The organism is Kitasatospora sp. DSM 101779 (genome assembly GCF_025655475.1).
Classification (GTDB): Bacteria; Actinomycetota; Actinomycetes; order Streptomycetales; family Streptomycetaceae; genus Kitasatospora.
Genome location: NZ_JAHTIK010000001.1, coordinates 7,413,380 through 7,470,373, shown reverse-complemented (window position 1 = coordinate 7,470,373; position 56,994 = coordinate 7,413,380). Strand labels below are relative to the sequence as shown.

General features: G+C 73.5%; 47 protein-coding genes and 3 pseudogenes (2 of these 50 only partly in view). 22 read left to right on the top strand and 28 right to left on the bottom strand.

Annotated features, from left to right (window positions below):
* From KSNIM_RS33890 to KSNIM_RS33865, 6 genes are all read right to left on the bottom strand, one after another.
* A protein-coding gene (locus tag KSNIM_RS33890; protein WP_263106989.1) for an Acg family FMN-binding oxidoreductase crosses the window boundary here: on the bottom strand, positions 1–676 show its 5' portion. The gene continues 308 nt to the left of window position 1, outside the view; the window shows 676 of its 984 coding nt (coding positions 1–676); its start codon is at positions 674–676; its stop codon lies beyond the left edge, outside the window.
* 238 nt (positions 677–914) lie between these two features.
* A complete protein-coding gene (locus tag KSNIM_RS33885) occupies positions 915–1,607 on the bottom strand; it encodes a response regulator (RefSeq protein ID WP_263106988.1) in 693 nt (230 codons plus the stop codon).
* A 74-nt stretch (positions 1,608–1,681) separates the two neighbouring features.
* Positions 1,682–2,473 carry a universal stress protein gene (locus tag KSNIM_RS33880; protein ID WP_263106987.1) on the bottom strand — a complete coding sequence of 264 codons (792 nt, stop codon included), beginning with the start codon at positions 2,471–2,473 and terminating at the stop codon, positions 1,682–1,684.
* A 21-nt stretch (positions 2,474–2,494) separates the two neighbouring features.
* Entirely contained in the window at positions 2,495–3,097 is a 603-nt protein-coding gene (locus KSNIM_RS33875) for a CBS domain-containing protein (protein ID WP_263106986.1), read from the bottom strand.
* Positions 3,094–3,546 carry a cyclic nucleotide-binding/CBS domain-containing protein gene (locus tag KSNIM_RS33870; protein WP_263106985.1) on the bottom strand — a complete coding sequence of 151 codons (453 nt, stop codon included), beginning with the start codon at positions 3,544–3,546 and terminating at the stop codon, positions 3,094–3,096. The genes KSNIM_RS33875 and KSNIM_RS33870 overlap by 4 nt, the downstream gene beginning before the upstream one ends.
* On the bottom strand, positions 3,525–4,142 hold the full coding sequence (locus KSNIM_RS33865; protein WP_263106984.1) for an OsmC family protein: 618 nt from the start codon (positions 4,140–4,142) through the stop codon (positions 3,525–3,527). The genes KSNIM_RS33870 and KSNIM_RS33865 overlap by 22 nt, the downstream gene beginning before the upstream one ends.
* A 294-nt stretch (positions 4,143–4,436) precedes the next feature.
* On the opposite strand from KSNIM_RS33865, the gene KSNIM_RS33860 reads away from it, so the two are divergent.
* From KSNIM_RS33860 to KSNIM_RS33845, 4 genes are all read left to right on the top strand, one after another.
* Positions 4,437–5,318, top strand: coding sequence for a universal stress protein (locus tag KSNIM_RS33860; protein WP_263106983.1), 882 nt, complete (start codon positions 4,437–4,439; stop codon positions 5,316–5,318).
* Between the two features lies 1 nt (position 5,319).
* Positions 5,320–8,271 (top strand): cation-translocating P-type ATPase, encoded by a 2,952-nt coding sequence (locus tag KSNIM_RS33855; protein ID WP_263106981.1) that lies wholly within the window; start codon positions 5,320–5,322, stop codon positions 8,269–8,271.
* A gap of 227 nt (positions 8,272–8,498) precedes the next feature.
* Positions 8,499–10,874, top strand: coding sequence for a phosphoenolpyruvate synthase (gene ppsA, locus KSNIM_RS33850; protein ID WP_263106980.1), 2,376 nt, complete (start codon positions 8,499–8,501; stop codon positions 10,872–10,874).
* Positions 10,875–10,882: 8 nt separating this feature from the next.
* Positions 10,883–12,304 carry an MBL fold metallo-hydrolase RNA specificity domain-containing protein gene (locus tag KSNIM_RS33845; RefSeq protein ID WP_263106979.1) on the top strand — a complete coding sequence of 474 codons (1,422 nt, stop codon included), beginning with the start codon at positions 10,883–10,885 and terminating at the stop codon, positions 12,302–12,304.
* Positions 12,305–12,352: 48 nt separating this feature from the next.
* Here KSNIM_RS33845 and KSNIM_RS33840 read toward each other — a convergent pair whose 3' ends face one another.
* Entirely contained in the window at positions 12,353–15,097 is a 2,745-nt protein-coding gene (locus KSNIM_RS33840; protein WP_263106978.1) for a GNAT family N-acetyltransferase, read from the bottom strand.
* Positions 15,098–16,015: 918 nt separating this feature from the next.
* Between KSNIM_RS33840 and KSNIM_RS33835 the strand changes: the two genes are divergently transcribed.
* Positions 16,016–17,002 carry a glycoside hydrolase family 11 protein gene (locus tag KSNIM_RS33835; protein WP_411543817.1) on the top strand — a complete coding sequence of 329 codons (987 nt, stop codon included), beginning with the start codon at positions 16,016–16,018 and terminating at the stop codon, positions 17,000–17,002.
* A 608-nt stretch (positions 17,003–17,610) separates the two neighbouring features.
* A complete protein-coding gene (locus KSNIM_RS33830) occupies positions 17,611–19,026 on the top strand; it encodes a non-reducing end alpha-L-arabinofuranosidase family hydrolase (protein WP_263106977.1) in 1,416 nt (471 codons plus the stop codon).
* 59 nt (positions 19,027–19,085) lie between these two features.
* Here the strand turns inward: KSNIM_RS33830 and KSNIM_RS33825 are convergent, their stop codons facing one another.
* Positions 19,086–19,457, bottom strand: a complete 372-nt coding sequence (locus KSNIM_RS33825; RefSeq protein WP_263106976.1) for a hypothetical protein — start codon at positions 19,455–19,457, stop codon at positions 19,086–19,088.
* Positions 19,458–19,980: 523 nt separating this feature from the next.
* Here KSNIM_RS33825 and KSNIM_RS33820 point away from each other — a divergent pair.
* The 4 genes from KSNIM_RS33820 to yjfF all read left to right on the top strand — a co-directional run bounded on the left by KSNIM_RS33820 (position 19,981) and on the right by yjfF (position 24,578).
* Positions 19,981–20,961, top strand: coding sequence for an ABC transporter substrate-binding protein (locus KSNIM_RS33820; protein ID WP_263106975.1), 981 nt, complete (start codon positions 19,981–19,983; stop codon positions 20,959–20,961).
* A gap of 85 nt (positions 20,962–21,046) precedes the next feature.
* The gene (locus KSNIM_RS33815; protein ID WP_263106974.1) at positions 21,047–22,567 is read left to right on the top strand and encodes a sugar ABC transporter ATP-binding protein; all 1,521 of its coding nucleotides are present in this window, start codon (positions 21,047–21,049) and stop codon (positions 22,565–22,567) included.
* Positions 22,564–23,607 carry an ABC transporter permease gene (locus tag KSNIM_RS33810; RefSeq protein ID WP_263106973.1) on the top strand — a complete coding sequence of 348 codons (1,044 nt, stop codon included), beginning with the start codon at positions 22,564–22,566 and terminating at the stop codon, positions 23,605–23,607. The genes KSNIM_RS33815 and KSNIM_RS33810 overlap by 4 nt, the downstream gene beginning before the upstream one ends.
* The gene (gene yjfF / locus KSNIM_RS33805; RefSeq protein WP_263106972.1) at positions 23,604–24,578 is read left to right on the top strand and encodes a galactofuranose ABC transporter, permease protein YjfF; all 975 of its coding nucleotides are present in this window, start codon (positions 23,604–23,606) and stop codon (positions 24,576–24,578) included. The genes KSNIM_RS33810 and yjfF overlap by 4 nt, the downstream gene beginning before the upstream one ends.
* Positions 24,579–24,723: 145 nt before the next feature.
* Here yjfF and KSNIM_RS33800 read toward each other — a convergent pair.
* Both KSNIM_RS33800 and KSNIM_RS33795 read right to left on the bottom strand, forming a co-directional pair.
* A pseudogene (locus tag KSNIM_RS33800) lies at positions 24,724–25,061 on the bottom strand (GntR family transcriptional regulator); the annotation flags it as partial.
* 48 nt (positions 25,062–25,109) lie between these two features.
* Entirely contained in the window at positions 25,110–25,892 is a 783-nt protein-coding gene (locus tag KSNIM_RS33795) for a gamma-glutamyl-gamma-aminobutyrate hydrolase family protein (RefSeq protein ID WP_263106971.1), read from the bottom strand.
* 267 nt (positions 25,893–26,159) lie between these two features.
* Here KSNIM_RS33795 and KSNIM_RS33790 point away from each other — a divergent pair, with 267 nt between their 5' ends.
* The 4 genes and pseudogenes from KSNIM_RS33790 to KSNIM_RS33775 all read left to right on the top strand — a co-directional run bounded on the left by KSNIM_RS33790 (position 26,160) and on the right by KSNIM_RS33775 (position 29,589).
* Positions 26,160–27,068, top strand: a complete 909-nt coding sequence (locus KSNIM_RS33790) for a LysR family transcriptional regulator (RefSeq protein WP_263106970.1) — start codon at positions 26,160–26,162, stop codon at positions 27,066–27,068.
* A 486-nt stretch (positions 27,069–27,554) separates the two neighbouring features.
* Positions 27,555–28,136: an expansin EXLX1 family cellulose-binding protein gene (locus KSNIM_RS39215; protein ID WP_317634088.1), complete on the top strand. Its 582-nt coding sequence runs from the start codon at positions 27,555–27,557 to the stop codon at positions 28,134–28,136.
* 270 nt (positions 28,137–28,406) lie between these two features.
* Positions 28,407–29,099, top strand: a pseudogene (locus KSNIM_RS33780) (ArsB/NhaD family transporter); the annotation flags it as partial.
* A gap of 4 nt (positions 29,100–29,103) precedes the next feature.
* A complete protein-coding gene (locus tag KSNIM_RS33775; protein WP_263106968.1) occupies positions 29,104–29,589 on the top strand; it encodes a universal stress protein in 486 nt (161 codons plus the stop codon).
* 9 nt (positions 29,590–29,598) lie between these two features.
* Here KSNIM_RS33775 and KSNIM_RS33770 read toward each other — a convergent pair.
* A pseudogene (locus KSNIM_RS33770) lies at positions 29,599–30,437 on the bottom strand (ABC transporter permease).
* Positions 30,438–30,485: 48 nt separating this feature from the next.
* On the bottom strand, positions 30,486–30,884 hold the full coding sequence (locus KSNIM_RS33765) for a VOC family protein (protein ID WP_263106967.1): 399 nt from the start codon (positions 30,882–30,884) through the stop codon (positions 30,486–30,488).
* A gap of 93 nt (positions 30,885–30,977) precedes the next feature.
* Here KSNIM_RS33765 and KSNIM_RS33760 point away from each other — a divergent pair, with 93 nt between their 5' ends.
* Positions 30,978–31,967, top strand: coding sequence for a helix-turn-helix transcriptional regulator (locus tag KSNIM_RS33760; RefSeq protein WP_263106966.1), 990 nt, complete (start codon positions 30,978–30,980; stop codon positions 31,965–31,967).
* A 32-nt stretch (positions 31,968–31,999) separates the two neighbouring features.
* Here KSNIM_RS33760 and KSNIM_RS33755 read toward each other — a convergent pair whose 3' ends face one another.
* Positions 32,000–32,632, bottom strand: coding sequence for a hypothetical protein (locus KSNIM_RS33755; RefSeq protein ID WP_263106964.1), 633 nt, complete (start codon positions 32,630–32,632; stop codon positions 32,000–32,002).
* 47 nt (positions 32,633–32,679) lie between these two features.
* Positions 32,680–33,201: a flavodoxin domain-containing protein gene (locus KSNIM_RS33750; protein ID WP_263106963.1), complete on the bottom strand. Its 522-nt coding sequence runs from the start codon at positions 33,199–33,201 to the stop codon at positions 32,680–32,682.
* A 184-nt stretch (positions 33,202–33,385) separates the two neighbouring features.
* Here KSNIM_RS33750 and KSNIM_RS33745 point away from each other — a divergent pair, with 184 nt between their 5' ends.
* Positions 33,386–33,928 (top strand): flavodoxin domain-containing protein, encoded by a 543-nt coding sequence (locus KSNIM_RS33745; protein ID WP_263106962.1) that lies wholly within the window; start codon positions 33,386–33,388, stop codon positions 33,926–33,928.
* Between the two features lie 6 nt (positions 33,929–33,934).
* Here KSNIM_RS33745 and KSNIM_RS33740 read toward each other — a convergent pair whose 3' ends face one another.
* A complete protein-coding gene (locus KSNIM_RS33740) occupies positions 33,935–36,862 on the bottom strand; it encodes an ABC transporter permease (RefSeq protein ID WP_263106961.1) in 2,928 nt (975 codons plus the stop codon).
* Between the two features lie 2 nt (positions 36,863–36,864).
* Complete coding sequence (locus KSNIM_RS33735; protein WP_263106960.1) at positions 36,865–37,596, bottom strand: ABC transporter ATP-binding protein; 732 nt, start codon at positions 37,594–37,596, stop codon at positions 36,865–36,867.
* Between the two features lie 277 nt (positions 37,597–37,873).
* Between KSNIM_RS33735 and KSNIM_RS33730 the strand changes: the two genes are divergently transcribed.
* Positions 37,874–38,128 carry a DUF1918 domain-containing protein gene (locus KSNIM_RS33730; protein WP_263106959.1) on the top strand — a complete coding sequence of 85 codons (255 nt, stop codon included), beginning with the start codon at positions 37,874–37,876 and terminating at the stop codon, positions 38,126–38,128.
* 577 nt (positions 38,129–38,705) lie between these two features.
* On the opposite strand, the gene KSNIM_RS39210 is transcribed toward KSNIM_RS33730, so the two are convergent.
* The 7 genes from KSNIM_RS39210 to KSNIM_RS33690 all read right to left on the bottom strand — a co-directional run bounded on the left by KSNIM_RS39210 (position 38,706) and on the right by KSNIM_RS33690 (position 48,176).
* On the bottom strand, positions 38,706–39,563 hold the full coding sequence (locus KSNIM_RS39210) for a universal stress protein (protein ID WP_317634087.1): 858 nt from the start codon (positions 39,561–39,563) through the stop codon (positions 38,706–38,708).
* Between the two features lie 211 nt (positions 39,564–39,774).
* Complete coding sequence (locus KSNIM_RS33715) at positions 39,775–42,159, bottom strand: phosphoketolase (RefSeq protein ID WP_263106958.1); 2,385 nt, start codon at positions 42,157–42,159, stop codon at positions 39,775–39,777.
* Positions 42,160–42,577: 418 nt separating this feature from the next.
* Positions 42,578–43,363, bottom strand: a complete 786-nt coding sequence (locus KSNIM_RS33710) for an HPF/RaiA family ribosome-associated protein (RefSeq protein ID WP_263106957.1) — start codon at positions 43,361–43,363, stop codon at positions 42,578–42,580.
* A 22-nt stretch (positions 43,364–43,385) separates the two neighbouring features.
* Entirely contained in the window at positions 43,386–44,360 is a 975-nt protein-coding gene (locus KSNIM_RS33705; RefSeq protein WP_263106956.1) for a carbamate kinase, read from the bottom strand.
* Between the two features lie 2 nt (positions 44,361–44,362).
* Entirely contained in the window at positions 44,363–45,367 is a 1,005-nt protein-coding gene (gene argF / locus KSNIM_RS33700; RefSeq protein ID WP_263106955.1) for an ornithine carbamoyltransferase, read from the bottom strand.
* A 23-nt stretch (positions 45,368–45,390) separates the two neighbouring features.
* Positions 45,391–46,614 (bottom strand): arginine deiminase, encoded by a 1,224-nt coding sequence (locus KSNIM_RS33695; RefSeq protein ID WP_263106954.1) that lies wholly within the window; start codon positions 46,612–46,614, stop codon positions 45,391–45,393.
* A gap of 20 nt (positions 46,615–46,634) precedes the next feature.
* Complete coding sequence (locus KSNIM_RS33690; RefSeq protein WP_263106953.1) at positions 46,635–48,176, bottom strand: APC family permease; 1,542 nt, start codon at positions 48,174–48,176, stop codon at positions 46,635–46,637.
* A 402-nt stretch (positions 48,177–48,578) separates the two neighbouring features.
* On the opposite strand from KSNIM_RS33690, the gene KSNIM_RS33685 reads away from it, so the two are divergent.
* From KSNIM_RS33685 to KSNIM_RS33665, 5 genes are all read left to right on the top strand, one after another.
* Complete coding sequence (locus tag KSNIM_RS33685; protein ID WP_263106952.1) at positions 48,579–49,247, top strand: hypothetical protein; 669 nt, start codon at positions 48,579–48,581, stop codon at positions 49,245–49,247.
* A 359-nt stretch (positions 49,248–49,606) separates the two neighbouring features.
* Positions 49,607–50,467 (top strand): universal stress protein, encoded by an 861-nt coding sequence (locus KSNIM_RS33680; RefSeq protein WP_263106951.1) that lies wholly within the window; start codon positions 49,607–49,609, stop codon positions 50,465–50,467.
* A 303-nt stretch (positions 50,468–50,770) separates the two neighbouring features.
* The gene (locus KSNIM_RS33675; RefSeq protein WP_263106950.1) at positions 50,771–51,304 is read left to right on the top strand and encodes a flavodoxin family protein; all 534 of its coding nucleotides are present in this window, start codon (positions 50,771–50,773) and stop codon (positions 51,302–51,304) included.
* Between the two features lie 52 nt (positions 51,305–51,356).
* A complete protein-coding gene (locus tag KSNIM_RS33670; RefSeq protein WP_263106949.1) occupies positions 51,357–51,719 on the top strand; it encodes a hypothetical protein in 363 nt (120 codons plus the stop codon).
* 320 nt (positions 51,720–52,039) lie between these two features.
* Positions 52,040–52,576, top strand: coding sequence for a flavodoxin family protein (locus KSNIM_RS33665; RefSeq protein ID WP_263106948.1), 537 nt, complete (start codon positions 52,040–52,042; stop codon positions 52,574–52,576).
* A 149-nt stretch (positions 52,577–52,725) separates the two neighbouring features.
* Here KSNIM_RS33665 and KSNIM_RS33660 read toward each other — a convergent pair whose 3' ends face one another.
* The 5 genes in view from KSNIM_RS33660 to acsA are tightly spaced (at most 1 nt apart) and all read right to left on the bottom strand, a layout consistent with a single transcriptional unit that may run on beyond the window.
* The gene (locus KSNIM_RS33660) at positions 52,726–52,968 is read right to left on the bottom strand and encodes an acyl carrier protein (RefSeq protein WP_263106947.1); all 243 of its coding nucleotides are present in this window, start codon (positions 52,966–52,968) and stop codon (positions 52,726–52,728) included.
* Positions 52,965–54,380: a dihydrolipoamide acetyltransferase family protein gene (locus KSNIM_RS33655; RefSeq protein WP_263106945.1), complete on the bottom strand. Its 1,416-nt coding sequence runs from the start codon at positions 54,378–54,380 to the stop codon at positions 52,965–52,967. Before KSNIM_RS33655 ends, KSNIM_RS33660 begins: the two co-directional genes overlap by 4 nt.
* A gap of 1 nt (position 54,381) precedes the next feature.
* Positions 54,382–55,317 carry an alpha-ketoacid dehydrogenase subunit beta gene (locus KSNIM_RS33650; protein ID WP_263106944.1) on the bottom strand — a complete coding sequence of 312 codons (936 nt, stop codon included), beginning with the start codon at positions 55,315–55,317 and terminating at the stop codon, positions 54,382–54,384.
* Entirely contained in the window at positions 55,236–56,192 is a 957-nt protein-coding gene (gene pdhA / locus KSNIM_RS33645; RefSeq protein ID WP_263106943.1) for a pyruvate dehydrogenase (acetyl-transferring) E1 component subunit alpha, read from the bottom strand. Before pdhA ends, KSNIM_RS33650 begins: the two co-directional genes overlap by 82 nt.
* Positions 56,189–56,994, bottom strand: the end of a protein-coding gene (gene acsA / locus KSNIM_RS33640; protein ID WP_263106942.1) for an acetate--CoA ligase. Its footprint extends 973 nt past the window's final position; only the last 806 of its 1,779 coding nucleotides appear in the window; its start codon lies beyond the right edge, outside the window; its stop codon occupies positions 56,189–56,191. Before acsA ends, pdhA begins: the two co-directional genes overlap by 4 nt.

Here is a 56,994-nt window from a genome sequence, read left to right as displayed (position 1 = left end):
CGGCCGGGTCGATGGCGGAGAAGTCCCGCACCGGCAGGTGGCCTGCGGCGTCCTGCGGTCCGAGGGCGCGGCGCGGTATGCCCAGCGGCGGTCCGCCGGGTTCCTGGATCCAGGCGCGGCTCTCGATGCGGCGCCTGATGTCGGTGGTGTTGGTCCGTTCCGCCTCGGCGGTCAGGCGCAGGAGCCGTTCGGTCTCCTCGGGACCGGGAATGTCGAGCATCGTCTCCTCCGCCCGTGCTGCTGCGACGAGGTCGGCGAGGACGGCGGCCGGGACGGGCGGGCCGGTGAACGGTGTGCGGATGGTGTGCCGGTGCCAGATCGCGCCGTACAGTTCGGCGGTGCTGGGGAGGGTGACGAGGGCCGGCCGGTCGAGTTCGACGGCTGCCAGCAGGTCGGGCTCGGCCGGGTCGGGCAGCAGCCGGATGTCGGGGGACCAGCCCAGGTGGCGGGCCGCGACGCGCACGTTGAACACGGCGGCTCCGACCGAGATGTACAGGGCCTGGCCCCGCGGGTCGGTCTGGGGCAGTTGCCGCTCTCCGACGGCGCGCACCTCGAGGGTGGAGGTCTCGGGGCGCAGTTTGAAGTGCCACGGCTGGCTGTTGTGGATGGACGGTGCGGCGACCGCGGCGGAGACCAGGGTCTCCAGTGCGGCGGCGTCGAGGGCGATGGTCGACATGACGGCTCCTCCGGGTGTTCGGTCAGCCGGAGGCCGGCCGGTTCGCGGCGCGCAGGGCGCCCGGGCACTGTCGGTACGCGTCGGCGGCGGTCCCTGCGCGGGACGGACGCCCGGCGATGCGGTGGGTCGCCGCGGGCGCCTGGACCGCCGGGGCGGGGCGGATGCCCTCACCTCCACGGTCCGCCCGCGGCGCCGGGTCCACATGGGCCGAGCGGCCCGATCCGCCGGGCCGTGCGGCTCAGTGCGGGTGCGACGACCGGTGCTCCGTGTCGACCTGGGCGGCCAGGACGGCGGCCTGCAGGCGCCGCTCGACCCCGAGTTTGGCGAGCAGCCGCGACACGTGGTTCTTGACGGTCTTCTCGGCGAGGTAGAGCTCCTTGCCGATCTGCCGGTTGGTCTTGCCCTCGCCCACCAGGGCGAGGATCTCGCGCTCGCGCGGTGTCAGCTGGTCGAGCAGGGCCTCGGTGTCGGTCTCGTCGTGGTGGCGCAGGCTCTCCATCAGCTTGCGGGTGGTGGCCGGGTCGAGCATCGACTCGCCCGCCGCCACCGTGCGCACGGCGTTGACCAGGTCCGCGCTCTTGACCTGCTTGAGGACGTAGCCCGCCGCCCCGGCCATGATCGCGTCCAGCAGTGCGTCGTCGTCGTCGAAGGAGGTGAGCATCAGGCAGACCAGGTCGGGCATCCGGTCACGCAGCTCCCGGCAGACGGTGACGCCGTCGCCGTCGGGGAGTCGCACGTCGAGAACGGCCACCCGGGGTTTGAGGGCGGGCACCCGTGCGAGTGCCTGGGCGCAGGTGCCCGCCTCGCCGACGACCTCGATGTCGGGTTCGGCGTCCAGCAGGTCCTTCACTCCCCGCCGCACGATCTCGTGGTCGTCCAGCAGGAACACCCGGACGGCCTGTTCGGTGTCGCCCTCCCGGGTCGGGTCCATGGCGGCCTCCTGCACCTGTGTGGTGTGTCTTCCCCGATTCTGCGCGTCCGCCTCCCGTGCCGCACCGGTCGGGCTCATCCGTGCGGGACGACGGCGACCGGAACGCGGACCCGCCCGACGACCGCGCGCGCCACCGGGCCGAGCCGCCGGCCCGAGCAGCCGACGACGAGGAGGTCGCAGCCCTCGCCCGCCACGCGGACGAGCTCCTCCACGGCGCTGCCCGGGTGGTCCTCCACGGAGGCGTGCGAAGCCACCGGGCCGCGCTCCGCCAGGGACTCGGCCAGCCGCCGCAGCACCCGCCGGGTGTGCTCGGTCTGCTCCCGCTCGACGGCGACGATCCGGAGTTCGGCCCCGCGGAGCACGGCGGCGTCCAGGGCGAAGTCGACGACCTGCGGGGCGGGGAGGTCGGGGTCGACTCCGGCCACCACCCGCCCGGTCGGGGCGGCGGGCGCCGTGTCGTGCAGCAGGACGGTCGGGCAGTCTGCGCGGCCGGCCACCGCGGGGCCGAGGGCGTCGAGGAAGCGGGGGCTGACGTGCCGGGGCCCGTGGGTGGCGAGCACGACGAGCCCGGCGCCGTGGGCGGCGGCCAGCAGCCCGCCGGAGCCGGGGTCCTCCACGAGGGCGGTCCGCACCTCCAGTCCCCGGTGGTCGAGGCGCAGGCGGGCCGCCGTCTCGGCGAGCAGGCCGAGCGCCCGGCCGCGGACCTCGCTGACGCCGGGAAGCCCGGGCGCGGCGCCGAGCGGCCGGGGCAGCGGGTGGACGAGGCACAGCGGCGCGCCGCGGCGCCCGGCCTCGGCGGCAGCCCAGTCGGCGACGGCCGGGGTGACGGGCGAGCCGTCGACGACGGCCAGCACAGGCAGCGCCACGGTGTTCACGCCGCCGGCCGCTCAGGCCGGTACGCCGAGCCGGACCTCGGCGTCGACCACGCCCGGCACACCTTTGACCAGGTGTTCCAGCAGTGCGGCCGTCGCCTTGTCGGGGAGCGTGCCGGACAGTGTGATGCGCCCTTCCTCGGCCGTCACGTGGAGGCCGGAGGCGTCCGCCGGGTGGAGGGCCGCGATCAGCTCGAACCGGACCTGGCCGGCCAGTTCCCCGTCCTCGCGCAGGTGGACCTTGAGCAGGTCGCCCCGGCTGACGATGCCCACCAGGCAGTCCTCCGCGTCGACGACGGGCAGCCGCTTGAGGTGCATGCGTGCCATGGAGCGGCCCGCCTCGGCGATGGGGCTGTCCGGGTGGACGGTCACGGCCGGCGCGGTCATCATGGCGCCCGCGGTCATGCCGCGGTACGTCTCGGGTTCGCGGTCCTGGGCTGTCAGCAGGTCGGCCTCGGAGACGACGCCGATCACCCGGCCGTCGCCGGCCAGCACCGGCACCGCACTGACCTGCCACTGCTGCAGGGTCTCCGCGATCTCCCGGAAGTCCGCGTCCCGTCCTACCGCGACGACCGCGTGGGTCATCACGTCACCGACGGTGTACCAGGTGCTGTTCATGGCGTGGTCCTTTCGGGAGGCGGCACGGCGGCCTCGTCGTGCAGGGTGCTGCGGGAGACCGGGCCGAGCAGGTCGGCGAAGTGCTGAAGGACGTCGAGGAAGAGGTCGTCGACGGTGATGACGCCGACCGGCGCGCCTCCTCTCAGGACGGGGAGGCGCCGCACCCCGGTGCGGCGGAACATCCGGTAGGCGGCGCCGAGTTCCTCGTCGGCGTGGACGGTCAGTGGCGGGGCCGACATCAGCCTGGCCACCGAGGTGTCGGCGTCCACGTCTCCGGCGAGCACCCGGACGACGAGGTCGCGGTCGGTGAGGACGCCGAGCAGGGTCCGGCTGTCCCCCACCAGGACGCATCCGATCGCCCGGTCCGCCATCAGCCGCGCCGCCTCGGCGGCGGTGCTGTCGGGCGGGACGGTCACCGGGGGCGAGATCATGAGGTCCGCGACGCGCACGGCACGGCCTCCTTCACGGCGATGGTGACCTCGGGCGAGTGGGTCAGCGTGTTGTGGACGGTGCGGTGGGACGCCACGGCGAGAAGCCCGGCCGTCCGTTCCTGGGGCAGCCGGGGGGCGATGACGCGGACGTCCGCCGAGGCGATCCGCGCGGGTCGGTCGGCCGCCATCCGGTGGTCCACGGTCACCCGCAGCCCGTCGCGGTCGATGCCGTGCCGGGACAGGTAGCGGCCGGCGTAGTGGGCGACGCAGGCGGCGAGGGAGGCGGTGAACAGTTCGAGCGGGGTCGGTGCCGTGTCGGCGCCGCCGTCCGCCACCGGCTGGTCGACGGTGAGCACGTGGCCGCGGACGGAGATGGCGTACCGGTCGTCGCACAGGTGGACGGCCTTGGTGCGCCCGGCTCCGTCCGGGTCCCCGGCGGCGGCCGACTCGCGGATCAGGGCCGCGGCGACCTGCCGGGCCTCGGCACATGTGAGCGCGGCCCGCCCGGTTCCCCCGAGGTCGAGCACCACCGGACCGTGCTCGGCGGCCTCCGCGCGGGTGACGAGGAGCGATCCTCCGGCCGCCGTGGTGATCGGGCGGGTCGGGTTTGCCATGACGGTTCTCCCTGCTCCGGGCCGCCCGCGGAGACACGGGCTCCTCCTCCCAGGACACCGCATCGGCCGGGTACCGGCCAGGGCCGGCCGGTTGGGTCACGGCGGGACCGTGGGTACCCGGTGGACGGGGCCGTTCGGCCCTCCGCGCCGTCCGGTCCTCGGGCGGAACGCGGCTGAGGGACCGTCGGGAGTGCGTACCGGCCCCGCGGGCGGGGCCGGTCGGCCCTCCCGCACCGGCGGCGGCCGACCGTAGCGTGGCAGCGAGGCACCGACCGTTCACGGGTGGAGGAAGTCATGCGATCCGCTGCTGCGCACCGACCGATCGTGCTGGGCGTCGACGCCCCGGCTCCCGCCCCGACGGCCGTGGCCTGGGCCGCGGACGAGGCCGACCGGCGGGGCCGGCCGCTGCGACTGGTCCACGCCGTGTCTCCCCCGCCGTACGGATTCACCGGCGCCGAGTGGGTCGGCAGCCTGAAGGAGCAGCACCGGGAGGGCGACGTGGTCCTCGACAAGGCGGCCCTGTTGGCCCGTGAACGCCACCCGGGCCTGGAGATCACGTCCGGCACCGTCGAGGGCGTCACGGACCAGGTCCTGTGCGAGGAGTCCCGGCATGCCGAGCTGGTGGTCGTCGGGTCGCGGCGCCTCAGCCACGTCGAGGAGTGGCTGAGCGCGTCCTCGGTCACCGTTCCGCTGAGCGCCCAGGCACACTGCCCGGTCGTCGTGGTCGGCGCACCGGAGCACTCGACCGAGCAGCCGCCGTACGTGGTCGTGGGGGTGGACGGCAGCCGCTCGTCGGCCGCCGCCGTGGACTTCGCCGTCGACCTGGCCGCGCGGCGCGGGGCCGAGCTGCGGGCCGTGTGGGTGTGGCAGCGGCCCGTGATCTGGCCGCCCGGCGACCACGACGCCGTGCAGACCCTCCGGCGGCAGCTGTCCGAAGCCACGGCAGGACAGGGCGGCGCGCATCCTGACGTCCGGGTGACCCACGACGTGCTCGTCGGGCACCCGGTCGAGCAGTTGGCCGACGCCTCGGCCCACGCGCTGGCCGTGGTGGTCGGCCGGCGCGGCCACGGCGGGTTCACCGGCATGCGCCTCGGCTCCGTCCCGCACGGGCTGCTGCACCACGCGCACTGCCCGGTCGTCACCGTCCCGCCGCCCGCCGACCACCACCACCGCTGACGTGTCCGGCGACCGGACCGGCACCCTCCGGCCGCCTCCGGTGGAGCCCGGACCGGAGGGGCCGGACCCGCGCGAGCCGGTCAACCTCCTCTTCCGCGACCTGCGGACCTCGCCGGACGGCCTGGCCGAGCGGGAGGCCGGTCGACGGCTGGCCGTCCACGGGCCGAACGCCCTGGCCCGGCGGGGCGGACGGCGCTGGCCCGCCGAGCTGGTGCAGCAGTTCACCCACCCGCTGGCCGTGCTGCTCGCGCTGGCGGCCGTGCTCGCCCTGGTGAGCGGCGCCCCGGCACTGGCGGTGGCGATCGCGGCGGTCATCGTGCTGAACGCCCTGCTCGCCTTCGTGCAGGAGCGGCAGGCCGAACAGGCGGTGGAGGCCCTGGCGGACTTCCTGCCGGACCGCGCCACCGTGGTCCGCGGCGGCGTCCGCAGGGAGGTCCCGGCCACGGATCTCGTGCCGGGCGACGTCCTGGTGGTCGAGGAGGGCGACCGGGTGTCCGCCGACGCGAGGCTGCTCTCCGGCGGCGTGGAGGTCGACCTGTCGGCGCTCACCGGCGAGTCCGTCCCGGTCTTCCGCTCCGCGGAGACGGCCGACGTCACCGGTCCGCTGCTGGACGCCCGCGACCTGGTGTTCTCCGGCTCGGCCTGCACCGGCGGGCAGGCCGTGGCGGTGGTGACGGCCACCGGCATGCACACCGAACTCGGGCGGATCGCCGCCCTGAGCCAGCGGACCCGCCGTGAGGAGAGCCCGCTGGAGCACCAGGTCAAGCGGGTCGCCCGGCTGATCGCGGTGATCGCGGTGGGTGTCGGGCTCGTCTTCCTGCCGATGGGCCTGGCGGCCGGCCTGTCGTTGACCGCCGCGGTGACCTTCGCCGTCGGCCTGCTGGTCGCCAACGTGCCCGAGGGCCTGCTGCCGACCATCACGCTGGCCCTCGCCTCCGGCGTCCGCGACCTGGCCCGGCGCGGTGCGGTCGTCAAACGGCTGTCCGCGGTGGAGACCCTCGGCTCGACCACCGTCGTCTGCACCGACAAGACCGGCACCCTGACCGAGAACCGGATGCGGGTCACCACCGTGTGGACACCGGCCGGCGAGGCGCCGGCGGACGGTACCGCGGCCGGCACCGAGATCCGCGACCTCGCCGGAGCGGCCGCGGTCTGCACCACCGCCGACCCGGACACCGCACACGGCGACCCGACCGAGCTGGCCCTGCTCGACCTCGCCGACCGCCTCGGCGTGCCCTGCGGGGTCGGGCCCCGGGACGACGGCCGACTGGCGGTGTTCCGGTTCGACCCCCGGCTGAAGCTGATGACCACGGCCGACCGGGGCCGCGGCGCCACCGTGATCCACACCAAGGGAGCACCGGAGGAGGTGCTCGCGCACGCCGCCTCGCTGCGCGACGGGGGAACGGAACGGGCACTGACCGCCGAGGACCGGACAGCCGTGGTGCACGAGGTCGGCCGACTGGCGGCCCGCGGCCTGCGGGTGCTCGCGGTCGCGGTGCGGCAGCTCCGTCCCGGACAGCCGCCGCCGCGGCGCCGCGAGGACGCGGAGCGCGATCTGTGCCTGCTCGGCCTGGTCGCGATGGCCGACCCGCCCCGGCCGGAGGTCGCCGACGCCATCGCCCGGGCCCACCGCGCCGGCATCACCGTGCACGTCGTCACCGGCGACAACGGACTCACCGCCGCGGCCGTCGCCGAACAGGTCGGCATCGGCCACCGCGGCATGCGGATCGTCACCGGCGCCGAACTGGACTCCCTGGGCGACGACCGGCTGGACGCCCTGCTCGCCCGGGGCGAGGAGGTGGTGTTCGCCCGGACCTCGCCCGAGGCCAAGCTGCGGATCGCCGACGCCCTGCGGGCGGAGGGCAACACCGTGGCCATGACCGGGGACGGAGTCAACGACGCGCCCGCGCTGCGCCGGGCCGACATCGGCGTCGCCATGGGCCGCTCCGGTACCGAGGTCGCCCGGGAGTCGGCCACCATGGTGCTCACGGACGACGACTTCGCCACCATCGTGGCGGCGGTCGAGGAGGGTCGGCGCACCTACGACAACATCCGCAAGTTCATCGTCTACATCTTCGCGCACGCCGTGCCCGAGGTGGTTCCCTTCCTGGTCTTCGCCCTGGCCGGAGGCGCCGTGCCGCTGCCGCTGACGGTGATGCAGATCCTCGCGGTCGACCTCGGCACCGACACCCTGCCCGCACTCGCCCTCGGCCGGGAGCGCGCCGAACCGGGCCTGATGGACCGTCCGCCACGGCCTCGGGACGAGAAGGTGATCCGGCCCGCCATGCTGGCCAGGGCCTGGGGATTCCTCGGTCTGATCTCCGCCGCACTCGTCATGGGCGGCTACTTCCTCACCCTGACCACGGGCGGCTGGCACCCCGGCGATCCCACCGGCCCCGGCAGCCCCCTCCACCACCTGTACCAGCAGGCCACCACCGTCGCCTGGTTGGGCATCGTGGCCTGCCAGATCGGCACCGCCTTCGCCGCCCGGACCGAGCGGGCCCCGCTGCGCTCGGTCGGGGTGTTCGGCAACCGCCAGCTGCTCGGCGGCATCGCCTTCTCCCTGGCGTTCGCGGCCGTGATCGTTTACGTCCCCGCCCTGCACGGCCTGTTCGGCACGGCTGCCCTCGGCCCGGCGCAGCTGGCCGTGCTGCTCCCCTTCCCCCTGGTGGTCTGGGGTGCGGACGAGCTCCGCAGGGCCGCCGTCCGCCGCCGGGCGGGCGCAGCCACCGTTCCGGCCGCGGTACGGCCCTCGCCGCCCGTACCGGTGCGCGAGGAGAACGGGCACCACCCGCTGCCGGTGCTGCTCGCCCGGCACGGCTGGAGTGCCCACCGGCTGATCCACGCCCTCGGTGTCGGGGAGCACGCGGCGGCCGACATCGTGGCGCACGCGCAGCGCATCGCCGCAGGGCACGGGCGCCCTCCCGGCGGCGACCCGCACCGTCCCGGCTGATCGGCAACCGTGGGCCGTCCGGCCCACCGGTCCGGGCCCCGGGGCCCTGGGAGCCGGACGGCGGCCGGACGGATGGTGGAGGCACCGGCACCCGCCGAGGAGGTGGCAGCAATGCCTCGGACCAGGATCGTCAAACGCCCCGGCCCCCAGCCCCGTCCGCTCCCGCCACTCGACCTGCGCACGCCGTCGGGCCGTCGGCTGCCCTACTGAACCGTCCGGGAGGAGCCATGCGCCGAGTGATCCGGTTCGCCGACCTCGAACGAGGCGATGTCGGCCTGGTGGGAGGCAAGAACGCCTCCCTGGGGGAGCTGGTCGGGCACCTCGGGCCGGCCGGTGTCCGCGTTCCCGACGGGTTCGCCACGACGGCCGACGCCTTTCGCGAGTTCCTGGCACAGGGCGGTCTGCGGGACGAGGTCGTCGCACAGCTCGACCGGTTGCGGGCGGGCGGCCCGCTCGCCGAGGTGGGCGCCGCCGTCCGGGCCGCCGTGCTGGCGACGCCCCTGCCCGGGGCGCTGGTCGAGGAGCTCGCGGACGGCTACGCGCGGCTGGGCCGGGAGGCTGGCCGGACGGATCCGGACGTGGCCGTGCGCAGCAGCGCCACCGCCGAGGACCTGCCGGAGGCGAGCTTCGCCGGGCAGCAGGAGACCTTCCTCAACGTCCGCGGGCGCGAGGCCCTGCTGGACGCCTGTCGGCGCTGCTTCGCGTCGCTGTTCACCGACCGGGCGATCGACTACCGCGAGCGGCTCGGCTTCGACCACCTCGCGGTGGCGCTGTCGGTGGGCGTGCAGCTGATGGTCCGCTCGGACCTCGGCGGATCGGGCGTGATGTTCACCCTGGACCCGGAGACCGGCTTCCCCGAGGCCGTCGTGGTGAGCGCCGCGTGGGGGCTCGGGGAGACGGTGGTCAGCGGCCGGGTGGACCCCGACGAGTACCTGGTGTTCAAGCCGCTGCTGAAGGATCTTGGGCTCGACCCGGTGCTGCAGACCGTGTGCGGCCCGAAGCGGCACAAGTCGGTGTACGGCGAAGCGGGTCTCACCCGGATCGTCGAGACCTCGGAGGAGGAACGGTCCGCCCTGGTGCTGGACCACGGCGAGGTCCGGCGGCTGGCGGAGTGGGCGGTGGCCGTCGAGGAGCACTACGGCTGTCCGATGGACCTGGAGTGGGCGAAGGACGGCCGTACCGGGCAGCTGTTCGTCGTGCAGGCCCGGCCGGAGACCGTGCAGTCACGGCGCCGCGGGGCCGTCCTGCGGCGGTACCGGCTGACCGGCACCGGGCAGCGGCTGGTGGACGGCATCGCCGTGGGTGAGGCGATCGGTGCCGGCCCGGTCAGCCGGCTGCGCAGCCCGGTCGAGATCGGCCGCTTCCCCGCCGGGGCGGTCCTGGTCACCGCGATCACCGATCCCGACTGGGAGCCGCTGATGAAGAAGGCGTCGGCGATCGTCACCGACCACGGGGGACGCACCTCGCACGCGGCGATCGTCAGCCGCGAGCTGGGCGTGCCGGCCGTGGTCGGCACCGGTCGGGCGACCGAGGTCCTCGACGACGGGCAGCAGGTCACCGTCTCCTGCGCGGAGGGCGCCGAGGGCCACGTCTACCACGGCCGCGTCGATTACGAGGAGTCGGAGACCGACCTCGACTCGCTGCCGGCCACCCGCACCAAGGTGATGCTGAACCTGGCCGACCCGGCCGCGGCGTTCCGCTGGTGGCGGCTGCCCGCGGACGGCGTGGGGCTCGCCCGCACCGAGTTCGTCGTGGCCCACCAGGTCCGGGTGCATCCCCTGGCGCTGCTCCACCCCGATCGGCTCTCCTCCGAGGACCGGCGGCTGGTGGACGCGCTGAGCGACGGCTGCCCCGACCGCACCGAGTACTTCGTCGACCGGCTGGCCCAGGGTGTCGCGCGGATCGCCGCCTCCCGCTGGCCGGACCCGGTGGTGGTGCGCACCAGCGACTTCAAGACCAACGAGTACGCCCGACTGGTCGGCGGTGCCCCGTTCGAGCCGGTGGAGGCGAACCCGATGATCGGGTGGCGCGGGGCGAGCCGGTACTACGACGACCGCTACCGCGAGGGCTTCGCCCTCGAGTGCCGTGCGCTGCGCCGGGTCCGCGACGACATGGGGCTGACCAACCTGGTGGTCATGATCCCCTTCTGCCGCACCCCCGAGGAGGCCGACCGCGTGCTCGCCGTCATGGCGGACAACGGCCTGGAGCGGGGCCGCAACGGGCTCCAGGTCTTCGTGATGGCCGAGATCCCGGCGAACATCCTGCTCGCCGGGGAGTTCGCGGCGCGGTTCGACGGCTTCTCCATCGGCAGCAACGACCTGACCCAGCTCACGCTCGGCGTCGACCGCGACTCCGACCTGCTCGTCCACCTCTTCGACGAGAGCAACCCGGCGGTCACCCGCAGCATCGAGACACTGATCGCCACCGCCCACGCGGCCGGCCGCCATGTCGGCCTCTGCGGCCAGCGCCCGAGCAACGACCCCGCGTTCACCCGCTTCCTGGTCGACGCCGGCATCGATTCGATCTCGGTCACCCCGGACAGCTTCGCCGCCGTCAAGCACCAGGTCGCGGCGGCGGAGCACGGCCGGCACCGCACGGAGTGAGGACCGCCGTGAACACCGCACCGAACACCCCGAGCCCTGCGCCCCGGCCGGGCCTGCTCACCTTCCTCGGCGGCGTCGGCACCGTCACCGGCAGCAAGTTCCTGGTCGAGACCGACCATGCGCGGCTCATGGTCGACTGCGGGCTCTTCCAGGGCCTCGCCGAGCTGCGCCGCCGCAACCGCCGTCCCCTGCCTCTCGACCCGGCCGACGTCGACGCCGTCGTGCTGACCCACGCCCACCTGGACCACTGCGGCTATCTTCCCCGTCTGGTCCGCGACGGCTTCCGCGGCCCCGTCCTGACCGCCCCGGACACCGCCCGGCTCGCCGAACTGATCCTCCGCGACAGCGCGCACCTGCTCCGCGAGGACGCCGACCACGCCAACGAGCACGGCTGGTCCAAGCACCGCCCCGCCGAGCCGCTGTACGACGACAAGGACGTCGAGAACACCCTGCGCATGTTCGACCCCGTCCCGGTGGAAACGGACGTCGAGATCAAGGCGGGGACGGTTCTGCGCCTGCACCGGGCCGGGCACATCCTCGGCTCCGCCTGGGCGCACCTCACCCTGGAGGACGGCCACACCCTCGCCGTCAGCGGCGACCTGGGCCGCCCGGTGCACCCTCTGCTGCGCCCGCCCGAGCCGTTCACCGGGGCGGACGTGCTGCTGGTGGAGTCGACCTACGGCAACCGGCACCACGAGGAGACCGCGGCCCGCGAGTGGTTCGCGCGTGCGATCGAGCGGACCCTCGCCCGCGGCGGGACGGTCGTCGTCCCCTCGTTCGCGGTCGACCGCACCGAGGTCGTCCTGCACCAGCTCGCCGACCTGCGCCGCAGCGGCCGGCTGCCGTCCGGCGCCCCGGTGTACGTGGACAGCCCGATGGCGCTGGCCGCGCTGCAGGTGTACCGCGACGCCTTCGCCGTCCGCTCCTCCGACCTGCGGCCCGAGGTGCTGGACGACACGACGGCCCTCGACCCGGAACCGTTCGAGCCGATCCACTCGCTCCAGGAGTCGCTGGCCCTCGAACGCTCCGCCGTGCCGTGCGTGCTGGTCTCCGCCTCGGGCATGGCCACCGGCGGGCGCGTCGTGCACCACCTGCGGCGGCTGCTGCCGGATCCGCGGAACACCGTGGTGGTGGTCGGCTACGCGGCGGAGGGCACCCGTGCCCGCCAACTGGTCGACGGTGCGAGGGTGCTGAAGATGTACGGCGGCTACGTACCGGTCCGTGCCGAGGTGGTGAACGTTCCGGCGTTCTCCGCCCACGCCGACGCGGCGGAGGTCGTCGAGTGGCTGCGGGCCGCGCCGCCGCCGAGCGCCACCTACCTGGTGCACGGCGAGCCCGCGGGGGCGCAGGCCCTCCGCGACCGGATCGACCGCGAGCTCGGCTGGACGGCCGTGGTGCCGCACTCCGGCGAGCGCGTCCTCATCGCATGAGATCCGGTCGTCCGAGGGGCGGACCGGCGCGGCCGGACTCGGCCGGACTCAGGGGCCGCCCGCCTCCCCGGCCACGGCCGGACGGCGCAGCCGCCGCAGGTACGGGTCGAAGGAGGGCCTGGGCGCGACCCGGACCCGGGCGTCCACGCAGACGACCCCGTCGGGCCGGGCGATCAGCGGGTTGAGGTCCACCTCGACGACCTGCGGCAGGTCGCAGGCCAGGGCGGAGACGGCGGCGAGCACCGCGTGGAGCCCGGCCGGGTCCGCACCCGGCGCGCCCGGCCGGCCGAGCACCAGCGGCGCCGCCCTGAGGTCGGCGGGCATGGTCTCCAGATCGCGTTCGGTGAGCGGGGCGAGGCGGGCGGTGCGGTCGGCGAGGACATCGGTCGCGGTACCGCCGAGGCCGAGCAGGACCAGCGGGCCGAACACCTCGTCCTGCACCGCGCCGACCAGCAGTTCCAGGCCGGGTGCGGCCATGGGCTGGACCACCACGCCGGCCGTCCGGTCGCCGAAGCGGTCGTGGAACTCCCGGTAGCACTCCCGGGCCTGGGTCTCGCCGCCGAGGCCGAGGCGGACGGCGCCTTCGGCGCTCTTGTGCACCTGGTCCGGCCAGTAGGCCTTGGCCGCGACGCGGCCCTCGTGGCCGAGCGGGCCCAGCGTCCGGGCGGCGAGCGCGGCCTCGTCCTCGGTCCGCGCCAGGACGGCCGTGGTGAGCGGCAGCCGGTAGTGGCCGAGCAGACCGGTGGTGGTCTCCGGGTCGAGCCAGCCTCCGTCGGGGTGGGCGGCGAGGAAGGCGTCGACCAGGCGGCGGGCGGCGGCTGTGTCGGTGTCCGGCGGGGCGGCCGGGGCGGAGGGCGGTTCGGCCAGCCACCTCGCGCGGTCCCGGGCGTGGGCGAGGGCCCGTGCGGCGGCGGCCGGGTCCGAGTAGGACGGCAGCTGTCCGCCGTCCGCGCAGGTCCGGTACTGGACGGGCACCTCCTGGTCCAGCAGGACCGCCGCGACCGGCAGCCGCCGGCGGCCCGGGCCGTCCAGCAGCGCGTGGAGCGGCTGGTCGGCGTCGTCCTGGACGAGCGCGGTCGGCACGAGGCAGACCAGCAGGGCGTCGACGGTGTCGGCCCGCGCGAGCGCGTCGAGGCAGCCCCTGAGCTCGGCCGGGCCGACGGCCGCGGTGGTGTCGACCGGGTTGGCCGTCCCCGCGGCGGCGGGCAGCAGTGCGCGCAGTTCGGCGACGGTGTCCGCGGGCAGCGGCGGCAGTTCGAGCCCGGCCTCGGCGCACGCGTCCGCGGCGAGGATGCCGATCCCGCCGGCGTTGGAGACCACCGCCACGCGTCCGTGCACGCCGGGCAGCGGCTGGGTGTGGAACAGGGCGGCGGCTTCGACGAGTTCGGCGATGCTGCGCGCTGCGGTGATCCCGGCCCGGCGGAAGAGCGTCTCCCGGGTGACGGTCGGCGTCGCGGCGGCGGCGGTGTGCGAGGCGGCGCCGCGGCGGCCGGCAGCGGAGCGCCCGGCGTCCACGGTGAGCACCGGCAGGGTCCGGGTCACGCGCCGCGCCGTCCGGGCGAAGGCCCGCGGACTGCCGAAGGACTCCAGGTGCAGCAGGGCCAGGTCCGTCCGGCCGTCGCTCTCCCACCACTGCAGCAGGTCGTTGCCGCTGACGTCGTACTTGTCCCCGAGCGAGACGAAGGTGGAGACGCCGATGCCCAGCCAGGCGAGGCGTTCCAGCAGGGCGATGCCCACGCCCCCGGACTGCACGGCGACCCCGGCGCTGCCGGGCAGCGGGAAGGCCCCGCCGAACTCCGCGTCCAGCCGGACCTCCGGATCGGTCTGGGCGATGCCGAGGCTGTTGGGCCCCACCAGGCGCATGCTGTGGCGCCGGCAGCTGTGCACCAGTTGCCGTGCCTGTGCCGCGTCCAGGCCGGAGGTGAGCACCACGAGCGCCTTCGTGCCCGCGCGGCCGCACTCCTCGGCGGCGTCGGGCACGGCCGACGGCGGCACGGCGAGCACGGCGAGGTCCGGCACCCCGGGCAGCTCGGCGATCCCCGGGTACGCGGGCTCGCCGGCGATCACCCCGGTGTGCGGGTTCACGGCCCACACCGGCCCGGTGAAGCCGCCCCGGCGGAGCTTCAGCAGGACGGTGCGGCCCACCGATCCGGCCCGGCGGGACGCGCCCACGACCGCGACCGACCGCGGGCGCAGCAGCGCGGCCAGGCTGGCCAGGTCGGCCGTCCGGCCGCGTTCGTCGACGGCGCGGAGGTAGCCCTCGTCGTCCTCGTCGAGCGGGACGCGCACCCGGATCTCGCCGTGGTCGAGGTGCCGGTGGACGGGCAGGCCGAGGTCGGAGAAGACCTTGTGGACGGCCCGGTTGCCGGCCAGCGTGTCGGCGACGAACTCGTGGATGCCGCGCTTGCGGGCGGCATGGACGAGGTGCTCGACGAGCAGGGTGCCGACTCCGCGGTGGTGCCAGGCGTCGGCGACCGCCATCGCCAGCTCGGCAGTCCCGCCGCTCTCCTCGACGGCCTGGCAGTCCGCCTCCCCCACCAGCTCGCCGTCCGCCCAGGCGCCGAGGGCCAGGACACCGGCCCGGCCGGGGCCGCAGAGCCGGTCGGCGACCATCTCGGCGGCCCGGCGGCTCGTGCCGAGGAACCTCATCCGGCGGCTCTCGTCGGACATCCCGTGCTCGTGCAGGTCCAGGACGGCGGCACGGTCCCCGGCCTCGACGGGCCTGAGGAGGACGGTCGTCCCGTCGGCGAGCAGTGCCTCGACCGCGGACACCGGCGGCTCGGTGACTGACATGGCGACTCCCTCGGTCCGGCCCGGCGGCATCGCTCGTACGGCCCGGGCACTGCTCCCTCCACCGTCCTCCGGCGCGGGTGGCGCGGCCAGGGCCGATGGGCCCCGGCGGCCCGTCCGACCGGGCAGGGCCCGGGCACGGTGACCGTCCGGCGCATCCGCCGCCGGCCGCCGGCCGGTCGAGTGGTCCGTTCTCGCCGCGCGCCGGCGGCGGGTGTACCACTCGGCCGGACAGCGGCGGGAGATGCCGGCTTCCGCAGCCACGCGTGCGATCGGACGTCCGGCGTCGATCCGCAGGCACAGGCAGAGACGTCCTTCGGGGTCGGCGGTGCGTTCCGGCAGGCGCTTCGGCATGGTGCACGTGGACTACGACACGCTGGTCCGCACGCCCAAGTCCGGCGCCTGCTGGTACTCGCAGGGTGATCCGCCGGGGCGGGCCGGCCTGACCGCCTGTCTCCGCGGGATCCCACTCCACCCACCGGCGGCTGGCAGCACCGGGAGCGGTCACCGGCACCGCGCGCGAAACTTTCGAACACATATGGCTACAAGTTTCGGCGAGCGCGAGAAGATCACGGGGGAATTGAACGAGGGCAGGTCGAGTTTTTCAGGCACGCGTCGGCCATCACGCGCCTGTCCAGCCCCTTTGCGAGGAGGGTGGACCCGAGGCACGAGCGAATCTATCGCCCTCTTGGTCGAAAGTGTTGACACCTTGTCGGGTGCAGGCCAACACTATCGCCGTCGACAAGTCCGAACGGCCCTGGATCCGGGCTGCCTTCGCCAACTGGCCTCGGACACAGCGATGCTGCTGCCCGGTCGGCTCTGCAGGCCGCCGCGCGACACCGCGCCCACCCCCTCGCGGTCGTCGCCGGCTCAGGGCTGCACCCACCCCCCACCCACTCACCAGCAGGACGGATACCTCTCGTGAACCTCCCCCACCCCAAGAGCCACAAGGCCGGTCGCCCCTGGCGACTCGTCAACAAGGCGCGCGTCCTCGCGCTGGCCCTCGCTCCCGTCCTGATCCTGCCCGGCACCGCCGACGCCGCGACCGTCACCACGAACCGGACCGGCACCGACGGCGGATACTTCTACTCGTTCTGGACCGAGGGCACCGGCGCGGCCTCGATGTCCCTGAACGGCGGCGGGAACTACAGCACCTCCTGGACCAACGCCGGCAACTTCGTCGCCGGCAAGGGCTGGAGCACCGGGTCCCGCAACCCGGTGAGCTACTCGGGTACTTGGAGCACCAGCGGCAACGCCTACCTGTCGCTCTACGGCTGGAGCACCAACCCGCTCGTCGAGTACTACATCGTCGAGAACTACGGTTCCTACAAGCCCACCGGCACGTACAAGGGCACCGTCACCAGCGACGGCGGCACCTACGACATCTACGAGACGACGCGCTACAACGCCCCTTCCATCGAGGGAATCAAGACCTTCAACCAGTACTGGAGCGTCCGGCAGGCCAAGCGGACCGGCGGGACCATCACCGTCGGAAACCACGTCGACGCGTGGGCCAGGTACGGCATGAACCTCGGCACCATGAACTACGAGATCATGGCCACCGAGGGCTACCAGAGCAGCGGCAGCTCCAACATCACGCTGGGCTCCGCCACGGGCGGTGGCGGTGGCGGCGGCACCGGCGGCGGCTGCACCACGACGCTCTCCGCCGGCGCCTCGTGGAGCGACCGCTACAACCTGAACGTCTCGGTCGCCGGATCAACCACCTGGAAGGTGACCGTGAAGGTCCCCTCCCCGGAGAAGATCAGCGCGACCTGGAACATCAACGCCTCCTACCCCGACGCCCAGACGCTGGTCGCCACCCCCAACGGCGCGGGCAACAGCTGGGGCATGACCATCATGAAGAACGGCAGCACCACTTGGCCGACGCTGTCCTGCAGCGCGAGCTGAGCCCGTAAGCGTCCGGTTCCACGCGACAATCCCTGGAATTCTCTCCCCGCTGCCCGGCGGGCGCGGTAAATTGTTAGCGCTAACAGCGCGTGGCTCCTGCCTGGTGTCCCCCACCCACCAGGAGAACGACCCGTCATGCCGTAGGCCACAAGGAAGCCGCGTCTCCGCGAGGCCCTCTCGGCGGCCGCACGCACGGTCGTCAGCTCGGCCGCGGCCATCATCGAGGGGCCCCGCGGCCATGCCGCCGGGGTGACCACGCCGGGTGCGGCGGCGTCCCGGAGCAGCCGCTGCTCAGCGGCACACAGGAAGGCCGCCTACAGCGCGGCGCTCACCGCCCTGGGCGGCCACAGCGACGGCACCCCCGGCGGCGGCATCGCCTCCGGCACCGTCCACATGCTCTCCGACGTGGCCGCCGGACGCGTTGTCGACGAGCCCACCGGACAGAACGGCAACGGCACACCTGTCCAGATCCGGGGCTCCGACGGCGGCGCCAACCAGCGCTGGAAACTCCGGTGGCGAAGCCACCGAGCGTGCGCCGATGGCAGCGCACGAATGTCGGCGCTAACGACCCTGTTTGACAGTCCATCCGTTCACAAAGGAGGTTCCCCATGCGCAGGCATCTGTCCGTGATGCTCACCGCTGTGGTCGCGGCCGTGGCGGCGCTGGCGGCGCTGCTGTCGGCCAACCCGGCTCAGGCGGCCACCAGCGCAGCCTTGCGCGGTGTCGGTTCCGGTCGGTGTCTCGACGTGCAGAACGCCAGCCAGAACGACGGCGCGGCCCTGCAGATCCATGACTGCTCGGGCGGCGCCAACCAGCTGTGGACGTCGACGTCCGGCAACCAGCTGACCGTGTACGGCAACAGGTGCCTGGATGTTCCGGGCCACGCCACCACGGCCGGCACCCGGGTGCAGATCTGGACCTGCAGCGGCGGCGCGAACCAGCAGTGGAAGGTCAACGCCGACGGCACGATCGTCGGGGTCGAGTCCGGACTGTGCCTCGACGTCACGGGCGCCGGTACGGCCAACGGCACGGCCGTGGAGATCTGGACGTGCAACGGCCGCAGCAACCAGCAGTGGACCGGCCTGTCGTCCACCCCGACCACTCCCCCGACCGGGACGTGTGTCCTCCCGTCGAGCTACCGCTGGACCTCGACCGGGGCGCTGGCGCAGCCGGCGAACGGGTGGGCGTCGGTGAAGGACTTCACGAACGTCGTGTACAACGGCAAGCACCTGGTCTACGCGTCGAACGTGTCGGGCTCGTCGTACGGCTCGATGATGTTCAGCCCGTTCACGAACTGGTCGGACATGGCGTCGGCCGGGCAGAGCGGGATGGGCCAGGCCGCGGTGGCGCCCACGCTGTTCTACTTCGCGCCCAAGAACATCTGGGTGCTGGCCTACCAGTGGGGTCAGTGGCCGTTCATCTACCGCACCTCCAGCGACCCCGCCAACCCCAACGGCTGGTCCGCGCCGCAGCCGCTGTTCACCGGCAGCATCCCCGGCTCCGGCACCGGCCCGATCGACCAGACCCTGATCGCCGACGGCCAGAACATGTACCTGTTCTTCGCCGGTGACAACGGCAGCATCTACCGGGCGAGCATGCCCCTCGCGAACTTCCCCGGCAGCTTCGGCTCCTCCTACACGACGGTCATGAGCGACACGGCGAAGAACCTGTTCGAGGCGCCGCAGGTCTACAAGGTCAAGGACCGCAACCAGTACCTCATGATCGTCGAAGCCCGAGGCGCGAACGAGCAGCGCTACTTCCGCTCCTTCACCGCCACCAGCCTGAACGGTTCGTGGACCCCGCAGGCCGCCACCGAGAGCAACCCCTTCGCGGGCAAGGCCAACACCGGTGCCACCTGGACCAACGACATCAGCCACGGCGACCTGGTCCGCACCAACCCCGACCAGACCATGACCATCGACCCCTGCAACCTCCAGTTCCTCTACCAGGGCAAGTCCCCCACCGCGAGCGGCCCCTACGACCAGCTGCCCTGGCGACCCGCCGTCCTCACCCTGCAGCACTGACCCGCCCCACCCACGGTGATCACCACCGGGTGCGCCATGCCGGCACGTGAACGAGCACGTCACGGCAGGGGCGGCTCCACCTGGTGACCGACACCCACCGCCCCGGGAACCCCAGCCGTGCGTCGGCTGGGGTTCCTCACTTCACTCGACACCGGGTGCACGTGGCGCAGCCAAGCGGGTCTGTCCACTTGGCTGGACACATCGGTCGTGCTCGCCGCCGGGTTGGCGACCACGCTGCCTTCGAGGTGGTTGCCACCGCCGGGGCGCCGGAAGAATCCCGGTTCGGTGTCGGCGAGCAGCTGCTCCAGGTCCGTCCTGATGCCGTCGCTTTCCGCGAACGCCGGCGCAAGGCATCGCACCACGGAGAGCCGGACCGACCGGCCGGACCCGGTCCCGTACCCGTGGACGACGAGCCGGTTCGCGGTGGCCACGGGGCCGACGCACCGGTGGTGAGGTGGCGGTGTGGTCCTTCCAGCCGGCGGTCGAGCCTGTGGCCGATGCGGTGGCGCGGATCGTGCCGGTGGTGCTCTCTACCGCCGGGCCCTCCGGGCTCCACGGCCGCTCGCACCGACCGCCGACCGCGGGCAGCCCAGGCCCTCCGGGCCGGGGCGCCCGACATAACGGCCCGCCAGGACCGACACCCGCCGGACCGGCTCCCCCCCTCCCGCGATCCGGAACCGCCGGTAGCCAAGATTCAACAAAGCAGTGCACTGCTCTTGCACGAGCCACTTGTTAGCGCTAACAATCTTGTCGGGCAGAGGCGCAGGCGTCAACGCCTCACTACGGGACACCACCGGACGCCTGCAGCAAGCCCATTGACCTCCCGCCTTTTGGCGATCCGTCAGATTCACCTGTGGCCGGCCCGCCAGGCCACCCGGCGCACCCCCACCTCCCGGCATGCACCAGCCGCCCTGCGGCGTCTGGGCCGGGAGAAACACCGAGAGGAAGACCCCGATGTCCAAGAGAGCCGCTGCCGCCGTCCTCGCCGGCGCCATGATCGTCGGCCTGTCCGCCTGTTCCTCCACCGGCGGCTCGTCGGACGGCAAGAAGTCGAACGGCAAGCTCGTCCTCGGCTTCGCCCAGGTCGGCGCCGAGAGCGGGTGGCGCACCGCGAACACCAAGTCCGTCCAGGAGGCGGCGAAGAAGGCCGGCATCACCCTCAAGTTCTCCGACGCCCAGCAGAAGCAGGAGAACCAGATCAAGGCGATCCGCTCGTTCATCCAGCAGAAGGTCGACGTCATCGCCTTCTCCCCGGTGGTCGAGTCCGGCTGGGACACCGTCCTGAAGGAGGCGAAGGCCGCGCACATCCCGGTGATCCTCACCGACCGCGCGATCGACTCCGCGGACACCTCCCTCTACGCCACCTTCCTCGGCTCGGACTTCGTCGAGGAGGGCAAGAAGGCCGGCGACTGGCTGGTCAAGGAGTACCAGGCCAAGCCGGGAGAGGTGAACGTCGTCCAGCTGGAGGGCACCACCGGCTCCGCCCCGGCCAACGACCGCAAGTCCGGCTTCGCCGACGCGATCAAGGGCGACCCGAAGTTCAAGGTCGTCGCCTCGCAGACCGGCGACTTCACCCGGGCGAAGGGCAAGGAGGTCATGCAGGCCTTCCTGAAGGCCCAGCCGAAGATCGACGTCCTCTACGCCCACAACGACGACATGGCCCTCGGCGCCATCCAGGCGATCGAGGAGGCCGGCAAGAAGCCCGGCACCGACATCAAGATCGTCTCCGTCGACGGCGTCAAGGACGCCTTCACCGCCATGTCCCAGGGCAAGATCAACTTCGATGTGGAGTGCAACCCCCTCCTCGGCGATCAGCTGATGGAGCTGGCGAAGAAGGTCAAGAACGGCGAGAGCGTCGAGCACCGGATCAAGACCGTCGAGGGCACCTTCACTCCCGAGCAGGCCACCGCCGCGCTGCCGACCCGCCAGTACTGATCCGGCCGAGCACCGGGCGCCCGCACCGCCGGATCCCCCGACGGCGCGGGCGCCCCGGTCCCGACCGACCACGAAAGGAGGACCGATGCAGCAACCGGTCCTGGAAGTACGCGGACTCCGCAAGGAGTTCCCCGGCGTGCTGGCGCTCGACGGCATCGACTTCCGGCTCTTCCCGGGAGAGGTGCACGCGCTGATGGGTGAGAACGGCGCGGGCAAGTCCACCCTCATCAAGGTTCTCACCGGCGTGCACCCGGCGGACGGCGGACAGGTCACCATGGCCGGCCGACCGCTGCGGATCACCGGCCCCCTCCAGGCGCAGCAGGCCGGCATCTCGACGGTCTATCAGGAGGTCAACCTCTGCCCCAACCTGTCGGTGGCCGAGAACCTCTTCATCGGCCGTGAGCCCCGCCGCCGCGGCCTGATCCACTGGTCCGAGCTGCGCCGTCGCGCCGAGGCCTCGGTCGCCGAACTCGACCTGGACATCGACGTCACCGCCCGGCTGGACAGCTTCTCCATCGCCATCCAGCAGCTGGTGGCCATCGCCCGGGCGGTCGACGTCGAGGCCAAGGTGCTCGTCCTGGACGAGCCGACCTCCAGCCTCGACCGCGACGAGGTCGTCCAGCTGTTCACCGTCATGCGCAGACTGCGCGAACGGGGTGTTGCGATCCTGTTCGTCTCGCACTTCCTCGACCAGGTCTACGAGATCTGCGACCGCATGACGATCCTGCGCAACGGCCGGCTCGAGGGCGAGTACCTCACCCGGGACCTCAGCCACGTCCAGCTGGTCTCCCGCATGATCGGCTCGGAACTCGCCGATCTCAAGAGCCTGGCGGCCGAGAGCCACCGCGAGACGGCCGCGCCGGAATACAGGTCCCCCTTCCTGGTCGCCGAGAAGCTCGGCCGCCGCGGCGCGATCGAGCCCTACGACCTGACCGTGCGGCCCGGCGAGGTCGTGGGTCTGGCGGGGCTGCTCGGCTCCGGCCGTACCGAGGCCGCGCGGCTGCTGTTCGGCGCCGACCAGGCCGACAGCGGCACCGTGCGAGTCAATGGCCACGCCACTGCGCTGCGCGGGCCGCGCGCGGCCATCGGTCACGGAATCGCCTTCTGTTCGGAGAACCGCAAGGCCGAGGGCCTCGTCGGTGAGCTCACCGTCCGCGAGAACATCGTCCTCGCCCTCCAGGCGTCCCGCGGCTGGCTCCGTCCCCTGTCGCGCACCGCCCAGGACGACTTCGCCCTGCGCTGGATCCGGGCACTGGACATCCGGCCCGGCGACCCCGAGGCCCCGGTGCGCAACCTCTCCGGCGGCAACCAGCAGAAGGTGCTGCTCGCCCGGTGGCTGATCACCGATCCGAAGCTGCTCATCCTCGACGAGCCGACCCGCGGGATCGACATCGGCGCGAAGGCCGAGATCCAGAAGCTGGTCGCCGGCCTAGCGGAGAAGGGCATGTCCGTACTGTTCATCTCCGCCGAACTGGAGGAGGTCCTGCGCCTCAGCCACAAGATCGGCGTGTTGCGCGACCACCGCGTGGTCGCGCAACTGGCCAACGACGGCTCGCTCACCCCGGAGCACCTCATGGAAACCATCGCGAGCGGAGCCCGGCGATGACCAAGCACCGGCTCTTCTGGCCCGCGGCGGTCCTCGTCGCCATGCTGCTGGCCAACCTGCTCTTCACCCCGAACTTCTTCGCCGTCCACACGAAGGAGGGACACCTCTACGGCAGCCTGATCGACATCCTGCACTTCGGCGCGCCGCTGATCCTCGTCTCCTTGGGCATGACGCTGGTCATCGCCACCGGCGGCATCGACCTGTCGGTCGGCTCCACCGTTGCGATTGCCGGTGCTCTGGCGTGTCTGTACATCAGCGAGGCATCCGACCCGGGCAGCGTCTCCACCGTTCTGGTCGCCGTGGCGCTGGCCCTGGCCGTCGCGCTCGTCCTCGGCGCGGTCAACGGCCTCCTGGTCTCCCGCATCGGCGTGCAACCGATCGTCGCCACACTCATCCTCATGGTCGCCGGCCGCGGCGTCGCCCAGCTGATCACCGACGGCCAGATCATCACCGTCACCAGCGACCCCTACAGGCTCATCGGCGGCGGCTACTGGCTCACCGTTCCGTTCTCCGTCCTGCTGGCCGGCGCGATGGTGGGCCTCACCCTGCTGCTCACCCGCTCCACCGCCCTGGGCCTGCTGCTGGAGTCCGTCGGCGGCAACCCGGTCGCCAGCCGCCTGGTCGGCATCCGCGCCCACCGCCTGACCACCCTGGTCTACGTGGCCAGCGCCGTGTGCGCAGCCGTCGCCGGCCTGATGATCAGCTCCAACGTCTCCGCCGCCGACGGCAACAACGCCGGCCTGTGGATCGAACTCGACGCCATCCTGGCCGTCGTCATCGGCGGCACCTCGCTCAACGGCGGACGGTTCTCGATCGGCGGCACCGTGCTGGGCGCACTGGTCATCCAGACCCTGTCCACCACCATCTACACCATCGGCATCCCGCCGGAGACCACCCTCGTCTTCAAGGCCGCCGTGGTGATCACCGTGTGCCTGATCCAGTCGCCGCAGTTCCGTGCCAAGGCCACCCGCCGCCGCACCACTGCCCCGGGCGGTCAGCAGCCGAAGCCTGCATCCGCCGATTCGAAGGTGAGCGCATGAACACCACTCTCACCGCCAGACTGCGCGGACAGGTCCCGCTGCTGGTCACCTCCGTCCTGCTCGTCGCGATGTTCAGTGTCGGCTCGATACAGTACGAGGGCTTCTTCTCCGGCCAGGTCCTGCTCAACCTGCTGATCGACAACGCCTTCCTGCTGGTCGTCGCCGTCGGCATGACCTTCGTGATCCTCACCGGCGGCATCGACCTGTCGGTCGGCGCGGTCGTCGCCCTCTCCACCATGGTCTCGGCCTGGCTGGTGGAGAAGCACCACTGGCCGATCCTGGTCGTCATTCCGCTGGTGCTGGCCATCGGCACGGGGCTGGGATGGGCCATGGGCTGGGTCGTCCACACCTTCGAGATCCAGCCGTTCATCGTGACGCTCGCCGGCATGTTCCTGGCCCGCGGGCTGTGCTACACGATCAGCGTCGAGTCCGTCTCCATCACCGACCCGTCGTACACCGCGATGGCGCAGACCCGCATCCCGTTGCCCGGCGGCACGTTCCTCTCCCCCAGCGCCGTCATCGCCGTGCTGGTCGCCGCCGCGGCCTTCCTGGTCCTGCACCACACCCGGTTCGGCCGCAACGTGTACGCGCTGGGCGGCAGCGAGCAGTCCGCACTGCTGATGGGCCTGCCGGTGGCCCGCACCAGAATCACCGTCTACGCGATCAGCGGCTTCTGCTCCGCCCTCGGTGGCGTCCTGCTCACCTTCTACATGCTCTCCGGCTACGGCCTGCACGCCGTCGGCCTGGAGCTGGACGCCATCGCCGCCGTCGTCATCGGCGGCACCCTCCTCACCGGCGGCTCCGGCTACCTCGTCGGCACCGTCCTCGGCGTCGCCGTCCTCGGACTCATCCAAACGGTCATCAGCTTCCAGGGCACGCTCAGCTCCTGGTGGACCAGGATCGTCATCGGCGCCCTGCTGTTCCTCTTCATCGTCCTCCAGCGCCTCATCACCGCACGACGACACACCTAGAGACCGAGTTGCCCGTGCCGAGCCCGTGCCTCGGTACGGGCGACTCGCCGCCTCCCCGTACACCGGCTGCTCGAGGTGCAAGGCCGGACTCCCCGTGGCACCGCGATGACAGTTCGCACCGGTGCGCGCCGGGCCCGCGCGAGGCCAGGACCTCCGGCGCGCGCCTTCCTGTCAGGCCCGACGCCACTGGTATGTGCGGACCTGCGGCGCACCTCCAGGAGGTCGCTGGACGCGTAGTCGCCGAAGGTGGGGTCTTCGACAGCGCTCACCACGACGAAGGTGCCCTTGCCGGTCCTCGCGACCGTCGGGCGCATCGTCCGCAGGGCGCGGAGCGCCTTCCGCAGCACGGACCGGCCGACCTCCTGGGTTCGGCGCAGCTCCGCCTCCGAGGGGAGCTTTCTCCCCCCGGCGTACTCACCGCGCTCGACGGCGCTGCGCAGGTGGCCGAACACCGCTTCCGTCGCGCCGATTGCGCCGCGGAATCCCACCACCTGCCCGGCAGTCCGTCCCCGGTGTCGGAGCACAGCGGTGTCAGGACACCGGCGTCGACACAGTGACGTCCGGCGAACTGCGCCGCGCGCGAGCCTTCCGCTCGACGGTGCGATCCGCGTTCGCAGTGGACCCGGCGGCTGCCACCAGGGCGTACACCACCGCCGAATCGAAAGCCATCTCAGGGTGCCATTGCACGCCCACGACGAAGCGGTGCCGGTTGCACTCGATCGCCTCGATGGTGCTTTCCGCCGCACGCGCGCCCACGACCAGACCCGCCCCGAGGGACGCCACCGCCTGATGGTGGTGCGTGGCGACCTGCCTGGTCCCCGGGAGGAGCGCTCCGATCCGCGTCCCCGGCACCGTGGTGACGGCGTGGGGGGCGAAGTGGCCCCCGTGCGGGTTGTGCCCGTGGTGACCCACCTCGTCGGGCAGGTGCTGGATGAGGGTGCCGCCTGCATGCACGTTCATCAACTGCATCCCCCGGCACACTCCGAGCACAGGTATGTCACGCTCGAGGCCGGCGGCCAGCACGGCCCGCTCCCACCGGTCGCGCTCGCGGACCGGCGGTCCGGTGCACGGGTGCGGCTGTGCCCCGTACAGCGCGGGCTCCACGTCCTCGCCCCCGGTCAGGACGATCGCATCCAGGCGCGCGACGACGTCGGCCGCGGCCTCCGGCGCGTCCGGCGGTAGCAGGACGGCGTGGCCGCCCGCCACCTGAAGACAGCTGATGTACGCCGCGGGCAGCAGCGCAGCGGGCAGGTCCCACTCCCCCCACTGGGCGTCGGTGAGGTAGGTGGTGAGTCCGATGAGTGGCTTGGGCATACCACTTCCTTTCAGGGCCTGGAAGTCGATCGTCGACGGCCGTCTCCTCCGTAGCCCAGCCACGCAACGGGCGCAGGTGCGGACGGACCTCGGAGGTGGGCGTGCGGCACTGCGGACGCACGGACGCGTCCGACGGCGGGGAGTGGGCCGGCCGCGGACCCGGTGCCGAAGGCTTGCGCACCCGGGCCGCGATCAAGAATCCTGCTGCCATTCACGCTTAAGCACAAGAAAAGACGTCTTCGCGACAGATAAGCGAGCCTTAACTCCGTGCAGAGACTCGACCCCCGGTTGCTCGCCACCCTCGAAGCCGTGGTCCGCCACGGCTCCTTCAACGCCGCCGCCCGCGAGCTGGGCTACAGCGCGCCCGCCGTCTCGCAACAAATCGCCGAACTCGAACGCCGCGCCGGCCTCCGGGTGATCGAGCGCCGCCCCGTGCGCGTCACCCCCGCAGGCGTGGTCCTCCTCGACACCGAACAGCGCGTCCGGAGCGCATGGGCGGCGGCATCCATGGAACTCGACGCCATGCGTGCGGGTACGGCCGGACGGATACGCCTCGGCGCCTTCGCCTCCGCCGCCGCCGGCATCGTCCCGCAAGCGCTGGCGCAACTTCAGACGACCTGTCCCGACGTGCAGGTCAGCCTCTCCCAGGTGGAGCCCGAAGCCGGCTACAACCGGCTCAAGCGGGGGGACATGGACCTGGCCCTCAGCTACGACTACGACTTCATCCCGCTGCCACCGCCCCGGATGCTGCGCCGAACACTGGTCGCACGGGATCCCGTCGTGGCGGTGGTTCCGGCCGACCACCACCTCGCCGACCGGGACGTCATCGACCTGGCCGGCCTCGCGTCCGAGACGTGGATCGCGGCTCCGGAGGCCGCGCTGCGCCTCGAACTGCTCGCCCAGATGGCCAGAACACCGGGATTCCAGGCCCGCCTGGCCTATGACGGCGACGACTTCAACACCGTGCTCGGTTTCGTGGCCGCCGGCCTGTGCGTGGCCGTCATGCCGCAGCTGGCCGTCCCCCGGGGTAGCGCCCGGGTGGTGACCCGCCCCCTCGCCGACCCGGAGCTGACGCGCTTCATCTACACCGTCCGCATCGACACCCGGCACGCCCCGCGCGCCCTGCTGGCCCTGGAGGAGATGCTCGCCGCGCAGGCCCTGGCCGCCCTCTCATGAGGCGCAGGGAGAGTCCGCACGCGACGGCAACCTTTTCGCCATCGGCGGCCACCGGGATGTGCAACAGCGACATGATCTACCGATCGGACGAGCATGAGCACAACGAAGCACGGCGCTCCGCGGGAGCGGCGCGTGTGGAGCCGCGGACGAGCCGTCGGCATTCCACTGGTGTTGACCGCCGCGGGAGCACTGGTCTGCCTGGCCGTCGCCCTGCTTCCCGGGAGCGGCGCCGACACCGGCCGACCTGTCGGCGCGGCCGTGGCAGGGGCCCCGGCGGGCGATCCGTCGGGTTCCGGCTCCGCTGAGCGGGCGATCGGTGCGCCGACCGCCTCGGCGCAGCCGTCGGTCTCTGCCGCGGTCTCCGCCGCCGCCTCCCCGACTGCCCCGGCATCCGCATCGGCATCGGGGAGCCCGCGTTCCGCGTCCGCGACTGCCCCGGCAGCACCTGCGGCGGGCCGGATCCGCCCCGCCGTCGGCTACCGGGGCGTGGCGACCGCGTACGAAGCCGCCGACGGCAATGGTGCCTGCCTGTACGGTCCGTCCGCCGACATGATGATCGCGGCGATGAACCACACCGACTACGAGTCCTCCCGGGCGTGCGGTGCGTACGTACTGGTCCGGGCCGCCAACGGGGCCTCGATCACGGTGCGGATCGTCAACGAGTGCCCGCTGCCCTGCGCGCCGGGGCAGCTCGACCTCAGCCAGCAGGCGTTCGCCAAGCTCGCCGATCTGAAGGTCGGCCGGCTGCCGATCACCTGGAGCCTGCTGAGCCCCGCCGCCGCACCGGCCACGCTCTCCGTCCGGTACAAGACCGGGTCCAGCCGCTACTGGTGCGGCATCCAGGTGATCGGCCACCGGAACCCGGTCGCCGCCCTGGCGGTGCGGACCGCCGGCGGCTGGCGGCAGCTGCCGCGTACCGACTACAACTACTTCCTCGCCGCCGACGGCAACGGCTGCGGCTCCTCGATCAGGATCACGGACATCTACGGCGAGCAGCTGACCGTGGACGGCCTCGCGGTGAGACCCGATGTCGCCCAGCCCACTCGGGTCCAGTTCGCCCGGCACTGACCGTGGCATCCGTCCACCGCCACGGTCACGCCGCCGCAGGCGGCGACCGTGCGGTCGCGGTGGCGGGCGCCGTTCGGTTCGGGCCGGGCGTGCTCGTCCGCCGGTCGGTGGAGGCACTGGACAGCACCTGGGGCAGCCCGGCCGCGTTGGACGTCAGGACGGAGAGCGACCCGCCGGACGCGACCGGGGCGGTAGGCGCGGCGTGCGCGGCACGATGCCGAGGAGGCAGCCCGCGGTGGCCGCGGAGAGGGCTCCGGCGCGGCGGTGGAAGCGGTGATTCTCCGGTACGCGGTCTTCCGCCGTTTCTTCGCCGCCGACCTGGACGCGGGCGCCACGGCGGAGGGTGCCGCGGCGGAACCGGAGATGCCGCTGTTCGCGCTGCTGACGATCGTGGGCACCCTGGCGGGCTTCGTGCTCACCTCGGTCATCGGGATCGACCCGGCCTGGGCGGCACTGGCCGGCGCGCTGGTGCTCGGCGTCCGCGCGCTGGCCCGGCGCCGCACCACCCCTCGGGCGGTCCTGCGGTCGGCGAGCGTGCCGTTCCTTGCGTTCGTCCTGGCGCTCGGAGTGGTCGTCCGGGCGGTCGTCGACAACGGCCTCGCCGACGCGCTCGGCGACCTGGTGCCGACCGGCCACGGCCTGGCGGCGCTGCTCGGCATCGCAGCGCTGGCCGCCGTACTCGCCAACGTCATCAACAACCTGCCGGCCACCCTCGTGCTGCTCCCGCTCACCGCACCGGCCGGCCCGGGCGCGGTCCTGGCGGTGCTGCTCGGGGTCAACATCGGCCCCAACCTCACGTACGCGGGCTCGCTCGCGACCCTGCTGTGGCGGCGCATCGTCCACGCGCACGACAGCGAGGTCGGCCTCGGGGAGTTCACCCGGCTCGGTCTGCTGACCGTGCCTGCTTCCCTGCTCCTGGCCGTGGTGGCACTGTGGGGATCACTTCACGCATTCGGAGTGTGACACCGTGGCAGTCGTCGTGTGGATCACCGAGGGCACCTGGCCGGCCTGCGTCGACGCGGCCCGCACCCGCGTCCCGCAGGACGCCGGGATCGTCCTGCTGTACGTCGCGGGCACGGAGGTCCCGGGCGCCGCGCACGGGGCGTTCGCCGGGCTGCTCGGCCGCGGCCACCCCGGCCCTCGGCACCCGGGCGCCGGCTGGGGCAGCGATCCCGGCGACCGGATGGAGGAACTCGCGTCCACGACCGGCGAGGACCTGCTGCGGGCCGCCGCCGAACGCCTGGCCCGGCCGTGTACGGTCCGGGTGGCCCACGGCCGGGTCGAACGGGAGGTGGTCGCCGCCGCGGAGGGCGCCGACCTGCTCGTCCTCGCGCGCGACGGCTCCCGCACCCACCGCGGACCGCACAGCCTCGGCCCCGCCGCCCGCTACGTGGTCGACCACGCCCCCTGCGCCGTCCTCCTCATCTGGCCCGACCGGGTGCCGGAACGTTAGGCGGAGGTCTCAGTCCTGCTTCTCGCCGGAAGCGAGGCGGGAGATGATCAGCGCGACGATGATGATCGCGCCTTGAGGACTGGTTCCACAGCGGCGGCCCGCCGGCCAGGGTCATGACGTTGACCACCGACTGCGGCGTCAGGACGCCGGTGAGAGCGCCGAAGAGGGTGCCGCGGCCGCCGTTGAGGCTGACGCCGCCGATGACGGTGGCGGCGAAGACCTGGAAGACCCAGCCGTTGCCCTGGCCAGGCGAGCGCCGATCCGCCGACCAGGACGAGCAGGACGCAGATCCAGATCACGGCCGGGGCGCCGAGCCAGCTGGTGCGGCCGAGGCAGGTGAACGAACCGGGCAGGGTGACGATCGACCGGCCCTCGGAGACGGCGACCTGCAGGCCGCGCAGCGGGGTGAGCGCGCCGAGGGTGAGGAGGAAGCAGTTCAGCCGCAGTTTGAGGATCAGGAAGCCGCTGACCGCGCGGATCAGCGCGCCGACCGCGAGGGACAGCGGGATCGCGGTCCAGGACGGGAAGAGTCCGAGGCCGTTGAATCGGGCGCCGTGGTCGGGCAGTACGAGCCACACGGCGATGACCGGAGCGACGCCGATGGTGGACTCGGGTGAGAGGTCCATCCGGCCGGCGCTCAGGATCAGGGCCTCGGCGAGGACGAGCAGGCCTCGGTTCGGTGGCCCGCCGGCCGACGCCGACCAGGTTGTCGGCGGTGAGGAAGGCGGGTGAGACCACGAACCGATGACGCCCAGGACGAGCAGCACCGGAACGAGCGACAGGTCGCGGTAGCGCGTCGGGGCGAAGCGGCCTTCGCCCGGCGCCACGAGGGCGGTGGCCGCGTTCACCGGGAGCCCCGGGGTCTCGGGGCTCCCGGTGAGCGGCCGTGCGTGGCGTCAGCGTGCGAACTTTTCGATGGCCGCCGGGGTGACGGGGGTGAAGAAGTTGACGAGGTTGCCGTCGGGGTCGCGGAACAGCAGCGACCGGTTGCCCCAGGGCATCGTGGTGGGCTCGGTGACGAAGTCGGTGACGAAGCCGGCCAGGTTCCGGTGAACGAGGTCCACGTCGTCGACGAGGAACTCGGTGATCACGCTGTGGTTGTCCGCCGGGCGGGCAGAGCCCGGGGCGAACAGCGGGACGGTGCGGGTGCCGGCGATCGCGAGGGTGGCGCCCGAGGTCTTGAGTTCGGCGAAGTCCTCGGTGGCCCACGTCGCCCGCGCTCCTGTGGCCCGCTCGTAGAACTCGACGAGGCGCGCCACGTCGCTGGTGATGATGCGGATCGAGACGAAGTCCATGGGGATCTCCTTGGTTGTGCTGGAGGGGTGCACGTCGCAGGCTAGGAGAGATAGTGGACATAATCGGTCCTCTATTCGCCTTAGGCTGGGTACATGCCTCGACCCACCGGCCGCGTGCTGACACTCCTGGAGCTGCTGCAGTCCGGCGGCACCCGGACGGTGGCCGAACTCGCCGACCGGCTCGGCGTCGACGGGCGCACCGTGCGGCGGTACGTGGACCAGCTGATCGACCTGGACGTGCCCGTGGAATCGGTGCGCGGCCGCTACGGCGGGTACCGGCTGGCCCCCGGGTACCGCCTGCCTCCGCTCATGCTCAGCGACGACGAGGCGCTGGCCGTGCTGCTCGGCCTGGTCGCCGGCCGCCGAGCAGGGTTGACGACGACGCAGCGCACGGCGAGCGAGACGGCATCGGCGAAGATCCGGAGGGTGCTGCCCCGGCACATCGCCCGCCGGCTCGACTCACTCCTGGAATCCCTCGCCTTCACGGAACAGCCCGATGATTCCGACACCCCGGACGCCGGGGTGCTGCTCACCATCGCCGATGCGGTGCGCCACCGCCGACCGGTCTCGATCCGCTACACCGACCGCGACGGACGGCGCAGCGAACGCACACTGCACGCCTACGGGATCGTCGCCCATGCGGGCCGGTGGTACGTCACGGGCCGGGACGCCGGGATCGGCGAGGACCGAACCTTCCGGCTCGATCGCATCGCAGACGCGCGGACCCTGCCCGGCGCGTTCGAAGCGCCCGCGGGTCCCGATCCGGCGCATCGCCTGCTGTCGGCCTTCTCCACCGCCGAGTACCGGCACGAGGTGACCTTGCGGATCCACGGGACGGTCGAGCAGATCCGCGCCCATCTGCCCGCCGGCATCGCGAGCCTGGAGGAACACGAGCCCGCGGCGGGCCGGGGCCGGGCGACCGAGCGCTGGCTGCGCGTCGAGCTGCGGGCGGAGCGGCTCGACTGGTTGCCTCCGGTACTCGCCTCACTCGACCGGCCGTTCGTCGTCGAGCGCCCCGATGAACTGCGCGACCTCGTCACCGCGCTCGCCGATCGCCTCGCGTCCTACGCCCGCCGAGCCTGACTGCGGGGAACCCATGTCATGAGATGGCACAGCTAGGCCTTGCCGGGCCGGTCCGTGCGGCCGGACCAGAGCGGTTCGACGAGCGTCCAGTCGTCCTCCCAGGCGTCGGCGGCCCGGTGGTCGAGCACGCCGCCGCGCAGGACGAAGACGGCGGTGGACACGGTGCCCGCGGCGGCCAGCGCCATCAGGCCGAAGCTGGCGGCCGACACGGCCAACTGGCTGTCGGCCGGGGCCGGTTCGGCGACTGTACCGGCGTCGTCCACCCAGATCGGTACCTTGGTGCCCTGCGGTGTGCCGCTCGGCACCGCGACGGTGCCCGTCCGGTTCGCGCCGGCGACCGTCCAGGTGGCCGGGGCGCCGACCGTGTCGAGCGGTCGGCCCGGGATGCCGGCGGCCGTCGCGAGGGTCGTGGCCGTTGCCGGGTGGCGGTGCTCGGCCGTCCGCCGGGCGTCGGCGCGCATGTCGTGCAGCAGGACCTGGGCGGTCACCAGGGCGGCTGCGACCGAGAGGACGGCGAGCAGGACGGCACCGACGAGCAGTCGGCTGCGGGCGCGGTCGACCCTGCGGCAGAGCGGGTTGTGGTCGAGGCCGGCGGCCCGGCGCAGGTGGCTGCGGACCGGACGGCCTGCCTCGGGCCGGCAGGGCCCGGTGGATGCGGCGGGCATGGCACGCCTCCTCAGGTCTGCTGCCGGAGCAGCCTCGTGACCGGCCGTCAGTCCTCGGCCGGGCCGGCCTCGTCCGCGCGGAGTTCGGCACCGATCTCCTGTGCCCAGCGCCGGATGTGCTCGGGGCTCCGGAAGTCGCCGCCCTTGCCGTGCCGGACCATGCTGCGCGCGACGAAGCCCGGCGTCTCGGCGGTCACACTGCCGCCGAAGGTGACGTGCCCCCGCGCGTGGAGGTGCTCCAACTCGTCGGCCACCTGGGCGACCGGCGGGATCTCGTGCTGTTCGGCAGAGCTGTCGACCGGCCCGCTGCTGAACAGCCAGAGGGGCCGCCGTTCCAGTTCGTCGGCGTGGCGGTGGGCGCAGCGGAGCGCATCGCGCTGCCAATGGTTCATGTAGAGCGCGCTGCCGAGGACGACGGCGTCGTAGTCCGTCACCGTGGTGACCTCGGCAGCGGGGAGGACCTCGGTCGTGAAGCCCTCCTCGTCCAACGCCCGGCCGATCTCCTTGGCGATGCCGGCCGTGGCACCGTGCTTGGTGCCGTAGGCCACGAGGATCCGCTGCTTCGTCATGGTGCGCCTCCCGCGGAATCGGTCCCTGAGGGGCCGGCCGGGCTTGTGCCTCCAGTTTCGTCCCGGCCCGGTCGGCGGCGACAGGGCCGCGTGTCCCGTTCCCAGGGCCGAATGGTCCCTGCCTGCGGGGGACGCAGGGGGTGTGCGATGGAGGGACCGGGGCCCATGGGAGCAGGAGGGTGTCGTGCAGGTCTTCGTCGGTTACGCGAGTGCGCACGGTTCGACGCGGCGGGTGGCCGAGCGGATCGCCGGCCGGCTGCAGTCCCACGGCCACGGCACGGTCCTCCGTCCGCTGGACCCGGACTCGGGACTCCCCGACTGCGACGCCGCCGTCCTGGGCAGCGCGATCCACGACGGCAGGTGGCTGCCGGAGGCCGTCGGGTTCGTCCGGCGGAATGCCGAGGCACTCGCCGAGCGGCCGCTGGGGCTGTTCAGTGTGAGCCTGGTCGGGCAGCGGAGCAGCGCCTTCCGCCCGGCCGTGGCCCGGTGGCTCCGGCGGCTCAAGGCACGTTCCGCCCCGGAGCTGCCCGCCGCTCTCCTCGCCTCGGTCGCGCCGGTCGACCGGCACGCCTTCGCCGGTGCGGTGGCGCCGGGGCACTGGCCGGCGACCGGCCGGGTGGTCTTCCGCCTGATGGGCGGGCGGTACGGCGAGTTCACCGACTGGGACGAGGTGGACGCATGGGCGGAGGCCGTCGCGGCGGAGCTCGCGGAGCCGGCCGGCGGCTGAGCGCCGTCAGTCCGAGACGCGGACGGCCAGGGCGGGCCTGATCCGTGCGGCGCGCCGGGCCGGACCGGCCGCGGCCAGCAGCGAGGCTGCGAGGGTGAGGACGGCGAGCACCGCGATCTGCGCCCACTCGACGGGGAAGCCGCCGTCGAGGCCGGTGAAGGCGGAGCTCTTCTGGTACATCAGCCAGGTGGTGAGCACCCCGAGGGCGGCGCCGAGCAGGGTGCCCTCAAGTGCGACGAGTCCGCTCTCCCAGAGGAAGGACCGCTCGACGGTGCCGGCCTGGCAGCCGAGGGCGCGCAGCACGCCGATGGTGCGGCGGCGTTCGCGGACGGCGCGGACCATGACGACGCCGAGTCCGGTGATGCCGATCAGCAGGCCGAGGGCGAGGAAGCCCTGCATGAGCCGGAAGAAGGCGGTGTTGGCGGCGAACAGCCGGTGCACGTCGGCGGCGATCGGCGTGGCGACCATGCTCGCGGAGAGGTGGCTGGCCTGCAGCCGGCCGGCCAGGTCCTCCGGTGAGGTGCCGGGGGCGGTGCGGACGAGGGCGGCGGCGGTCTGCGCCTGCGGGCCGAACTGGGTGCGGACGGCCTGCTCGCCCAGGACCAGCGGGTAGACGGTCGCGCTGCTGCCCGTGCCGGGGTAGAAGGCGAGGCCGCTGGTCAGCACGCCGGCGATGGTCTTCGGTTCGGCGCGGCCGGTGACCGGGTCGGTCAGGGTGAGGGTGTCGCCGGGGGCGTAGAACTTGCCGCTGGGGCCGCCGGTGTGGCCGAAGAAGTTGTCCAGGACGACGTAGTCGGGGTGGGTGGCGAGGGCGTTCCAGACGGCCTTGTCGTCGGGCAGCCCGGGCAGCCGGTCGCGGAAGGCGATGCCGCTCGTCGCTCCGTCGGGCACTCCGACGACGGCGGTCTCCAGCGGTTCGGCGGTGCGGTGGCCGGGGTCGGTGGCCTGCCCGCGGGCCTGCAGCAGGGGGGCGACGGCCTCGATCCGGCGGGCGAGCTGGCCGGTGCGCAGGTCCGTCAGCGGGTTCGGGCCTGCCGTCTGCGGGTTGTAGTCCACGCGGAGGGTGTAGCCGGCGGTCGCGTCGGCGGCGGCCTGGTCGATGCTGGCGTTCATGATGCCGCTGATCTCGGTGAGCAGCACCAGGACGAGCACGATCAGGGTGTACATCACCATGGTCGAGCCGGTGCGGAACCGCTTGGCCAGCGGGTACGCGGCGGCGAGCCGGGTGGCGAGCCCCTGCTGGGTGGGGCGGTTCATCAGGCGCCGCAACGGCCGCAGCACGGCGTGCTGGTTCTCGCTGACCAGGACGACGGCGGAGAACGCGGCCAGGGTGCCGAGGATGACGTAGACCGCCATGGACGGGGTGTCGAAGACGCGGGGGCGGATCACGCTCGCGGCCAGCGTCCAGACGAGGACCAGTGCCGCCGCGATGCTGGTGGCCGCCCGGCGCGGCATCACCCTGGACGCGGCGGGTACCGCGAAGGCGACGGCCAGCGCGGGCAGCAGGTAGGTCTGTTCGGCCTGGCTCCGGGCGAGGGCCGGTACGGCGGCCAGCGCGCAGAGCAGGCTCAGGGCGGTGCAGACGGCCACGAGTCGGCGGCGCGGGCGGCGGCCGGACTCGACGGGCAGGTCCCGTACGGCGGCGATGACGTTGAACCGGCTGATCCGGGCGCTGGTGGCGGCGATCGCGGCCAGGGCGATCACCAGGCCGAGCGCGGCGCCGTTGACGAGGCTGGTCGGGGTGACGGCGAAGGCGATGTCGAGGCCGCTGCCGTCCACCGACCAGCTGCGGAAGATCTGGGCGGCGGCCACGGCGACGCCCCAGCCGACGGCGATCCCGATGGCAACGCCGGGCAGTGCTGCGGCCAGCGCGTAGAGGGCCCCTTCGATGCTGAACGAGCCGACCAGGTGGGCCCGTTTGAGTCCGACCGCGCGGAGCATGCCCAGCTGGGTCTTCCGCTCCTCGGCGAGCATCACGAAGATGTTCACCAGCAGCAGCGCTCCGGCGATGATGCTGAAGCTGCCGATCATCAGGAACAGGGCGCCGAGGGCGTCGCCGGTCGCGTCGGCCTGGGCGAGCACGGTGTGCTTGGGAGTGTCGACGGCGGCCCGGCCGGCGTCGGGGCCGAGCGCGCTGCGGATCCCGGCGGTGACGGGGCCGGTGAGCCTCTCGCCCGCCTCGACGCCGCCGCGGTTGGACACCAGGGTCACCGCGTGCGTGCTGCCCGCACCGGCCGCGTCCAGCGTGCCGGGCGGCAGGAAGGCGTTGCGGTTGACCCGTCCGCCGATTCCGACGCCTGCGAGGCCCTGCTGAGGGACGACCCGGGCCACCGTGAAGTCGGCGGCGTGCCCGTTCAGGTACAGGGTGACGGGACGGCCGACGCCGGTCTTCAGCGAGCGGGCGAGGGGTTCGTTCAGGACGACCTGGCCCGGGGGCGGGGTCGGGCCGGCGAGCCCGGAGGGGCCGCCGGCGGCACCGAAGCGTGCGGCCGCGTCGAAGTCGAGCTGCCAGGCGAGCACCCGGGGTTCGGCCACGGGCTGGGCGGCGTGGGTGTTGACCGCCGCGGCCTGCGCGACCTCGGCGGTGAGCACGCCGTCGACGTCGGGATCGGCCGCCAGGGGCTGCAGCCGGTCGGCGATCGCGCGTCCCGCGGCCGGGTCGGTGCTGACGATCCGTTCGTCCACCGGCCCGAGGGTGCGGTACGCCTCCTGGCGGACCGAGAAGTTCAGGGTGTCGCCGACGACGAGTGCGCCGACGATGATCGCCGTGCCGAGGACGGAGCCGGTGACGACCAGGGCGGCCTCCGTCCGGCGCCGCGCGACCTGTCGCAGCGCCAGGCGGCGTACCACGGGCTTGCGGACGGCGACGAGCAGCAGCGTCAGCAGGGCGGCTCCGAGGACGCCGAGGAGCGGGAGGAGGAGGTTCGGGTACATGCTCAGCCCGCCGCCTGCAGCTCGGGTTGGCGGGTGTCGGAGACCAGCCGCCCGTCGCGCATCCGGATGACGCGGGGCAGCCGGGCGCCGATGGCCTCGTCGTGGGTGACCAGCACGATGGTCTGGCCCTCGTCGCGGTTGAGGGTGTGCAGCAGGTCCATCACCTGGGCGGCCATGGTGCTGTCGAGGTTGCCGGTGGGCTCGTCCGCCCACACCACGGCGGGGCGGGCGACGAGGGCGCGGGCGATGGTGACGCGCTGCTGTTCACCGCCGGAGAGTTCGCTGGGCCGGTGCGTCGTCCGGTGGCCGAGGCCGACCCGTTCCAGCATGGCTACGGCACGGGCTCGGGCCTCGCGCGGTGCGGTGCCGGTGAGCAGCAGCGGGAGTTCGACGTTCTCGGCGGCGGAGAAGACCGGGATCAGGTTGAAGGCCTGGAAGACGAAGCCCATCGCGCGGGCGCGGTGCTCGGTGCGTTCGCCGTCCGACATGGCGAACAGGTCGCGGCCGTCGACCTCGACCCGGCCCGCGTCGATGTCGTCCAGCCCGGAGAGGCAGTTGAGCAGGGTGGTCTTGCCCGAGCCCGACGGGCCCATCACGCCGACGAGTTCACCGGGCAGGACGGTGAGGTCGAGGTCCCGCAGCGCCGTCACCTCGACGGTGCCCGTCCGGTAGACCTTGCGGACACCGGTGGCGGCCAGCAGCGGCTGCGTCGCGTCGCTCGTCAGGGTGGCCATGGCCGTCTCCTCGGTGCGGGGCGGTCCCCGACTCCGAGCCTCGTCCGGGAACCGCCCCGCCCCAAGTGCCGACCGGCCCCGGCGCCCGGGGGCGGACGGGCCTGTCGGCCGGGGGCGGACGGGCCCGTCGGCCGGCGAGGCCATTCGGCCCGGGCGGAGGGCCCACCTGGCCCTGGTGTCGTCGGCGGACTCCTGTTGGTGTGGAGCCGAGGAGGGGCCCGGGCACGCCCGGAGGTTGGAGGACACCGCGGGGGCCGCGCGAGGACGGAGGCCCGTCATGAAGGCCGACATCGGGGACCGGGTCATCGTGAACGCCACCCGGCCCGGCGCCGCACGGCGTGACGGCGAGATCGTGGCGCTGCACCATCCGGACGGCAGCCCGCCCTGGGACGTGCGCTGGTCGGAGAGCGGCCGGGTGTCCATGTTCTTCCCCGGCCCGGACACCCAGCTGCACCACTTCGAGCATCCCGGGTTCGAGCATCCCGGGCACGACGAGCGGGTGGCCGGTGTGCTCCACACCTTCGCCGACTGAGGCCTGCGCCGCGTCGGTCGTGCGCGGCCGGTCGCGCTTCCGGCACGTGTGACCGTGCACGGGCGGTGGTCGCCGGAAATCGCGCGGCCGGCGGGCGGGGACTGCCGCCCGACCGGCGTCAGGGCCCGCGGGGCCGGATTCCGGCCGCCGGGGCTCTTCGGCTCGCGGACGAGGACGTGTGTGCTCCGGGTCGGAGCAGGGCCGCCACGATGCGCTCGGCCCAGCCGGGGTCGGCGGTGCGACCGGCGAGGTAGTCGGCGCAGAAGGCGCCCGCGGTGTTCCTCCCTCCCCTCACGGTCGTCTCCGCCTTCCGCCGAGCGGGGCCCGGCGGCGAAGGGCCGGAGGGGCACCTGGGAGCGGGGCCTTCAGCCCTCCGCGGGCTCTCCGGGACGGGCGGCGGGACACTGCGGGGCCGGCCGCCTCTCGGACCGGCCTCGTGCGGGACGCGGCACCGAGGCGCCGAGGGCCCCGTCCTCGTCCGGCCCCGGCGGACGCGGCCGTGGCCCGGACCGCCGGACGGCCCGGGCCACGGGAAACGGGCGCGCGGGCACGCGGATGTGCGGGCGCGCGGGTGTGCTCACGCGTGCGGCACGACGGCGACCGGGCCGTGGGCGTGGTGCAGGACGGCGTGTGCGGTGCCGCCGAGCCGCGGGGCCGCGGGGAGCAGCCGCGGTGTCCGGCGGCCGACCACCACCAGGGCGGCCGACCGCGACGCCTCCACCAGGGCACGCCCGGCCGGCCAGCCGGTCACCTCGGCCTCGGCCCCGACCTCGGGGTACTTCTCCCGCCAGCGCGCGAGCGCGTCCCGGAGCCGCAGCGTCTCGGCCTCGGCCATCGACTCCCTGATCTCCGGCTGGGCCATCGGAGCGTCCGTCACGTAGGGCCCGGCGGGCACGGTCAGGCTCTCCAGCGCCCGCAGACCGGTGCCGAGCTCGGCCGCCTGCTCGAAGGCGAAGGCCAGGACCTCGTCGCAGGGCCGTCCGCCCTCCACGCCGACCACCACGTCGCCGCTCGCACCGCGGCCCTCCGCACCCGGCCGCACGAGGACCACCGGGCAGGCGGCGAGCGTCGCCGCCCGCACTGCCACCGACCCGACGAGCAGCCCCGCGAACCCGCCCCGACCGCGCGAGCCCAGCACCAGCAGCCCCTCGCGCTCCCCCGCGGCAACGAGCGCGTGGGCCGGGCTCCCGGGCACGTGCTCGCAGTGGATCTCCAGGTCGGGCAGGGTGTCCAGGAGTCGGTCGCGCAGCACACGGACCGGCTCCGGCAGCGGCTCGGCCGGGTCTCCGGGCTGCTCCGCGAGCGGGGCCTCCGGTCCCCCGGCGTGGACCATCCGCAGCGCCCGGCCGCTGCGCCGGGCCTGCCGGGCCGCCCACTCGGCCGCCGCCGAGCTCTCCGCGGAACCGTCGACCCCCACCACCACGGACTGAGTCATGATCACAACCTCCTTCGTTGGGTGTCGCGCGGCACCGGTGCCCGCAACCTCGTCCCCGCAGGACAGCTTCTCGGCGGGCAGCCGCCGGCCACAGGGGCCGGGCAGCCCCGGACGGGGCCCGAAGGTCCCGGGTCCGGGGCTGCAGTGCCACGGCCGGCGGCGGGTCCGTGCCATTCTTCGCCCCCCCGGTACCAGGGGTGCTGATACCGGGTCAGCTGCTCCAGGTCCAGTCGGCGACCTCGCGCAGGTCGGTGCCGTGTTCGCGGATCCAGGCGTGGTGGCGGGTCCGCCGGTCGGCCATCTCCTGCCGCACGGCGGCGGCCCGGACGGCGAGGCCGGGAACGCGGTCGATGACGTCCATGACCAGCCGGTAGCGGTCGAGGTCGTTGCGGACGACCATGTCGAACGGAGTGGTCGTGGTGCCGGACTCCTTGTAGCCGCGCACGTGGAGCCGGGGGTGGACGGCCCGGCGGTAGGCGAGGCGGTGGATCAGCCACGGGTAGCCGTGGTACGCGAAGACCACCGGCCGGTCGCGTGTGAAGAGGGCGTCGAACTCGGCGTCCGGCATGCCGTGCGGATGCTCCTCGGCTGGCATCAGCCGGGCCAGGTCCACGACGTTCACCACCCGCACGGCCAGGTCGGGCAGGTCACGGCGCAGCAGGCCGGCCGCGGCCACGATCTCCTGGGTGGGCACGTCGCCGGCGCAGGCCAGCACGACATCGGGTTCGCGGCCGCCGTCGTCGGTGCCCGCCCACTCCCAGATCCCGGCGCCGCGGGCGCAGTGGACGCGGGCCTCGTCGAGCGTGAGCCAGTCGAAGCAGGGCTGCTTGCCGGCCACGACGACGTTGACGTGGTCGCGGCTGCGCAGGACGTGGTCGGCGGTGGCGAGCAGGGTGTTGGCGTCCGGCGGGAAGTAGACCCGGACGGCCTCGGGGCTCTTGTTGAGGACGTGGTCGACGAAGCCCGGGTCCTGGTGGGAGAAGCCGTTGTGGTCCTGGCGCCAGACGTGCGAGGTGAGCAGGTAGTTGAGCGAGGCGATCGGCGCCCGCCAGGGCAGGGCGCGGGTGGTGCGCAGCCACTTGATGTGCTGGTTCACCATCGAGTCGACGATGTGGACGAACGCCTCGTAGCAGGAGAACAGGCCGTGGCGTCCGGTGAGCAGGTAGCCCTCCAGCCAGCCCTGGCAGGTGTGTTCGGAGAGGATCTCCATGACCCGGCCGTCCCGGGCGAGGTGTTCGTCGACGGGCAGGGTGTCGGCCTGCCAGGCCTTGCCGGTGACGGTGTAGACGGCCTGGAGCCGGTTGGAGGCGGTCTCGTCCGGGCCGACCAGGCGGAAGTCGCGGCGGTCGGCGGTGGCAGCCATCAGATCGGCGAGCAGACCGCCCAGGACGTGGGTGGGTTCGTGCCGGGTGCTGCCCGGCTTGTCCACCGGAACCGCGTAGCGGTCCAGGTCCGGCAGCGGCAGGTCGCGCAGTAGCAGGCCGCCGTTGGCGTGCGGGTTGGCCCCGAGCCGGCGGGTGCCGTCGGGTATGCAGGCCAGCACGTCGGCGGCCGGCCTGCCGTGCTCGTCGAAGAGTTCCCGGGGACGGTAGGAGCGCAGCCAGGCCTCCAGCTGGGCGAGGTGGCCGGGGTTGTCCCGGACCTGGTCGAGCGGTACCTGGTGGGCCCGCCAGGTACCCTCCACCGGCAGGCCGTCGACCTCGGCCGGGCCGGTCCATCCCTTCGGGGTGCGCAGCACGATCAGCGGCCAGTGCGGGCGCCGGGTGGACCCGTCGGTGCGGGCCTCGTACTGGATCGCGGCGATCCGGTCCAGGGCGGTGTCCATGGCCTCGGCCATCGCCCGGTGGACGGCCGCCGGGTCGGTGCCGGTGACGTACAGCGGGAGGTGGCCGTAGCCGCGCAGCAGGGCGTCGAGTTCGCCCTCGGGCAGCCGGGACAGCACCGTCGGGTTGGCGATCTTGTAGCCGTTCAGGTGCAGGATCGGCAGCACCGCACCGTCGTGCATCGGGTCGAGGAACTTGTTGCCGTGCCAGGACGCGGCCAGCGGGCCTGTTTCGGCCTCGCCGTCGCCGATCACGCAGGCGACCAGCAGCCCAGGGCTGTCGAAGGCCGCGCCGTACGCGTGTGAGAGCGCGTAGCCGAGTTCGCCGCCCTCGTGGATCGAGCCCGGGGTCTCCGGCGCGACATGGCTCGGCACTCCACCGGGGAAGGAGAACTGACGGAACAGCCGGGCCATGCCCGCCTCGTCCCGGCTCACGTCCGGGTAGGTCTCGGAGTAGCTGCCGTCCAGCCACGAGTTCGCCAGCACGGCCGGGCCGCCGTGTCCGGGGCCCCACACGCAGATCGCGTCCAGGTCGCGGTTCCTGACGACCCGGTTGAGGTGGGTGTGCACCAGGTTCAGTCCCGGCGAGGTGCCCCAGTGCCCCAGCAGCCGCGGTTTGATGTGCTCGGGGCGCAGCGGCTCGCGCAGCAGCGGGTTGGCCATCAGGTAGATCTGTCCCACGGCGAGGTAGTTGGCGGCCCGCCAGTGGGCGTCGAGCGACCGCAGCTCCTCCTCGGACAGGGGGCCGGGCACCGGGCTCGGGGTCGTGGGCATGTCGGCTGCCTCCTCGGCATCGGTCCGGACGGCCGCCGGGCGGCGGCCCGGGCCATCGTCACCTGCTGCGACCGGCCGGGCACAGGGCCGATCGGGCCCCGGAACCGGATCCGGGCCGGGACCTGCGGCCCCGGCGGGCACGACTGCGGGGCCGCACGGCACCATCCGGGTGCCGGTCGCCCACGGGTGCCGGCCGACCGCCGCAGGACGGCCCGACGAGCGGGAGTAGGCGTGATCGACCGTGGATGCACCACGGGGGCGTATCCGGTCACGGCGGGATCGCCGCGCCGGCGGCCGCGTAGGAACGGCCGGGCCGGCTGCGCCGCGGAGACGCGCCGGAACCGGGCACGGCCCCCACGCCGCCCCGGTTCCGCGTTCCGTCCCGGCCGGCCCCCCGCGGCCCCGGTTCCGCCCGTCCCTACCGCACGGGGGTGATCAGGCCGTAGTGGCCGTCGTGGCGGTGGTAGAGCACGTTGCCGCGACCGGTCTCGGCGTCGGTGAAGAACACGAAGGGCAGACCGCTCAGATCGAGGCGCTCGACCGCGTCCGCGACCGTGAGTTCCGGCGCGCCCACGGTGCTCGCCGGCAGGCCCGGGACCTGATCGGCCCGGGGACCGGCCGTGGCCAGCCGGTACCCGCCGTCGGCGGCGTCCCGGTGGACCACACTGTCGCCGCCGCCCGCCGCGTCCGTGAACAGGTGGAAGTCGTAGTCCATCGCCTCCAGTTCGAGCACCGCCTCCCAGGGGGTCTGCCGCGCCGGGCTGTAGGACGTGTGCCGCACGATCCGGCGGTCCCCGGTGCTCCGGGCGGCCCGCTGCGGGCGGGGCCCGTGGCCGGTGCCGTCGGTCCCGGCATCCGGGGCCGTCCCGTGGTGGCGGTGGTGCTCGTGGTGACGGCGGACGCGGGCGATCCGCGCGTTCAGCCGGTCCTGGAGCAGGTCGATCGCCTCCTGCATGGTGGCGGCCGCCACGTGGGCCCGTACGGGCCTGCCGTTGAGGTCGACCACGGCCTGGGCGCGGGAGGGCTCGGCCACCGCGCGGTTGGGCTCCTGGGTGAGCTTCACCCGGGCGGCGAGGACGGGCTCGTCCAGCCGCTCCAGCACGGCGAGCAGCTTCGTGCGGGCGTAGTCGGGCGCGGCGAGGGTGACCTCGCCGCGGGTCTCCACCCGGACGCCGGTGGCGGGGCGGGTCTGCAGACGGTTCATCGGGGTTCCCTTCGTGGTGGGTTCAGACTGCGGTTCGGGGCGCCGGCGGGCGGGCTGCCGGCCCCGGGGCGGCCGGGCCGGGCAGCCGCGGACGGACGGTGGTGCCGGTGGTGCCGAGGAGTGCGCCGAGGGCGTCGTCCAGCGGTCCGATCACGGCGACCCGCCCGGCGGTCTCGGCGAAGGCGGCCGCGGCCTCGGCCTTGGGCCGCATCGAGCCTGCGGGCAGGTCGAGTTCACGCAGCCCGTCGGGGGTGACATCGGTGATCGGACCGGGGTGGGCGGCGCCGAAGCGGGTGAACACGTGGGTGACGTCGGTGAGGATCAGCAGGGCGTCCGCGTCGAGCAGTTCGGCGAGCAGGGCGGCGGTGAGGTCCTTGTCGACCACGGCCTCGACGCCGCGGACGCGCCCGGTGTCCGGGTCGCGGACGACCGGAATGCCGCCGCCTCCGGCGGCGATGACCACGGTGCCGGTGGCGAGCAGGGCGCGGATCGCCGGCATTTCGGTGATCGCGACGGGCCGCGGCGAGGGCACGGTGCGGCGCAGACGGTCGCCGTCACGCGCCGTGGTCCAGCCGCGTTCGGCCTCCATGAGCCGGGCCTGGCGGTCCGTGAGGTGTCCTCCGACGAACTTGTCCGGCCGCCCGAGCGCCGGATCGTGCGGGTCGACCTCGGTGTGGGTGATCAGCGCGGCCACGGCCCGTCCGGGCAGGCGGGACCCGAGCTCGCGGGCGAGCAGGGTACCGATCATGCCCTGGGTCTCGGCTCCGACGACGTCCAGCGGGTAGGGCGCGGCCAGCGCCGGGTCGGCCTCGCTCTCGGCGGCGAGCAGGCCGACCTGCGGACCGTTGCCGTGGGTGATCACCACCTCGTGCCCGGCGAGGACGAGTTCGGCGAGCGACCGGGCGGCGTCGTGGACGTGCTGCTGCTGGACGGCGGCGTCGGGGTGCTCCCCGCGCCGGAGCAGGGCGTTTCCGCCGAGGGCGGCGACGATGTGCACGGTCAGTCCCTCCCGAGGGTGGCGACGAGGATCGCCTTGATGGTGTGCATCCGGTTCTCGGCCTGCTCGAAGACCAGCGACGCCGGCGACTCGAACACCTCGTCGGTGACTTCGAGGCCGTCCAGTCCGTGCTGCTCGGCGAGTTCGGCGCCGAGGTCGGTGCCGAGGTCGTGCAGGGCGGGCAGGCAGTGCAGGAATGCCGTGTCTGGGTTGCCGGTCGCGGCCATCGTCCGGGCGTTGACCTGGTACGGCAGCAGCAGGTCGATGCGCTCCTTCCACCGGCCGTGGTCCTCGCCCATCGAGACCCAGACGTCGGTGTAGAGGTAGTCCGCGCCGCGCACGGCCTCGTCGACCTCCTCGGTGAGGGTGAGCCGGGCGCCGCTGTCCCGGCCGCGCAGCAGGCACTCCGCTACCAGGGACGGATCCGGCCACAGTTCGCGCGGCGCGGCGACGCGCACGTCCAGCCCGAGCAGACTGCCCATCGCCATCAGCGAGTTGGCGGTGTTGTTGCGTGCGTCGCCGAGGTAGCAGAAGGAGATCTGCTCCAGCGGCCTGCCGCTGTGCTCGCGCATGGTGAAGACGTCGCACAGGCTCTGGGTGGGGTGGCACTCGTCCGTGAGGCCGTTGTACACGGGGACGCCGGCGTGCGCGGCGAGTCCGGTGACGGTGGCCCGGGCGAAGCCGCGGTACTCGATGCCGTCGTACATCCGGCCGAGCACGCGGGCGGTGTCGGCGACGGACTCCTTGTGGCCGATGTGGGAGCTGTCGGGGCCGAGGTAGGTGGTGGTGGCACCCTGGTCGGCCGCGGCGACCTCGAAGGCGCAGCGGGTCCGGGTGGAGTTCTTCTCGAAGATCAGCGCGAGACGGCGGCCGGTCAGCCGCGGGACTTCGGTGCCGCTCCGCTTGGCGGCCTTCAGCTCGGCGGCGAGGTCGAGCAGGCGGTGGATCTCGGCCGCGGTGAAGTCGAACTCGCGTAGGTAGTGGCGGCCGTTCAGGTTGACGGTCATGGCGGATTCGTCCTCCGGACGGGTCAGGCGACGGGGTCGCGCTGGATCGGGCAGCTCATGCATCGGGGGCCGCCCCGGCCACGGCCGAGCTCGGAGCCGGCGATGGTGACGATCTCGATGCCCTGCTTGCGCAGGTGGGTGTTGGTGGTGGTGTTGCGCTCGTAGCCGACGACGACGCCGGGTTCGAGGGCGAGGAAGTTGCTGCCGTCGTCCCACTGCTCGCGCTCGGCGGCCCGGGCGTCCTGCTCGGCGGAGAGGAGGCGGACCTTGTCCATGCCGAGGGACTCGGCGAGGGAGGCCGCCAGGTCGGCGTCCGGGGTGACCTCGAAGCCGCTGGGCCGTTCGGGGGCGGGGGTGAGGGTCCACGAACGCAGCCGGTCGGCCAGGCCGGGGTGGACGGCGAAGGTGTCCCGGTCGATCATCGTCAGAACGGTGTCGAGGTGCATGAACGCCCGGCTCTCCGGCAGCCGTACGGCGATCAGCCGGTGCGCGGCACCGAACAGGAAGAGGTTCTGGGCCAGTTGCTCGACCGCCTGGGCGGTGGTGCGCTCACCCATGCCGACCATGACCACCCCGGGGGCGAGGACGTGGACGTCGCCTCCCTCCAGGCTCGGCCCGGGGCCGGCCGCGGTGCCGTCCAGCAGCGGCGGCGCGGTCTCGGCGAACAGCGGGTGGAAACGGTAGATCGCGGCCGTGTGCAGGGTCTCCCGGCGGCGGGCGGGCCTGGCCATCGGGTTGAGGCTGTAGCGGGCGCCGATCCAGCAGGAGTTGTCGCGCGGGAAGAGGTGGTTGGGCAGCGGGGGGAGGGCGAAGTCCTGCTCGCCCAGCGTGTTCCAGAGCAGGCTGTGGGGCCTGTGGATCGGCAGGTCGTTCTTGAGGACGCCGCCGATCAGGTACTCGGCGAGCGCCGCGCCGTCGAGCTGCTCGCACAGCTCCCGCACCGGCTCCACCAGCGCCGGGCCGACCGCGGCCGGAGTGACGACCTGGCCGAGCAGCCAGGCACGGGCGGGCGCGAGGTCGAGGGTCTCGGCGAGCAGGTCGGCGTAGTGGTGGACGCGCACGCCGTGGTCGCGCAGCACCTGGGCGAAGGCGTCGTGCTCCTCGCGGGCCCGCTTGGCCCACAGGATGTCGTCGAAGAGCAGCTCGTCGACGTTGCGCGGGGTGAGTCGGGAGAGTTCCAGGCCGGGGCGGTGCAGGATCACCTGGCGCAGCCGGCCGGCTTCCGAGTCGACACGCAGAGTGGACATGTCGGTGTGCTCCTTGGCTCTCAGTGCTGGTGGCGCGGCGTCAGCGCGCGGCGGAGGATGGCGGGCAGGCCCGCACGGCGTGCGCTGCGGGCCGCCGCGGGCAGCGGCTCCTCGCGCCCGGCCTGCGCGGCCCCGGTGTGCGGGGTTCCGGTGTGCGGAGTTCCGGTGTGCGGAGTTGCGGTGAGGGCACCGGTTCCGGCGGTGCGGGTGTGCGGGCGCTTCAGCCAGATGTAGGCGGGAATGCCGAGCAGGATGGTGAACAGGCCGTAGTAGACGGTCTGGTAGCCGCTGCCCTGGATCGACCAGTAGCAGAACACCAGGGCCGCGACGGTGACGACGCCGTCCCGGACGAGGCGGGGCCGGTCGAGGTCCTCACGGCCGTGCTGCACCAGCCAGAGCAACTGGGCTGCGGTGGCGACCAGGTACGGCACGGCTGCGGTGAGCACGCTCAGCAGCACGATCCCGGTGAAGACCTGGGTGAAGCGGGTGTAGCTGACCACGGTGAGCACCGAGGCGAGGACGGTCGCCGAGACGATGCCGAAGGCCGGCACGCCGGCGCGCCCGCGGACCTTGGTGAAGGCGGACGGGAAGAGTCCGTCCCGGGCGGCGGCCATCGGCATCTCGGCGCAGATCAGCGTCCACCCGTTCAGCGCGCCGATGCCGGAGACGATCGCCGCCGCCGCGACCAGGTCACCGGCCCAGTGGCCGCCCGCGACGGTGTTCACCGCGTCCGTGAACGGCGCCGTGGAGGAGCCGAGTCGGGCGTGCGGCACGGTGCCGAAGACGGCCAGCGTGCCCAGCAGGTAGATCGCGGCGCACGCCAGCGTGCCGTACACCGTGGCGCGCGGGACGTTGCGCTCCGGATCGCGGACCCGGCCGGCGGCCACCGAGGCGGTCTCCAGGCCGATGTAGCTGAACAGGGCGATCGCCCCCGCCGCCGACACCGCCCCCAGCGCCGACGTCCCGCTCGCGTTGAAGGCGCCGAAGTTCCCGGGCTTCACGAACAGCAGGCCGACCGTGCCCATGAAGGCCAGCGGAAGGAACTTCAGCACCGTGGTGACGACCTGGAACGCGCCGACGGCCCGTACGCCCGTCAGGTTGACGACGGCCGGCACCCACAGGCCCGCGAGCGCGATCGCGACCGAACCCCCGGTGTGGTGGCCCTTGTTGACGAACACCTCGACATAGCCGACCCAGGCCACCGCGATGGCCGCGTTGCCCGCCCAGGCGGTGATCCAGTACGACCACGCGGTGAGGAACCCGGCGAACTCCCCGAACGCCTCCCGGGCGTAGACGTACGGCCCGCCGCTTCCCGGCACCCGCTCCGACAGTCGGCCGAAGGTCACCGCCAGCGCCAGTGCACCCACCGTCACCAGAACGAACGCCACCAGGGCGATCGGCCCGTACGGGGCGAGTGCGGACGGCAGCGCGAACACGCCGGTACCGATGACACTGCCGACCACCAGGGCGGTCGCCGCCGGCAGCTCGAAGCCGCCGGCCGTTCCGGACGGACCGTCATCCGGAGTTCTCTGCAGCGCCTCTCCGCGGCTTTGTACGGACATCACGCGCTCCTTTGCGGTGTGCTCGGGGGAAGCGGGCGGGCACCGCTGTGCCCGTGACCCACGGTGAAGATCCTCCGAGAGCGGCCGGGTGCCTTCCCAGGGACCGATGGCCCTCTCCTCCTCGCCGGCAGTCCCGTCACCGTGCCCCGATGGTCCCGGGCGGGCAATCCGGCTGACGGGTCGTCGCCGGACCGGACACCTCCGCGGGGGCACTGGAGCGGCCCGGGACCACCGGCCCTCCGGTCGGCCCGGTCGGTCCCTGTGCCCGCCCGGGCCGTTGCCCGCAGAGTTCTTCCCGAACGAGACCCGCAGGAGCCCCGTCCCTGCCACCCGGCTGCCGGAGAGCGGCGGGTGGCGCGGTCCGCTCCCGACCGTGCACCCCCGCCCGCAGAGGAGTTCCCCATGGCCGGCACCCCCAGCACGCACCGCGCACACGGCACCCGCGGCACCCGCCCACGGCAGCGCCACCTGCGGCGGGCTCTCGGCATCGAGCACAACGTCCTGGCCCGGCCCTCGGACCGCTGCCGCAGCCGCTCGCTCGTCCTCGCCGCGCTCGCGGTCGTCGTGGCGGCGCTGCTCGGCGCCGCGGCCGCTCGGACCGACCTCGGCTCGGCCCAGCGGCGTTCCGCGGCGGCGGCGCCCCACCTGCACCGCGTCGACGCGGTCCTGCTCACGCCGACCCGGAACTCCGGTGGCACGGCCGATGCCGTGGCCGGCCGCTACCGCGCCGCCGCGACGTGGACCTACCCCTCCGGACAGCAGAACACCGGCACCGTCCAGCTGGCCCGGCCGACCCCGACGGGCGCCACGACGACCGTCTGGGTCGGCGACTCCGGGCAGCTCGCCCCCGCACCGCCCAGCACCGCCGACCTCGTCTCCGACGCGGTCTTCCGCGGCCTGCTCGTCTTCGGCTGCCTGTCCGTCCTCACCGCCTGCGCCCTCGGTCTCCGGCTGACCCGCCTGAACCGCCGGGCGGACGCGGCCTGGCAACGCGCCTGGGCCGAGCTCGAACCCGTCTGGAGCGGACGAGCCGCCCGCAAGCCCGGCAGCGGTGAGGCCCGCCGCGGCTGAACCCGGACCGCCCCCGGAGGCTCGGGCGCCGTCCGCGACCCGCCGTGCCGTGCGGTTCGCGGGCCGGGTCACCGTCCCGGTGCGCGCATCGGTTCGCCGACCGGGTGGGTGGCCCGCTGGTCCAGGCGGAAGGGCGGGTACGCGTCGGTCATCAGGGTCGCGTAGGGCCGCGTAGGACCGCGAGGAACACGACCACCGGATCGAGGCGGAGCTTGCAGGTCCGGCCGCTGCGCCCGGCGGTGGCGGATCGATCGGATGCACCCGGCCCACCCGGCGTGGACCGCTCGGCCCTGCCCATGGCGGCAGCCCGGCCTCTACGGTTCCGATGGGGGCGGGAATCGACTCGGGTTGGAGGAGCAATGGACGGCTCTGGGCAGTCCCGCCCGGTCGTCGTCGGCGTGGACGACGAGGACACCGCTCAGCCGGCCCTGGTCTGGGCGGCCGACGAGGCCGAGCGTCGCGGAGTGCAACTGCGGCTGGCGCACGCCACCGCACCGAACCACCACAGGTCGCACCGTGCCGGCGGCTCGGGGTCCCGGAAGGCCGGGCGCCGTGTGCTCGAGGAGGCCGCCGCCCTCGTGTCGGACGGACACCCCGGCATCGACCTCACAACCGTCCTCGCCGAGGGTCCCCCTGCCCAGGTGCTGTGCCACGAGTCGCACGACGCGTGCCTGGTCGTCCTCGGTTCGCGGCGGCTGAGCCGCCTGGAGGAGTTCCTCGGCACGCACTCGGTGGCCGTCCCGGTCAGTGCCCGGGCGGCCTGCCCGGTGGTCGTGGTGCTGGAGCCCGGGGACAGCACCGAGCGGCCGCCGTACCTCGTCGCCGGTGTCGACGGCAGTCCGGCCTCCCGCGCCGCGCTGGCGTACGCCTTCGCCGCGGCCGCGGCCCGCGGCGCGGACCTGCGGACGCTCTGGGTCTGGCAGCCGTCGCTGCTGGAGTCCACGGACGAGGTCGTCGTGCTGCAGAAGTGCCGCCGTCTGCTCCACGAAACGGTGGCCGAGCAGGCGGAGGACTACCCGGACACCACCGTGACCCGCCAGGTCGTGCGCGGCCATCCGGTGGAGGAACTCGCCGAGGCCGCCGAGAGGGCGTGTGCGCTCGTCGTCGGACGGCGCGGCCGCGGCGGGTTCACCGGGATGCGGCTCGGCTCCGTCCCCCACGGCCTGCTGCACCGCGCCCACTGCCCGGTCACCGTCGTGCCCGCTCCCGATACCGACTGAGCCCGGTCGCCGGCCGATCCGGCGGACGCGCCGACCTTGCGGATGCGGCGACCGGGCGTGCCCGATCACTCCCCCGTGCCGGCGGGGGTCGGTTCGCCCCGTCCGGGCCGGGTCGTGCGGCCCGGACGCAGCGGGCCGTCCCGACCGGGCCCTCGCACGGTGCCCGGCCGCGCTTGGGCCCTCCGCCGGGACGATGGGGCCGGTCGGCACCCGTCAGAGTCGGGGCGACGGACGAAGAATGGAGGAGGACCGCACCGGCAGGAGCGCTGCCGTGCGCATGCGAGGCCGAGGAGGTGGTATTCCGTGCGAGCGCTGATCGTCTACGAAAGCATGTACGGCAACACCCGCGAGGTCGCGGAGGCGATCGCCGAGGGCATCCGTGAAGCCCGCCCGGACGCCGCCGTGGTGTGCCGGCCCGTCGCCCGGGCAACGCTCCACCGCACCGGCGCGGTCGACCTCCTGGTGGTCGGCGGCCCCACACACGTTCACGGAATGTCGAACGCGCTGAGCCGCCGCGTCGCCGTCTCCGTCGAGGCGCGGAAGGAAGGCCGCATCGAAGAGGCCCACGAGGCGGCCACCACCGCGGCCGGCCCCGGCCTGCGCAAATGGTTCCACGAGCTGCCCGACGCCGAGCCCGGTACCTCCGCAGCCGCCTTCGACACCCGCATGGACGGCAAGCAGGCCGGCGGTGCGGCCGCCGGCATCGCCCAGCGGCTCACAGACCACCGCTACCACCTCAGGGCCGAACCCGAGGGCTTCTTCGTCGAGGAGGCCGACGGGCCCCTTCGCAGCGGAGAACTCGCCCGTGCGAAGGCCTGGGGCGCCTCGCTCCTCTGACCACCTGTCCGATACTCCGTCCTGCCCGGTCGTGGACTGTGCCGGGCGGCCGGTGAGGAAGCTCCCGACCGGCAAGGTGACCGCTCCCGGCGCCAAGCAGGTCTTCCGTGGACCGGCCTTCTCCGACACGCTCGCGCTCCGGGAGGAGACCGCCCCACCCGGTGCCGGGCCGCTGCTGCGCCGGATGACGGCGGACGGCCGGCGGGTCGGCGCGCCGCGAATCCTCGCCTCGGCCCGCACGGCCCGCGAATCGGACGTGGCCGCTCTCCCCGCCTCCGCCAGGCGCATCGCCGATCCGCTGCCGCCCACCGCCACCTGGTCCGACCGGCTCGTCCGGCTCACGGACGGCACCCGGCGCCGGATCAAGGCAGGGCTGCACGGCGCGGACGCCGCGTCGCCCGGTCGCTGCGGCTGACCTCCGTCGGCCCGGGGCGGGTCGTGCACAGCGGCACCGGCGAACGGACGGCCGCCGGCCCGCGCGAGCGCGCCGGCGCGGTGCCGGACACGGCGACTCCCTCGGTCCGGCCCGTCGGCCCGCGCGTCGGGCCATGACGACCCGCACGGCCCGGCCACATCAGGTCCGGTAGGCCCTCCCGGCCGCCGGCCCCGCGTCGGAGCATGGAGGCGAGGTGTCAAGCCCTGCCGCACCGGAGGCCGCCGTCCACGAGTACGGCGGACAGCAGCCGGGCGGCACCGCGCTCCGCACATCCGGACGCACAGCGAGGTGACCGAGCCATGCAGGCAGTGATCGTCTACGAGAGCATGTACGGCAACACCCGGCAGATCGCCGAGGCGATCGCGGAGGGTGTGCACGAGGCCGCGCCGGACGCGCAGGTCAGTTGCCTGCCGGTCGCCGGGGCGACCGCCGACGTCACCCGGTCGGCCGACCTGCTGGTGGTCGGCGGCCCCACCCATATGCACGGGATGACCTCCGGTCTCAGCCGCGACCTGGCCCGAGGCACCCGGGCGCAGAACGCGGCACGGGAGAGCGGGGCACTGGCGGCCGGCGCCGAGCCGGACGACAGCCCGGGCCTGCGGACCTGGTTCCACCACCTTCCGGACACGGAGAACGGCACGCACGCCGCCGCGTTCGACACCCGCGTCGACTTCCGCTTGAGCGGCGGCGCCGCGGACGGGATCGCCCGGCGGCTGGCCCGCCACCACTACGACGTGCTGGCGGAGCCCGAGGGGTTCATCGTCGAGGACGCCGAAGGCCCGCTGCGGGCCGGGGAACTCGACCGGGCCAGGACATGGGGGGCCGGGCTGGTCTGATCCACCTGCCGGGGACGCTCCGTCCCGACCGTCCGCCGGTCCGGGATTCACCGGTCCCGGCACCCGGCTGCACCACTTCGAGCCGCGCGGGCAGGCCGAACGGGCAGGCGACCGAGGACGGAGCCCTCCGGCTCGGTCAGGTGGCTCGGTCAGGTGCGCTCGGCCAGGAGGGAGGCGCTTCCGGCGAGTGTGGCCATCCGCGGGTAGTCGTCCTCGTCGATCCGGCAGCCCGCTCGCGAGGACAGCCGTTCCACCAGCGTCAGGAAGTCCATGGAGTCCAGTTCGAGTTCCTGCCTGAGGTCGACCCGTGCGTCCGTCGCGGTGAGGTCCGCGTCCGGAACGATCTCGAGGAGAACTTCCTTGACGAGTTCCGCGGCCTGGTCCTGGTTCACAGTTCCTCCGGTTGCTGGAGCAGTCGGTCGAGGGCCGACAGGAAGCGGGCACCGGTGGCCCCGTCGCTGGCCCGGTGGTCGGCCGACAGGGTGGCCGTGACCACGGGTCGGACACCGAGCATGCCGTTCGCGGCCCAGGGCCGTTCCACGACCTTGCCCAGGCCGACCAGGGCGACCTGCGGCGGATAGATCACTCCGAAGACCGCCTCCACCCCCTGGTCGCCGAGGCTGGTCACGGTGATGGACGGGTCGGAGGTCTCGGCACTGCGCAATCGGCCGGACCGGGCGCGTGCGACCAGGTCGCGCAGGCGCGCCATGAGTTCGGGCAACGGCAGGTCTGCCGCGTCCCGGATCGCCGGGGCGATCAGACCGCCGCCGCGCAGCGCGACGGCCACGCCGAGGTGGACTGCGGGTGCCGGGGTGAAACCGTCGGTCCACCAGCCGTTGAGCTGCGGTACCTCGCGGGCGGCCACCGCTGCGGCCTTGAGCATCAGGGCGGCCGGCACCAGCCTTTCGGCCACCGGGAGTTGCCGGTTGCGGTCGCGCAGCCAGCGCGTGGCCTCGGCAAGGTCGACCGTGGTGGAGAGGTAGTAGTGGGGGATCTCCCGTTTGGACCGGTCCATCAGCGCGCCGACGGCCTGGCGCATCGCCTCGGCTCGTGTGGGGGGTGACGGCGCAGGTGCGGCGGGCTCCTGTGCGGAGGCCGTCGACGGCACCGGCGCGGCCGGGGCGCGCAGCACGGCCCGGACGTCCGCCGCGCGGACGGTGCCGTTGGCGCCGCTTCCGTGCACCCGGGCCAGGTCGAGTCCTGCCTCTGCCGCGATCCGCCGGGCCATCGGCGAGGCCCGGACGCGTCCGCCCGCGCCGTCCGCTTCCGCCGGGTGCGTGCCGGGCCCGGTCGGCGGGTGGCCGTGGGATTCTGCTTGCGGCGGAGATGGTACTGCCGGCCCTTCGGAGGGCCCGTCGCCGGCGGGCGCGTGCGGTGCGGCCTGCACGTCGGCCTTGGTGATCCGGCCGCCGGGGCCGGTACCGTGGACGGCTGCCAGGTCGACTCCGCCCGCCTCTGCCAGCCGTCTCACGAGCGGGGTGGCGATCGGCCCCGCCTGGTGTTCGGCGGGGTGTGCTCCTGCGCGGGCGTGCGGTGTCCCGGCCGGCGCTCCCGCCTCGGGTTCCGCGGCAGCCGCGGCGATGACGGCCAGCGGCGCTCCGACCGGGACCACCGTCCCGGGCTGGACCAGGAGCTCCTCGACGGTTCCGGTCTCGAAGCACTCCACTTCGATGGCAGCCTTGGCGGTGTCCACCACGGCCACGATGTCACCGCGGTCGACCCGGTCCCCGGGACGGACGAGCCACTCCAGCAGGGTGCCCTCGGTCATGTCGGCCCCCAGGGAGGGCATGGTGAACTCGGCCATTTCAGCCGACCGCCCGTCTGACCGCCGCGAGGATGCCCGCGACCTGGGGCAGCGCCGCCTCCTCCAGCTGGTGGGCGTAGGGTACCGGCACCTCGGCCGCGCAGACCCGCTCCACCGGCGCGTCCAGGTCGTAGAAGGCCTGCTCGGCGATCCGAGCCGCGATCTCGGCGGAGATGCCGCCGGTCCGCCAACCCTCGTCGGCGACCACCGCCCGGTGCGTCCGCCGTACGGAGCCGATGACGGTGTCGTCGTCGAGCGGCCGGAGCGTGCGCAGGTCGACGACCTCGGCGTCGATCCCGTCCGCGGCGAGTCGTTCCGCGGCCTCCAGCACCTTGCCGAGCGAACCACCGTAGGTGATGAGGCTGACGGCCGTGCCGGAGCGCCGGACGGCCGCGCTGTCCAGGTCAGCGGGTGCGCCGTCGGGTTCCGGTGATCCGGAGGCGTTGTAGAGCGAGCCGTGTTCGAAGATCACAACGGGGTCGGGGTCGGCCAGTGCCGGGGCCAGCATGTGCCGGGCGTCGGCGACCGTCGCGGGTGCGAGGACGCGGATGCCGGGAATGTGCGCGTACCAGCCCTCCAGGCTGTGCGAGTGCTGGGCGGCGAGCTGGCGTCCGGCGCCGGTGGTCATGCGGATCACCAGCGGCACCGCTACCTGGCCGCCGGACATGTGCAACAGCGTCGCGGCGTTGTTGAGGATCTGGTCCAGCGCCAGCAGGCTGAAGTTGACGGTCATGATCTCGACGATCGGCCGCATCCCCGCGATGGCGGCGCCGATGCCCGCGCCGACGAACGCGGACTCCGACAGCGGCGTGTCCCGGACGCGGTCCGGTCCGAACTCGTCGAGCAGGCCGAGGCTCACCCCGAAGGCGCCGCCGTAGCGTCCGACGTCCTCGCCCATGAGGAAGACCCGGTCGTCGGCGGCCAGCGCCTCGCGCATGGCCTCGCGTGCATCCGGCGGGCGAGTGTTGTGATCGGGTCGCGGTGCCTCCACCGTTCGACCTCGGCCTTGTCGCGGTAGAGGTCGGGGTCGTACATCGAGTGGGCGCGGAAGCGGTAGGTGCGCAGTTCGAGGAAGCAGGGGCCGTGACCCTCACGGACGATTTCGGCCGCCCGGCGCGTCGCCCGCTCGACGGCGAGGACGTCCATGCCGTCCACCGCCCAGGCGACCATGCCATAGGAGGCGGCGCGGGCCGCGAGGTCGATCTGGGCGTGTTCCCTGGCCAGCGGGGTGCCCATCGCATAGAGGTTGTTCTCGCAGACGAGCAGCAGGGGCAGCTCCCACAGGGCGGCCAGGTTGGCGGTCTCGTGGAACTCGCCCTCGGCGAAGGCGCCGTCGCCGAAGAGGCAGCAAGCCAGGTGCCCGTCGTCGCGGAGGTTGTCGGCGAGGGCCAGGCCGGCCGCCACGGGCAGGCCGCCGGCGACGATGCCATGTCCTCCGTAGAACCGCCGGCCGGTGTCGAACAGGTGCATCGATCCGCCCCGGCCCCGGCTGCACCCGGTGATCCGGCCGAGCATCTCGGCGAGGACGGTCTCGGCCGGAATGCCGCGCGCCAGGGCGTGGCCGTGCTCCCGGTAGGTGGTCACCACGGCGTCGTCCTGCGTCAGTGCACGGAGGACGCCGACGGAGACGGCCTCCTCGCCGATGCACAGGTGGACGAAGCCGCGGATCTCCCCGGCGCTGTACAGCTCCACGCAGAGCTCTTCGAACCGGCGGATCCGGACCATGTCGCGCAGCAGCTCCTGCCGGTGCGCCGCCCGCCCGCCGGCCCGATCCGCGGAGCGGCGGGCGTGGGCGCGTTTGCGCGCGGTCATCGCGTCTCCTCCAGGGTGGAGAGGTCGCCCTCCGGCAGGCCGAGTTCACGGGCCCGCAGGAGCCGGCGCATCACCTTTCCGCTGCGGGTCTTCGGCAGGTGCTGGTCGAAGGCGATCTCGCGCGGGGCGATGGCGGGGCCGAGCCGCCGTCGGGCGAAGGCCGTGATGTCGCGGACGAGCGGGGTTCCCGGTTCGAATCCCGGCTTGAGTGAGACGAAGGCCTTGACGACCTCCCCCGCGACAGGGTCGGGGCGCCCGATCACTCCGGCCTCGGCAACGGCCGGGTGTTCCATCAGCGTGCTCTCGACCTCGAAGGGCCCGATGAGGTGGCCCGCGGACTTGATGACGTCGTCGGCCCGGCCGACGAACCAGTAGTAGCCTTCGGCGTCCCGTCGTACCACGTCGCCGGTGAGGTACCAACCGTCCGCAAAGCAGGACCGGTAGCGGTCATCGGCGTTCAGGTAGCCGCGGAACATCGACGGCCAGCCGGGGCGCAGTGCGAGCTCGCCCTCGGCTCCCGGCTCCCGCAGCACGGTCACACGACCGTTCCGGACGGCCGCCCGGCCGTCGGGTCCGCGTTCCAGCACCCCCGCTTCGACGCCCGGGAGCGGCTGCCCCATGGACCCGGGCCGCACCTCGCCGCCCGCCACGTTGGCGATCATGATGCAGCCGGTCTCGGTCTGCCACCAGTTGTCGTGGATCGGCATGCCGAGGATCTCCTCTCCCCAGCGGACCGCCTCCGGGTTGAGCGGCTCGCCCACGCTCGCGACGAAGCGCAGCGCCGACAGGTCGAAGGAGCGCG

Bases quoted from the DNA above. Each gene is read 5' to 3' on its own strand.
- KSNIM_RS33885 (WP_263106988.1), bottom strand. From the start codon at position 1,607: ATGGACCCGACCCGGGAGGGCGACACCGAACAGGCCGTCCGGGTGTTC.
- KSNIM_RS33875 (WP_263106986.1), bottom strand. From the start codon at position 3,097: ATGAACAGCACCTGGTACACCGTCGGTGACGTGATGACCCACGCGGTC.
- KSNIM_RS33865 (WP_263106984.1), bottom strand. From the start codon at position 4,142: ATGGCAAACCCGACCCGCCCGATCACCACGGCGGCCGGAGGATCGCTC.
- KSNIM_RS33860 (WP_263106983.1), top strand. From the start codon at position 4,437: ATGCGATCCGCTGCTGCGCACCGACCGATCGTGCTGGGCGTCGACGCC.
- ppsA (WP_263106980.1), top strand. From the start codon at position 8,499: ATGCGCCGAGTGATCCGGTTCGCCGACCTCGAACGAGGCGATGTCGGC.
- KSNIM_RS33840 (WP_263106978.1), bottom strand. From the start codon at position 15,097: ATGTCAGTCACCGAGCCGCCGGTGTCCGCGGTCGAGGCACTGCTCGCC.
- KSNIM_RS33830 (WP_263106977.1), top strand. From the start codon at position 17,611: ATGCGCAGGCATCTGTCCGTGATGCTCACCGCTGTGGTCGCGGCCGTG.
- KSNIM_RS33820 (WP_263106975.1), top strand. From the start codon at position 19,981: ATGTCCAAGAGAGCCGCTGCCGCCGTCCTCGCCGGCGCCATGATCGTC.
- KSNIM_RS33815 (WP_263106974.1), top strand. From the start codon at position 21,047: ATGCAGCAACCGGTCCTGGAAGTACGCGGACTCCGCAAGGAGTTCCCC.
- KSNIM_RS33810 (WP_263106973.1), top strand. From the start codon at position 22,564: ATGACCAAGCACCGGCTCTTCTGGCCCGCGGCGGTCCTCGTCGCCATG.
- yjfF (WP_263106972.1), top strand. From the start codon at position 23,604: ATGAACACCACTCTCACCGCCAGACTGCGCGGACAGGTCCCGCTGCTG.
- KSNIM_RS33795 (WP_263106971.1), bottom strand. From the start codon at position 25,892: ATGCCCAAGCCACTCATCGGACTCACCACCTACCTCACCGACGCCCAG.
- KSNIM_RS33765 (WP_263106967.1), bottom strand. From the start codon at position 30,884: ATGGACTTCGTCTCGATCCGCATCATCACCAGCGACGTGGCGCGCCTC.
- KSNIM_RS33760 (WP_263106966.1), top strand. From the start codon at position 30,978: ATGCCTCGACCCACCGGCCGCGTGCTGACACTCCTGGAGCTGCTGCAG.
- KSNIM_RS33755 (WP_263106964.1), bottom strand. From the start codon at position 32,632: ATGCCCGCCGCATCCACCGGGCCCTGCCGGCCCGAGGCAGGCCGTCCG.
- KSNIM_RS33750 (WP_263106963.1), bottom strand. From the start codon at position 33,201: ATGACGAAGCAGCGGATCCTCGTGGCCTACGGCACCAAGCACGGTGCC.
- KSNIM_RS33740 (WP_263106961.1), bottom strand. From the start codon at position 36,862: ATGTACCCGAACCTCCTCCTCCCGCTCCTCGGCGTCCTCGGAGCCGCC.
- KSNIM_RS33735 (WP_263106960.1), bottom strand. From the start codon at position 37,596: ATGGCCACCCTGACGAGCGACGCGACGCAGCCGCTGCTGGCCGCCACC.
- KSNIM_RS33730 (WP_263106959.1), top strand. From the start codon at position 37,874: ATGAAGGCCGACATCGGGGACCGGGTCATCGTGAACGCCACCCGGCCC.
- KSNIM_RS39210 (WP_317634087.1), bottom strand. From the start codon at position 39,563: ATGACTCAGTCCGTGGTGGTGGGGGTCGACGGTTCCGCGGAGAGCTCG.
- KSNIM_RS33715 (WP_263106958.1), bottom strand. From the start codon at position 42,159: ATGCCCACGACCCCGAGCCCGGTGCCCGGCCCCCTGTCCGAGGAGGAG.
- KSNIM_RS33710 (WP_263106957.1), bottom strand. From the start codon at position 43,363: ATGAACCGTCTGCAGACCCGCCCCGCCACCGGCGTCCGGGTGGAGACC.
- argF (WP_263106955.1), bottom strand. From the start codon at position 45,367: ATGACCGTCAACCTGAACGGCCGCCACTACCTACGCGAGTTCGACTTC.
- KSNIM_RS33695 (WP_263106954.1), bottom strand. From the start codon at position 46,614: ATGTCCACTCTGCGTGTCGACTCGGAAGCCGGCCGGCTGCGCCAGGTG.
- KSNIM_RS33690 (WP_263106953.1), bottom strand. From the start codon at position 48,176: ATGTCCGTACAAAGCCGCGGAGAGGCGCTGCAGAGAACTCCGGATGAC.
- KSNIM_RS33685 (WP_263106952.1), top strand. From the start codon at position 48,579: ATGGCCGGCACCCCCAGCACGCACCGCGCACACGGCACCCGCGGCACC.
- KSNIM_RS33680 (WP_263106951.1), top strand. From the start codon at position 49,607: ATGGACGGCTCTGGGCAGTCCCGCCCGGTCGTCGTCGGCGTGGACGAC.
- KSNIM_RS33665 (WP_263106948.1), top strand. From the start codon at position 52,040: ATGCAGGCAGTGATCGTCTACGAGAGCATGTACGGCAACACCCGGCAG.
- KSNIM_RS33655 (WP_263106945.1), bottom strand. From the start codon at position 54,380: ATGGCCGAGTTCACCATGCCCTCCCTGGGGGCCGACATGACCGAGGGC.
- KSNIM_RS33650 (WP_263106944.1), bottom strand. From the start codon at position 55,317: ATGCGCGAGGCGCTGGCCGCCGACGACCGGGTCTTCCTCATGGGCGAG.
- pdhA (WP_263106943.1), bottom strand. From the start codon at position 56,192: ATGACCGCGCGCAAACGCGCCCACGCCCGCCGCTCCGCGGATCGGGCC.